Annotated in this window: 36 protein-coding genes and 4 pseudogenes (1 of these 40 running past the window's edge); 26 read left to right on the top strand and 14 right to left on the bottom strand. The window is 40.6% G+C overall.

The features are described 5' to 3' along the window. The first annotated feature begins 720 nt into the window (after positions 1-720). Positions 721-2,862: a polyphosphate kinase 1 gene (gene ppk1, locus NIES592_RS17775; protein WP_073556449.1), complete on the top strand. Its 2,142-nt coding sequence runs from the start codon at positions 721-723 to the stop codon at positions 2,860-2,862. Positions 2,863-3,040: 178 nt separating this feature from the next. Here ppk1 and NIES592_RS17780 read toward each other — a convergent pair whose 3' ends face one another. The 4 genes from NIES592_RS17780 to NIES592_RS17800 all read right to left on the bottom strand — a co-directional run bounded on the left by NIES592_RS17780 (position 3,041) and on the right by NIES592_RS17800 (position 9,397). Beyond that, positions 3,041-4,225: a M20 family metallopeptidase gene (locus NIES592_RS17780; protein WP_062250132.1), complete on the bottom strand. Its 1,185-nt coding sequence runs from the start codon at positions 4,223-4,225 to the stop codon at positions 3,041-3,043. 456 nt (positions 4,226-4,681) lie between these two features. Continuing rightward, a complete protein-coding gene (locus NIES592_RS17785) occupies positions 4,682-5,245 on the bottom strand; it encodes a pentapeptide repeat-containing protein (RefSeq protein ID WP_009459404.1) in 564 nt (187 codons plus the stop codon). 411 nt (positions 5,246-5,656) lie between these two features. Then, positions 5,657-7,420, bottom strand: coding sequence for a serine/threonine protein kinase (locus NIES592_RS17790; RefSeq protein ID WP_073556450.1), 1,764 nt, complete (start codon positions 7,418-7,420; stop codon positions 5,657-5,659). 369 nt (positions 7,421-7,789) lie between these two features. Continuing rightward, positions 7,790-9,397 carry a peptide ligase PGM1-related protein gene (locus tag NIES592_RS17800; RefSeq protein WP_073556451.1) on the bottom strand — a complete coding sequence of 536 codons (1,608 nt, stop codon included), beginning with the start codon at positions 9,395-9,397 and terminating at the stop codon, positions 7,790-7,792. 287 nt (positions 9,398-9,684) lie between these two features. On the opposite strand from NIES592_RS17800, the pseudogene NIES592_RS17805 reads away from it, so the two are divergent. Both NIES592_RS17805 and NIES592_RS17810 read left to right on the top strand, forming a co-directional pair. Beyond that, positions 9,685-9,948, top strand: a pseudogene (locus NIES592_RS17805) (SDR family NAD(P)-dependent oxidoreductase); the annotation flags it as partial. 133 nt (positions 9,949-10,081) lie between these two features. After that, complete coding sequence (locus tag NIES592_RS17810; protein ID WP_073556452.1) at positions 10,082-10,339, top strand: hypothetical protein; 258 nt, start codon at positions 10,082-10,084, stop codon at positions 10,337-10,339. Between the two features lie 86 nt (positions 10,340-10,425). On the opposite strand, the gene mgtE is transcribed toward NIES592_RS17810, so the two are convergent. Continuing rightward, positions 10,426-11,829, bottom strand: a complete 1,404-nt coding sequence (gene mgtE / locus NIES592_RS17815) for a magnesium transporter (protein ID WP_073556453.1) — start codon at positions 11,827-11,829, stop codon at positions 10,426-10,428. A 247-nt stretch (positions 11,830-12,076) separates the two neighbouring features. Here mgtE and NIES592_RS25595 point away from each other — a divergent pair, with 247 nt between their 5' ends. Then, positions 12,077-12,226: a hypothetical protein gene (locus NIES592_RS25595; protein ID WP_218600602.1), complete on the top strand. Its 150-nt coding sequence runs from the start codon at positions 12,077-12,079 to the stop codon at positions 12,224-12,226. Between the two features lie 821 nt (positions 12,227-13,047). Next, positions 13,048-14,445 (top strand): PP2C family protein-serine/threonine phosphatase, encoded by a 1,398-nt coding sequence (locus NIES592_RS17820; protein ID WP_071846787.1) that lies wholly within the window; start codon positions 13,048-13,050, stop codon positions 14,443-14,445. Positions 14,446-14,503: 58 nt separating this feature from the next. On the opposite strand, the gene NIES592_RS17825 is transcribed toward NIES592_RS17820, so the two are convergent. Then, a complete protein-coding gene (locus NIES592_RS17825; protein WP_009459395.1) occupies positions 14,504-15,538 on the bottom strand; it encodes a DUF2278 family protein in 1,035 nt (344 codons plus the stop codon). A 473-nt stretch (positions 15,539-16,011) separates the two neighbouring features. Between NIES592_RS17825 and glgP the strand changes: the two genes are divergently transcribed. After that, on the top strand, positions 16,012-18,657 hold the full coding sequence (gene glgP / locus NIES592_RS17830; protein WP_062250142.1) for an alpha-glucan family phosphorylase: 2,646 nt from the start codon (positions 16,012-16,014) through the stop codon (positions 18,655-18,657). Here glgP and NIES592_RS17835 read toward each other — a convergent pair. After that, positions 18,643-19,452, bottom strand: coding sequence for a DUF429 domain-containing protein (locus NIES592_RS17835; protein ID WP_073556454.1), 810 nt, complete (start codon positions 19,450-19,452; stop codon positions 18,643-18,645). The genes glgP and NIES592_RS17835 overlap by 15 nt on opposite strands. Positions 19,453-19,959: 507 nt before the next feature. On the opposite strand from NIES592_RS17835, the gene NIES592_RS17845 reads away from it, so the two are divergent. The 3 genes from NIES592_RS17845 to NIES592_RS17855 all read left to right on the top strand — a co-directional run bounded on the left by NIES592_RS17845 (position 19,960) and on the right by NIES592_RS17855 (position 21,473). Further along, positions 19,960-20,196: a hypothetical protein gene (locus NIES592_RS17845; RefSeq protein ID WP_009459390.1), complete on the top strand. Its 237-nt coding sequence runs from the start codon at positions 19,960-19,962 to the stop codon at positions 20,194-20,196. Between the two features lie 57 nt (positions 20,197-20,253). After that, on the top strand, positions 20,254-20,436 hold the full coding sequence (locus NIES592_RS17850; protein ID WP_009459389.1) for a high light inducible protein: 183 nt from the start codon (positions 20,254-20,256) through the stop codon (positions 20,434-20,436). Positions 20,437-20,513: 77 nt separating this feature from the next. Then, positions 20,514-21,473: an orange carotenoid-binding protein gene (locus tag NIES592_RS17855; protein ID WP_073556455.1), complete on the top strand. Its 960-nt coding sequence runs from the start codon at positions 20,514-20,516 to the stop codon at positions 21,471-21,473. A gap of 86 nt (positions 21,474-21,559) precedes the next feature. Here the strand turns inward: NIES592_RS17855 and NIES592_RS17860 are convergent, their stop codons facing one another. Then, positions 21,560-23,140, bottom strand: coding sequence for a B12-binding domain-containing radical SAM protein (locus tag NIES592_RS17860; RefSeq protein ID WP_062250149.1), 1,581 nt, complete (start codon positions 23,138-23,140; stop codon positions 21,560-21,562). An 868-nt stretch (positions 23,141-24,008) separates the two neighbouring features. On the opposite strand from NIES592_RS17860, the gene trpS reads away from it, so the two are divergent. The 5 genes and pseudogenes from trpS to NIES592_RS17880 all read left to right on the top strand — a co-directional run bounded on the left by trpS (position 24,009) and on the right by NIES592_RS17880 (position 27,130). Beyond that, positions 24,009-25,022: a tryptophan--tRNA ligase gene (trpS, locus tag NIES592_RS17865; protein WP_073556456.1), complete on the top strand. Its 1,014-nt coding sequence runs from the start codon at positions 24,009-24,011 to the stop codon at positions 25,020-25,022. A 49-nt stretch (positions 25,023-25,071) separates the two neighbouring features. Then, on the top strand, positions 25,072-26,013 hold the full coding sequence (locus tag NIES592_RS17870) for a methylenetetrahydrofolate reductase (RefSeq protein WP_039990947.1): 942 nt from the start codon (positions 25,072-25,074) through the stop codon (positions 26,011-26,013). A gap of 151 nt (positions 26,014-26,164) precedes the next feature. Then, positions 26,165-26,314: pseudogene (locus NIES592_RS24660) on the top strand (Uma2 family endonuclease); the annotation flags it as partial. Positions 26,315-26,450: 136 nt separating this feature from the next. After that, positions 26,451-26,705 (top strand): FitA-like ribbon-helix-helix domain-containing protein, encoded by a 255-nt coding sequence (locus NIES592_RS17875; RefSeq protein WP_062250878.1) that lies wholly within the window; start codon positions 26,451-26,453, stop codon positions 26,703-26,705. Then, the gene (locus NIES592_RS17880) at positions 26,702-27,130 is read left to right on the top strand and encodes a type II toxin-antitoxin system VapC family toxin (RefSeq protein WP_009459368.1); all 429 of its coding nucleotides are present in this window, start codon (positions 26,702-26,704) and stop codon (positions 27,128-27,130) included. The genes NIES592_RS17875 and NIES592_RS17880 overlap by 4 nt, the downstream gene beginning before the upstream one ends. Before the next feature lie 77 nt (positions 27,131-27,207). On the opposite strand, the gene NIES592_RS17885 is transcribed toward NIES592_RS17880, so the two are convergent. Together NIES592_RS17885 and NIES592_RS17890 are read right to left on the bottom strand one after the other, a co-directional pair. Further along, positions 27,208-28,413 (bottom strand): DUF4336 domain-containing protein, encoded by a 1,206-nt coding sequence (locus tag NIES592_RS17885; protein WP_073556457.1) that lies wholly within the window; start codon positions 28,411-28,413, stop codon positions 27,208-27,210. A gap of 285 nt (positions 28,414-28,698) precedes the next feature. After that, complete coding sequence (locus NIES592_RS17890) at positions 28,699-29,478, bottom strand: hypothetical protein (RefSeq protein ID WP_256678166.1); 780 nt, start codon at positions 29,476-29,478, stop codon at positions 28,699-28,701. A 118-nt stretch (positions 29,479-29,596) separates the two neighbouring features. Between NIES592_RS17890 and NIES592_RS17895 the strand changes: the two genes are divergently transcribed. Then, positions 29,597-30,856: a hypothetical protein gene (locus NIES592_RS17895; protein WP_073556458.1), complete on the top strand. Its 1,260-nt coding sequence runs from the start codon at positions 29,597-29,599 to the stop codon at positions 30,854-30,856. A gap of 207 nt (positions 30,857-31,063) precedes the next feature. On the opposite strand, the gene NIES592_RS17900 is transcribed toward NIES592_RS17895, so the two are convergent. The 4 genes from NIES592_RS17900 to NIES592_RS17915 all read right to left on the bottom strand — a co-directional run bounded on the left by NIES592_RS17900 (position 31,064) and on the right by NIES592_RS17915 (position 34,818). Continuing rightward, on the bottom strand, positions 31,064-31,759 hold the full coding sequence (locus NIES592_RS17900; protein ID WP_073556459.1) for a DevA family ABC transporter ATP-binding protein: 696 nt from the start codon (positions 31,757-31,759) through the stop codon (positions 31,064-31,066). A 28-nt stretch (positions 31,760-31,787) separates the two neighbouring features. After that, the gene (gene devC / locus NIES592_RS17905; RefSeq protein WP_073556460.1) at positions 31,788-32,960 is read right to left on the bottom strand and encodes an ABC transporter permease DevC; all 1,173 of its coding nucleotides are present in this window, start codon (positions 32,958-32,960) and stop codon (positions 31,788-31,790) included. A 29-nt stretch (positions 32,961-32,989) separates the two neighbouring features. Then, positions 32,990-34,198 carry an ABC exporter membrane fusion protein gene (locus NIES592_RS17910; RefSeq protein WP_073556461.1) on the bottom strand — a complete coding sequence of 403 codons (1,209 nt, stop codon included), beginning with the start codon at positions 34,196-34,198 and terminating at the stop codon, positions 32,990-32,992. 305 nt (positions 34,199-34,503) lie between these two features. After that, positions 34,504-34,818, bottom strand: coding sequence for a hypothetical protein (locus NIES592_RS17915; protein ID WP_009459346.1), 315 nt, complete (start codon positions 34,816-34,818; stop codon positions 34,504-34,506). Positions 34,819-35,652: 834 nt separating this feature from the next. On the opposite strand from NIES592_RS17915, the gene NIES592_RS17920 reads away from it, so the two are divergent. From NIES592_RS17920 to NIES592_RS17975, 11 genes and pseudogenes are all read left to right on the top strand, one after another. Then, entirely contained in the window at positions 35,653-35,901 is a 249-nt protein-coding gene (locus tag NIES592_RS17920) for a hypothetical protein (protein WP_009459345.1), read from the top strand. A 395-nt stretch (positions 35,902-36,296) separates the two neighbouring features. After that, positions 36,297-43,454, top strand: a pseudogene (locus NIES592_RS17925) (SDR family NAD(P)-dependent oxidoreductase); the annotation flags it as partial. A gap of 294 nt (positions 43,455-43,748) precedes the next feature. Continuing rightward, positions 43,749-46,969, top strand: a pseudogene (locus NIES592_RS17930) (PfaB family protein). A gap of 192 nt (positions 46,970-47,161) precedes the next feature. Next, entirely contained in the window at positions 47,162-48,814 is a 1,653-nt protein-coding gene (locus NIES592_RS17935; RefSeq protein WP_073556463.1) for a PfaD family polyunsaturated fatty acid/polyketide biosynthesis protein, read from the top strand. 173 nt (positions 48,815-48,987) lie between these two features. After that, a complete protein-coding gene (locus NIES592_RS17940; RefSeq protein WP_062250174.1) occupies positions 48,988-49,905 on the top strand; it encodes a hypothetical protein in 918 nt (305 codons plus the stop codon). 77 nt (positions 49,906-49,982) lie between these two features. Continuing rightward, positions 49,983-51,131 carry a beta-ketoacyl-ACP synthase III gene (locus tag NIES592_RS17945; protein ID WP_073556464.1) on the top strand — a complete coding sequence of 383 codons (1,149 nt, stop codon included), beginning with the start codon at positions 49,983-49,985 and terminating at the stop codon, positions 51,129-51,131. 284 nt (positions 51,132-51,415) lie between these two features. Further along, the gene (locus NIES592_RS17950) at positions 51,416-53,074 is read left to right on the top strand and encodes an SBBP repeat-containing protein (RefSeq protein ID WP_256678167.1); all 1,659 of its coding nucleotides are present in this window, start codon (positions 51,416-51,418) and stop codon (positions 53,072-53,074) included. A gap of 80 nt (positions 53,075-53,154) precedes the next feature. After that, on the top strand, positions 53,155-54,387 hold the full coding sequence (locus tag NIES592_RS17955; protein ID WP_073556466.1) for a hypothetical protein: 1,233 nt from the start codon (positions 53,155-53,157) through the stop codon (positions 54,385-54,387). 488 nt (positions 54,388-54,875) lie between these two features. Next, positions 54,876-55,181 carry a phosphopantetheine-binding protein gene (locus tag NIES592_RS17965; RefSeq protein ID WP_073556468.1) on the top strand — a complete coding sequence of 102 codons (306 nt, stop codon included), beginning with the start codon at positions 54,876-54,878 and terminating at the stop codon, positions 55,179-55,181. Positions 55,182-55,268: 87 nt separating this feature from the next. Then, positions 55,269-57,128, top strand: a complete 1,860-nt coding sequence (locus NIES592_RS17970; RefSeq protein WP_073556469.1) for a hypothetical protein — start codon at positions 55,269-55,271, stop codon at positions 57,126-57,128. Positions 57,129-57,187: 59 nt separating this feature from the next. Continuing rightward, a protein-coding gene (locus NIES592_RS17975; RefSeq protein WP_073556470.1) for a phthiocerol/phthiodiolone dimycocerosyl transferase family protein crosses the window boundary here: on the top strand, positions 57,188-57,671 show its start. It continues 926 nt past the right edge of the window; 484 of the gene's 1,410 nt are visible here — the first part of the coding sequence; its start codon is at positions 57,188-57,190; the stop codon falls past the right edge of the window.

Genomic DNA, 57,671 nt, shown 5'->3' on the forward strand with positions numbered 1-57,671 from the left:
GACTTAGCTAGTGGCGATGTTGCTCCTGTTGCATTGACTGCTCCTGCGATCAACGGCTAATTGTTAATTCATGACGCAACAACCGCGTCAAACTAAATAAACTCAGAGGCGCTCTCTAAAGGGGGCGCTTTTGAGTTTATAACCTGGTAATCGGTAATGGTAAAAACCAATGACCAACACCGAAGCATTACTTGATATTACTTATATTACTTGAGTTCAATACTCGTAAAATTGATTTCTTGGCAGACGAAAAATTAGGTGCAAGATCTCAGTTAGCAATTTTTGCTGATGTTCCCTTATGGGATCGCACTTTTTGCTCTAGTTAGTAATAAAACAAAATCAACATTATTTTTTGTGTTGAAAATGTAGTGAACTACTAAATAGGACTTACGCAGTGGTTACGGTAAAACGAACCGCAAAGGACACAAAGAACGCAAAGGAAAGAGGCTTTTAGAGGTTTTTTGCGTAAGTCCTCCTAAATTATTTATGAAAGATAAAATCTCCGACTTTGCAAGAGTTGTTGGAGATTTGAGGTTGGTAGCTGGAGAATTAATTGATACTTAATTTATATTTAAAATTTACTTAATTTTGCTTTTAAGTTTAATTAATCTAAAATTAAGAGACTGATATAGTTACACAAAAAATTAAATCAAAAATTATCTAAATTACTTAAGGATATTAGGTTAAGTCGAAAAAATATTCAGAAGTAATAAAACTAACATGACCAAATCTAAAGAGATAGCCAAAGCTATAAACTTCAACGACTCACAGTATTACTTTAATCGTGAATTAAGTTGGTTAGAGTTCAATCGTCGAGTTTTGCATGAGGCGTTAGATCACCGCACTCCTTTACTCGAAAGGCTTAAATTTACGGCTATCTTTAGTTCTAATTTAGATGAATTTTTCATGGTTCGTGTGGCAATACTTAAAGATCAAGTGCAAGCACTCCTAAGCCAACGAACTCCAGATGGACGCACGCCACAGGAACAATTAGAAGCGATCGCTCAACTTTTGCGTCCAATGGTGGTAGAACAACATCATCTGTTTGAGAAGGTGCTACGCAAAGAAATGGCATCTCACGGTATCCATCTTCTCAATTATCCGGACATCACTAGAGAACAGCGTTTTTACCTAGAAGAATTATTTAAACAACGAATTTTTCCGGTTCTTACACCTCTAGCTGTAGATCCGAGTCATCCCTTCCCTTTGATGGCAAATCTCAGTCTCAACTGGGCGGTAGTTGTCAAAGATCCAGTTACAGGAGAAGAAAAGTTTGCTAGAGTTAAAGTCCCCAATATTCTGCCTCGATTTATTGCCTTACCCAAAGAATTAGAAACACAAAACGGCAAATTAAACCATTGGACTGGTATACCAATTGAACAGGTAGTAGCTCATAATTTAGATGCCTTGTTTCCAGGCATGATCATTAAAGAATATCACCTGTTTCGATTGACTCGTAAGGCTGACATCTCAGTAGTAGAAGAAGAAGCAGATGATTTGCTACTAGCAATTCAACAAGAATTACGCGGGCGACACTTTCGTGGTTCTGTAGTGCGGTTGGAAATTCAACCATCAATGCCCAAATCTGTGCGAAAGATGCTGATGCAAGAAATGGAACTGTCTGCAAGTGATATCTATGAAATAGATGGTTTAATCAATTTAAAGGATTTAATGTCTTTCATGGCTTTGCCATTGCCTGAACTTAAAGACAAACCTTGGATACCTGTAATTCCATCTCGTCTGCGTCATTTTCATCAACCAAGTAATATTAGTCAATTAGACGAAGCAGAAAATATTTTCTCTGTTATTCAGCAAAATGATTTGCTAGTACATCATCCCTACGAATCCTTTAGTGCTTCTGTAGAACAATTTATCGCCCAAGCTGCCCGTGATCCTCAGGTACTGGCGATCAAAATGACACTTTATCGCACTTCTGGGGATTCTGAAATTGTGAGTTCGTTGATTTCTGCGGCAGAAAGTGGTAAACAAGTTGCTGCCCTTGTAGAATTAAAAGCCCGTTTTGACGAAGAAAATAATATTAATTGGGCCCAGAAACTAGAAAAATCCGGTGTACATGTCGTTTATGGATTGGTAGGATTGAAGACTCACACCAAAATAGTGCTGGTAGTACGTCAGGAAGGAGAGAGGATTTGCCGTTACGTCCACATCGGTACTGGTAACTACAATCCCAAAACAGCCAAATTATACACTGATTTAGGACTGCTGAGTTGCCGAGAAGAATTAGGCGCAGATTTAACAGATTTATTCAATTACCTAACTGGCTATTCTTGTCAGAATTATTACCGCAAGCTACTAGTGTCCCCCGTAACTATGCGCGATCGCATGATTGCCCTGATTCGCCGTGAAATCGAACATAGCCAAAACGGAAAAAAGGGTCGGATCATCGCCAAAATGAACTCCTTGGTAGACCCCCAAATCATTGCTACCTTGTACGAAGCATCACAAGCTGGTGTAGAAATTGACTTGATTATTCGGGGTATATGCTGCTTACGTCCCGGTGTTCCCGATGTCAGCGCAAATATCCGCGTCATTAGTATTATCGGTCGCTTTTTAGAACATTCGCGAATTTTTCACTTCCACAACAATGGACAGGATGAAATATATATCGGTAGTGCTGATTGGATGCCTCGCAACCTAGATCGAAGGGTGGAAGCCGTGACACCAGTGGAAGATCCAAAGATTTTACAAAACTTGCAAAACATTCTGGAAATCATGCTGGCAGACAATCGCCAAGCTTGGGAACTAAAATCAGATGGTTCTTATGTCCAGCGACATCCTGGCAAAAATGAACCAGAACGTCATACCCAAAATATACTCATGGAAATGGCATCAAAATCATGAAAAATCAGAGATGGTAAACAACAAACTCCCAATTAAATAAAATATACAAATTATCTATATTATTAGTCATCCAAAGTTGGTAGATGCCGAGTTGCCGGATTTTTGAGTACTGCAAATTTGCTACACAATTTATTTGTTGATTCTCAAGGAAAAGGCTAAATTTTCAAGGATTTAGAGGCTATGAAACCTGTTGCCAATATCGATAAGCTGTATATGCCATCGTCACAACCCCAGTGACGATCGCTGATTCATCGATTTCAAATTGGGGATGGTGTAGTGGGTAGTTAATAACCCTATCTTTAAAACCTACACCTAAACGAAACATACTACCAGGAGAGCGTTCTAAATATACAGAAAAATCTTCTGCACCCAGAGACGGTTCGGATAAAACTTGCACGCGATCGCTTCCCCAAGCTTCTTCTGCGGATGATTGCAATAACTGTGTCAGGAAGTAGTCATTTTGGACACTAGGAATACCCTGGCGATAGTTGACTTGATATTTTGCACCGTAGGAATTACAAACACTAGCAACTATTCTTTCAATCCAGTTGGGTAAGTTAGCACGGGTTTCAGGATGGAGTGATCGTACTGTTCCTAACAATTGGACTTTATCAGCTATTATATTCGGCGCTCTACCACCGTTTATTTTTCCTATGCTCAATACTACCGGACGCAAAGGATTCTGGGTGCGGCTAATTGCTTGCTGTAGTGTGGTGATAACTTGCGAAGCTATCCAAATAGCATCTATTGCTTCGTGGGGACGAGCGCCATGACCTGATTCGCCCATAATAATAATCTCTAAATCATCAGCCGCCGCCGTCAACGCACCATAACGTACACCAATTGAACCTGCGGGGATAGAAGGGAAAACATGAATACCCAATATACCACTAACTTGATCCATTGCCCCATCTGCTACCATCCAGCTTGCCCCCTGGGCAATTTCTTCGGCTGGCTGAAATAAAAATCGTACCTTCCCAGAAATCTCCTCGGCCATTTGAGCCAAGATCATGGCAGTTCCTAAACCAACTGTGGTGTGAACATCATGACCACAAGCGTGCATAATACCTTCTATACGGGAGGCGAATTCTAAACCACTACGTTCCTGTATGGGCAAAGCATCCATATCAGTACGAATTGCCAAGATCCGTTTATCCTCGCCTGTACCTTGTAATTCTCCAATTACACCTGTTTTACCTACTCCTTCTTGTACATGCAGTCCACTGGAAGATAAAACTCCAGCAACAAACGCGGCTGTTTGGTACTCTTGACCACTTAGTTCTGGATGAGAGTGGATGTGACGACGAATTTCTATTAGGCGCGGAGCTATGGTTGTTGCTAAATCTTTAATACGGCTAAGCATTTTTCAATTATTTTAGAGTCTTTAGTTTAATGATAAAGAAGTGTTAACCGACCAATAACTTTTAGCCCACACCAATAAGTGTTACTGAGCCAAGTTATTGTAAAATAATTGACAAATACTTTTACATTGAAAGTACTGCACAGTCAAGAGTAATTTAGCTCGTTCTCGGTATTTAGCTCTTGACTATGCCAATTTTAGATTTTGTGAAAAGCATTTCGGAGCTAGGCGACTAAAAGTCGCAGCTACACACACAAAACCTACCTTCGTGGGTTAAACTCCTTGATTTTGAGTTGATCCACGTAGGCGGACGCGTGTTTGTTTGTATAGCCGCAATTCCTAATTGTAGGGCTAGGTGCTTTTCAAGACAGCTATTCATAGGTGATTTGCCCACAATGAGCATATGAAAATATGATTCTTCCTACACCCCTACAACCACTTTCAAGCCAGTTATCAGTGTCACTCTGCAAAGCAGGTCGAGCCATTGATATTGTTATTGTTAAATTTATTACACTGCCCCGCTGAGAAACGCTGTAAAGACCACCAATAAGGCTTATTAGAAGTGATCACACCATTAGGTAGAGTGGTGACTCGGAAGTTTGCGCCTCGATAATTAGTCAATTGTTCTCTAGCACCTTTAAGGTTCGCACCTTCTAGATTCGCACCAATAAAACCAGTAAAACTCAGATTTGTATTGTCCAAGGATGCTGCTTTTAGGTACGCTCCTGTAAAGGAAGTCCCTGTGAGATTCGCTCCGGTTAATGTAGCACTTTCCAGATTAGCACTTGTGAGATCGGCATTTGTGAGATTAGCACCAGTTAAAATAGCTGTTTTTAAGTTAGCCCCGCGTAAATTTGCTCCAGTCAAATTCAATCTACTTAAGTCAGCACCACTTAAATCACACCGAGGACAAGAACCTGTTGCTTTTAACTGGTCTAAATCTAGTTGATTAAAAGCAAAAGCCTGGTTTGTTAATCCTATAAAAGTTAACAAAGTCGCTGTGGCAATAATCTGGCATTTCATGTTTTTTACAGTATTTATAAAGTTGAGAATTCACTTAGGTGATGTATTGTTATCATTATATGACTGATGCAAAAATTTATCGGTATAAAGCAGATATCAAGGAACTGTAAAAGTACTGTAAAATCTCACAATTTCCCTGGTCAAAACCAGACAAAGTTCATAGAATGAAAATATCAAACTTTATACTGAAACTCTATAGGCAACGAAAATATTACATTCCCCCAAGCTGAATTAAACAATAGGCAAGGGGGAATTCTTATTTTTGGTATGAAAATTTACAGGGATAGAGGACTGGGGTGATGGGGGCTAGGGATCCCCACTTTGTGGAGTTGGGGGGCAATGGGGAGAATAATATAGTAACTAATTCCCCGTTGTCCTCCTTGTCTCCCTTCTCCGATCCCTAATCGCTTGTCAATAACGCCAGCCCAACAAGCGCAATCCAGGCACAACTAGGTAATGACTCACTCCCAACCAAAAACTAACCACAACGCCTACAAAACCAAAAAAACCTATTTTCCACAATAATTCAGGCCAATGATGGGTAGCGCTAAAAAAATCGTTGAATATGGTCGGTGGTAGCCCCACATAAAGCAAAAATGCAAACGGTAGCGCTGTGCCGAAAGCAGTAACCACAGCATGAACTAGATGATGGCTACGCAGACCTAAGCCTAGAGTAAGCAATGAAACTGCGGCTAAAATCAATGCTACTAATCCTTCACCATCTTCTTTTGGTGTAATTAATTGCAGAATGAACCAGCCAAATCCATAACCAAAAATTCCCATCAGTGATGCCACTAAAAACCGTCGTCGCTGACCATAGCCTCCGGCTGTCACTATTCCCCATGCAGTACCAAACCCAGCACCAGCAAACAACAGGATCTCTGATCCCGATATAGACTGACTGTTCCCTAGCAACAGCGATAACTGACTAGACAACAATTCGCCAAATTCTTTTCCCCATTCTGTGCGATAGGCTAAAACATAACCAGAAAAAGTACCCGCAGCAGCGCCAATACTGGTGAGAATCATTGTCCAAATTGTATCCAGACAGGCTCGGAAAACTTGAGCGATCGCACCGAATACGAAAAGAATAATTTGAACAATGCTTTGAGCAAAATTAACAACAGAGTTTTGAATTTGTTTTCTAAAATCAGATAAAAATCCCAGAATCGGAGATGATTTAGTGTTGGCGATCGCTACAGTTACACTACCAGTATTTGTTCCAACACGATTTGGTAGTGCCTGAACAATCTGTGTCAAACGTCTTTGAAGAATCGCCGTATTTGCTGGACGCGATCGCGCTTCTTCCTGCATCATTTCATCTAGCAAATCTGCTAATTGCGGGTCAACATTACGTTGCGATCGCCAGTGCAACTCGCCTGTTAAGGGATCTTCTAAGTCCACCGGATGCTTACCCGTCAACAACTCAATCATTGTCCGCGCCAAAGCATAAAAATCAGCACTAGGTTCAACATGACCACCCAGCACTTGTTCCGGTGGACTGTAACCAGAAGAAAACAACTTTGTAGATCGTGGTTGAGAACCAATATTGGCTGCACCAAATTGTTTTGCTCCACCAAAATCAATCAGTACCAGCTGACTCTCCCATTCCCCCCGTTGAGAAGGGGGAGTACGCAGCATCAAATTAGAAGGCTTGATGTCACGATGAATAATATTGCGTTGATGCAAGTGGTGTAAAATTTCCACAGCTTGACTTAACCAGTTCAACACCAACTCTGGTGGACATCCTTGAGGATATTGCTTGTATAGTATTTCCTCCAAAGTCTGACCATGAATTTTTTCCATCACCAAACAAGGCAAAGTCTGTTGTCCCTTACCATGAACCCAAATGCGTTGAAAATAACCATCTGGATCAACCCTGGGAACACCTGGATGTCGCAACTTGCTTAAAACCGCTGCTTCTTGGGCAAACAATTCTCGTGCTTTCGGTGATTCTTCCACCAACACTTTCAGCACTTTTTCTGTTTGTGTCTTTTGATCCCAAACTGTGTAAATTTGGGCAAAACCTCCCGATCCCAAACGCGCTGTCGGGACATAACGGTCTATCAGCTGTAGGGGCGCACCACAGCAACTACAAAATTTGTGTCCCCAAAGCTGGGGATAGGGACGCTGACAGTCTGGATTGATGCAGTGAATTTCACTAGTGTTGAACACAACCGCTCAAAGACAATGGCTGATGTTGATTATAATCAGGAGCCGGTGTAATGGGGATAGAGGAAAAGGGATTGAATTGGGGATCGGGGATTGGGGACAAGGAGGACAAAGGGGAATTAGTGACTATATTATTCTCCCCATCTCTCCACCTCCCCACACTCCCCATCTCCCCACACTCCCCACACTCCCCACACTCCCCACACTCCTCACACTCCTCACACNTCCTCACACTCCTCACACTCCTCACACTCCCCATCTCCCCACACTCCCCACACTCCTCACACTCCTCACACTCCCCACACTCTCCACACTCCCCACACTCCCCACACTCCTCACACTCCCCACCTCCCCAGTCCCCACCTCCGGTCCCTAACAACTAAACCCATCCCAGGCTATGGGAAAAGTATGTTCTAAGACGGAACAAAAGTCTTGATTGTTGCTGTTGGTTTCCTCGTCCAAGACTTTAACGACCTTGTTATAAATTTCTTCTGCTTGTTGAGGAGAATCGCCAATGCTAGTTAAACCTAGCTTGCCAAATTGGGAAAGACAACCCATCAGATGAAAAACTGTGCCTGTTTCTGTGCCAGTGTCAAAGTGCAGCCTGTGATGGGCGATGATGTCCATTAAGTCGTTGGGTAAGAGTCCTTGATAACGGTCTTTTTGGAGGTTGTCGGTGGCGATGTAGTATTTAGGACGTCCTTGCTGGGAGTAAAACAAGCCTGTGGAAAAGTCGTAACGACCGTTAGTTAATAGTTTTAAGGTCATAAAGGGGTGGGTGGTTCCGCCTTTACGTAGGTTAATTTCTATTGCTTGCATATCCCATTGTCCATTGCCTTGGTCAACAGCGATAAAATCGACGCCAAACCGTTCGAGTGCGCCTTTTTCTGCAAGTTTCATCCCAATTTTGGTTCCTAACAGTTGTAGCTGTAGACGATAAGTTTCATCCGCAGGAAATCGACAACCAAGGTAAACTTGTCCGTCAGGACCGCCAAGAATTTGGTCATGGGTAGAAAGAATTTCTACTTCGCCAAGAGGTGTGATCCGTCCTTGGACACTGGGCGATCGCTTGACTTCACCCTCGACAAACGCTTCTACAATTGCCCCTAACTCACCAATCCGTCCCGAAAAGTTTTCCCATGTTTCTTGGCTAGCTTGAAAACGGATATGGGGTAGGCGATCGCTAATCGCTGCTAAGCGTTCGCCATGGGAACCACCAGGAGGTGCAATATGCGCAATTGGTCTTAAGTCTAATAGGGCATTTCCTTCTCCCGATATGCCTTCGTTCAGCTTGACCACCATTCTTTTTAAGTTTGGCTGGCGTTCCCACAACTGCACGGCTGCTTCTTCCAAATCGGCAACACTCTTAACTAAATCACTGCCATCTGGATGTGGCACTCCGGTTTCTGCAAATATTTGACGGCTACCACTTTTTGTTCCCCAGGCCTGTAATTGTGGTGCAGCAGCATACAGTGGTACACCCAATTTTACAGATAACTCTGCTTCTAATGGTGTGGAATTGTAGCATATCATAAATGATTTGTCTAGCCTTAAGGCTTGACGAATGCGATGGAGCAAGCGGGGACGTTCTAAAATTTTTTGACTGAGGGGTTTTAAGGAAGAATCATAGGTGGATAGTAATAGCAAGCGATTGCGGGCATGGGAAAATGGGATTCCCGGCAACAGCTGTAAATAATAGTCGATAATACTAGGGTGCAAAGGCACAGATGTCACGTAGATGAGACGATTGCGGGGATTCCACAAACGAATAAGTGAGAACAATAATCGCTCTTCGTAGTGTTCGTAACCTTCGACTTTTCTAAGTTCTCGCTGATCGATGCTAAGAGAGGGAACAACTAATATATCTACATCACTGCTTTCGGTAGGGCCTTCAATACTTTGCCAGCGATCGCGTAAAGTTAACTGAAGAAATTCAAATGAGTCAGTTTGCTCTAAATTAGTAATGTTAAATATTTGCATAATTTTACCCCTGCTTTGCTCCTTCAGAGGGATTGCTTAATTTCAGATATATCCTAAGGAATAATTGATTGCGATTGTATGCAACACTTCTTTGAAATCGTTTGGTTGATTGCTGAAATTTTACGATGTTGCACCTAAAATTTCCGTGAAAATTAGATATTGGTTATTGGGATCAATATATAGTGAATCATCCATTAATCAGACCTAAAAAACAAGAGTTAAGTTTATTGCTTAAGTTATACATATAAGAAATAATTTTGCCTGCATAAATTTACTTCTCAATATTGAAAGCAGATGATTCCCAGTATCAGGGAAGTGGCAAATTAAAAAATAAAGTGGCACTAATTACAGACGGAGACAGTGGTATTGGGCGTGCTGTAGCGATCGCTTTTGCAAAAGAAGGTGCAGATGTAGCGATCGCTTATCTAAATGAACATGATGATGCTAAAGAAACTAAACATTTGGTGGAAGCACAAGGACAAAAGGCAGTTACTATTTCTGGCGATATTGGTGATGAAACCTTTTGTCAGCAGGCTATCCAACAGACAGTTGTTTGTTGTTTGGATGAAAACAATCAACAACCAACAATCAACAAATTCATTTACCTTTCATTTGAGAGATGAGCTAGCCTTGAACAATTGATAATATAACAAAAAAGGTTGAAATCAATAAAAACTGTCTATTATGTCATCTAAAACACGTTTACATGGTACGGAATTAGTAGATTGTGCTAGAGCAAATGCCAAGCAGGGAATTGAAACTGCTGCTTATCAGTGTGGCTATGGTGATGATTTGAATACCTTTGCCCAAGAATTAAGAAAAGCTTGTGAAGAAATGAATTTGCAAGCTAAAGAACTTACTCATCTGATTATTGATCAAGACATGATGCTGAATTTGGGTGAAGGTGAAATTGTAGCGCCTGATAGCGATTCACAACTTTAACAGTTATCAGTTATCAGTTATTGATTTTATAATTTTGATAACTGTTAGCTGGCTTAACATTTGACCTAAAACATCCTGTTTGCAACTCATACATTTAAGATCACTCTTGCTAGATTGAAGTAAATTAATACACCTAAGACATCCACTGCTGTAGTTATAAATGGTGCTGACATCAACGCCGGATCTAAACGAAATAGGCGAAACAAAAACGGTAGTGCGGAACCGGAAACAGAAGCCAAAACCGAAATTGCTACAAGACTGCTACCAACTGCGATCGCTACTGGTAAATTCTTTTGCAGAAAGAAAGCCCAGATAGTGGCGATCGCACCTAGCATGATTCCCAGCAACGCACCCGCCAACCCTTCGCGGACAACCACTTGCAACGGACCTCCCAGGGCGCGAATTTCTTCGGTATGCATCCCGCGAATAACGACTGTGGAAGATTGAGCGCCGACATTACCACCTGTACCCGTCAACAGGGGAATAAACGCCGCTAACACGACCACTTTTGCCAAAATATCTTCTTGGGACTTAATAATTGTGCCGGTGATCGTGTTGGTGATCAGCAAAACAAACAACCAAAGTACCCGCTTACGAGCCACTGTCAGCAAATTAGCCTGGAAATAGCTGTCACCGTCAGATTGCACACCACCACCCACAGTATAGATATCTCTGGTGTTTTCCTCTTGTAAAATATCAATCACATCATCAACGGTAACAATACCCACAAGCCGATCTTCTCGGTCTACCACAGGTACAGCTAAAAAGTCATATCTTTGGATCAATCTGGCTACTTCTTGTTGATCCGTATCTGTATGGACAGACAGGACATCGCGAGTCATGATCTCGCCTATTATCTGCTGTGGTTGAGCTGTCACCAACTCGCGCAGCGATAAAATTCCCGTCAAGCGCCTAGCTGCATCGGTGACGTAAAGATAGTAAATCATCTCGCTAGCATTGGCTAAGCTGCGAATCCGCTCTAGAGTTTCTGCGGCGGTAAAATTTTCTTTCACAGAGATCAACTCCGGGGTCATAATTCGTCCAGCAGTACCAGCTTCGTAACCCAACAGTTGCGCTGTAGATTCCCGTTCGGCTGGACTCAGTTGTTCTAACAGACGCTTGACAATTTTTGCTGGTAACTCATCGAATAACTTGGCTCGGTCATCCGGTGACATTTGCTCGACAATCTCGCGGACTTCCTGACTTCTGAGTTCTTCTATTAATCGTTCTTGTACACTGTAGTCAAGATATTCGTAAACTTCGATCGCCTCATCTTTGGAAAGTAAGCGAAAAGCGATCGCGTGCATTGCTTCTGGTAATCCTTCTATAGCCTCAGCAATATCTACAGGCTGCACGGGGACTAAAATAGCTTTAGCTCCACGTAAGTCTCCTACTTCCAACAAACTTTGTAATTGCGCTCGCACTAGATCCCGCAATTCCCTGCGTGACACATCTTGGAGAGTAGAGGAGTTAATATTTGGAGTTTGCATAGTGACAACGAAGGTGATGCGATTGTGTATAGTTTGCCCAATTTCAACATGGGAAAATAGATTTTACATTGATCCCGGATTTTGCGATCGCAACCACTTTCACAGATCCAATTTGAATCAAACAACCCCCAGTAAAGGGGAAAGTGGGAATGGGAAAAAATAAATTTATTGAAAGCGGCGGGAAACCCTATCTCCTCGTGGGTGGGGAGGAAAGCCGCCCCGCCGCTTTGGTAATAGGTAATGGGTAATGGGTAATGGGCAGAAATATCGACATTCAACATTTCTGATGCAGACAACCTTACTATTATCTGTCTTTCAACGCAGGCAGGTGGTTAGCGATCGCCTATTTCTTTCTGATTCATTCCATGCATTTTATGCCTATTTTGTCAATGCGTAAGTCCCGAAATAACCATTACCCTTCGGGTTCGCTACTTTGCCATCTCGGCATAAGCCAAGACGGCAAGTAGTCTCACCAATTACCCATTACCCATTACCTACTGACAACTTTTTGATAACGGCTGAAAAACCTCTGCTAGAATTGCAACTTAATACTTTCTTTGAACAACTCTCAAAAGGGCTGTAAAATGTTCCTGCAAAATGGTTAATTGATCTGAGTCGATGGAAAAGGCAGTTAATTGTGCTTTCATCATCGCTTGTTGTTGGCTTGCCAAACAATATTCTCTCGAGGTAGTTTAAAGAGTGTCAATCTAATAACTGCGTAAAAACACCATTTTTAATGTAGAGGTGAAAAATCTTGAGTTATTATTTTTCCGTAAGTCTTCTTTAAAACTTAATATTTGTGTATATAAGAACTTAGAGATCATATTAAATTCATCATGTCAATATGGTTAAGACTCCCTATTTACTTCACCCCTCAGTGCTAATTGTGATATCTAAAAATTTATATCTACTTCTTAATTTGTTTTTATATCTTAGGGTATATGACTTATTCATAAAGTTATGGAAAAATTTATTACCTTCTAACACTTAGTAAAAATGGTTGCTATTGATAGATCGGTTTTAAACTAAGCAATACTCCTTAAAATACTTAGAATTGATAAAGAAATCAAATAGAAAATGAAATACTTCTAAAATTTACACTTACGTCTTTCTACTCTTGCTAAACTGACAAATCTTATCTAAATATGGTTTAGCGATCCTGAAGCTAGTTTATTTATTAGTAATCTCAAACCTGCTTACTGAAGTTAAATAATACCTGTGCCTGTGCCTAAACTGCCTTCTGAACCTACCGACAGTAATAGTAGTGCCACAACAGATGTTACTCCAGTTGTGGCGCTGAAAGAACTCGTGGCAAGGCTGCACCGGGAGCAAAACAAAATCCAAGATTTGCTAAGTTCTTTAGGATTTGCCCTGAGAAGCTTCAATAACTTAAACCAGTTTTTGGAGTTAATCCCGCTAATGGCAACAAGAGTAACAGACGCAGATGGTAGCGCCCTGTTTCTCTACAAACCAAATGGTCAAGTTAGGCTAGAACAGCTACACTGGCAGGACAGTCGCCAAAGAAAAAATATCCGTAAAGCATTAGAGACAGTAAGTAGTCAAATTACACATCAGCAAAATGTATCTGGGCTAGCAACTACCACCAGTATTTTAGACGCCCAGATGCATTACCATTTGGGACCGGATGTACAAATCTTTGGTACGGCAATTCTAGTCAAGCATTTAGAAAGGGGATGGCTTTATGTTTTAAGCCGCGATCCTGACTATGGATGGACAGAAACCAGACAAAAGTTAGTTAGATTAGTCGCAGATCAAACGGCAGTCGCAATTGAAAACGATGAATTGGCTGTAGAACTAAGGAAAAAAGAACGCTTAGACCAAGAATTAGAAATTGGTGCCGAGATTCAACGGCGATTATTACCACGTCAATGCCCCAGTATTCCGGGAGTAGTTCTGGCTGCACGCTGTAAACCAGCAAATCGTGTAGGTGGAGATTACTACGACTTTGTTCCTACCAATCACAACTTAATTTTGCCGCCCAATGCCAGAGAAACTGCGGAATCTAGTCGTTGGGCTTTGGTAATTGGTGATGTGATGGGAAAAGGAGTCCCCGCAGGTCTGATTATGACTATGATGCGGGGAATGCTACGGGGTGAGGTGCTGCATAGTAACACCCCAGCACAGATTTTGCAAAACTTAAATCGAGTCATGTATGCGGATTTAGAAAATTCTAACCGCTTCGTCACCTTGTTTTATTCAGAATATGACCCGAAAACCAAACTGTTATCCTACAGTAACGCAGCACATAACCCTCCCATGTGGTGGCACGCCAGTACGAAAACAGTGACGCGTTTGGATACTCTGGGCATGTTAATTGGTTTGGATGCTAATAGCCAATACGAAAATGGTCAAGCACGGTTAGAGCCAGGAGATACAATTATTTACTATACAGATGGCTTGACCGATGCCGCAGCTGCCAGTGGCGATCGCTTCGACGAAGAAAACCTCGTTCGTGAATTCAGCCTTGCTTGTAGATATTGTAATGGCCCAGAAGAAATACTAGATTACTTATTTGAGCGAGTGCAACAATTCATCGGTGCTGAAAAACAGAACACCGATGATATGACGTTGGTAGTATTGCAAGTTAGTAATTAGTTAGTTGTTAGTTGTTAGTTGTTGGGTGTTTGTTCCAACCAACAATCAACAATCAACATTAAAATACTGTCGTCCACCCTTCCTCTTGAGTATCTTTCTTGGTGTAGGAAACACCATCCACTTTAATACCTTCTTGATTGAGAAGAGATATGGTTCCACCTTTGTTGGAAAACTGAACATCTTTTCCACTCAAAGGCACTTTTACAACTCCACCAGGTTCAATTTTGAATCCATCTAAACTGGCTTTTTGTTTGAGTTGGTTAACGATCGCCCAACCTGTTAAATCTACTTTTTTCGGTGAAGGGTTAATTAAAGTGATTGATTCTTTGCCGAAATCTTCTCCACTAGGATTAAGTAGGGCAGCAATAATTTTTACCTGTGGCTTGACTACTGGAGTATCCGGTATTTCTGGTTCAGCTCCCACATTTTGATCGATGGGATTACCTGTTTTGTCATCCGTATGGAAAGACTGAGATTGGAATGCAAAAAAGGCAGCAACCCAATACTCTTGGGAACTAGATTTATAGTGAATTAATAACGCTCCATCTTGATAAACCCCATTATCCTTGGTAAATCTACCACTGCTGCCTTGATTCATGTGTATGTCATGAACGCCTCTACCTGGTTGGAAACCAAATATTTTATCAGGCTTATCTTCTGGTCCCCAGGGTTCACCAAAAACGTAGATATCAGCTTTCGTTTCAATTGCCCTTTGAATATATGAGTCAATAAACTCATTGAGGTCGTTATTTTCTCCAGGAACAGTATAGGGCAAAGCTTTCATCTTATTGACTTTAAACAAATTGCCCCGGATGTAATCCAGGGCAATTCCTCCAGCTTGTCTTTGAGAAACTTCAATTTTGTTGAACCCAAAGTCTAATTTTTTCAGCTTTTCAGTAATGTAGTGTTCAAAATTGCTATCGATTAAGTACAACAAATCATAGGGTTGCTGAACAGACCGAACGTTGATTGCTAAGCGATAGTTAAACTTACCGTCTTTGGCATGTACTTGATAGTGTGGAGTATCATCGTCTAGTTCCATCTTGCCAGCGATCGCATGACACTTTAATACACCGTAATCTTTCAAACCCATAAATCTTGTCCTTGTGATGAAAATGACTAAGTTTTTTGTGTTGCTTACGTTTAGTGATCAGCAATCAAGTCTTATATCTAGTTTTGGAATAGCAAAGAGCGATCACTATTCCAATAACGGTTTCAGATTTTACTCTGTTTTTTTATTAGTAACCTGAGTATTGAAATTAGTTAATCGTATTATTAATTACAATTGTTTACTTGTTTTTACATCATTATCCCAAATCATAACTTGCAATGATCAAACACAGCAGTACCCCCAACGGGTAACATTTATCGAGCAAAAAGAGTTCACCAGAGGGGCTAGGGTTTTTAAACACAACTTGGTATCAGTTATGGAAGCATCAGTTGCTTAATTTTTTTCAAAACTTAACAATATTTAGGACGATTTGCGAACACAGTATAAAAAATTGGCAACATTAGCAAAATACAGACAACAATAGCGATAGCTAGACGTGGAGTTCTGCTAAGCCTATGCAGCCAATTCGTACATTCAATGTCTCACCTTCTTTGCCTGCGCGACTCGAACCACTACGCAAGCTGGCATACAACTTACTTTGGGATTGGAACGTTGAAACTAAAGATTTATTTCGCCGTTTAGATCCTGATTTATGGGAATCTAGCCGTCATAACCCTGTCTTGATGCTAGGAACCATCAGCCAAGCACGGTTGTTAGAAGTAGTGGAAGATGAAGGCTTTTTGGCACAAATGGATCGTGCAGCTTTGCAGATAGAAGATTATCTCAAAGAACGCACTTGGTATGAGAAAACGAGGGACAAGGGATCGGGAACAAAGAACTGGGGACAAGGAAGTAATTCTTCTCCTTCGTCTTTCCCTAATTCCCAATCGCCGATCCCTAATACCCGATCCCCGGAATGCTACGCCTATTTTTCTGCTGAGTTTGGACTTGTGGACTGTTTGCCTATCTATTCAGGGGGGTTGGGTGTACTGGCTGGAGATCATTTGAAATCTGCCAGTGATTTAGGACTTCCCCTGGTTGGTGTGGGTTTGCTGTACCAGCAAGGCTATTTTGCCCAGTATTTAAATGCTGATGGCTGGCAACAAGAGCGTTACCCGATTAACGACTTTTATAATATGCCTTTGCATCTAGAACGCAACCCGGATGGTTCAGAACTGCGAATTACAGTGGATTATCCAGGGCGCACAGTCTATGCTAGGGTTTGGCGTGTGCAAGTGGGAAGAGTGCCATTGTACATGCTGGACACCAATATTGAACCCAACAATCCTTATGATCACGACATTACAGATCAACTGTATGGTGGTGATATTGATATGCGTATCCACCAGGAAATAATGTTGGGTATTGGTGGCGTTAGGATGCTGAAAGCGTTGGGGTATAACGTCACCGCTTACCACATGAATGAAGGACATGCAGCGTTTTCTGCCCTAGAACGTATCCGGATTTTAATTCAAGAACAAGGGCTGAGTTATATTGAAGCGAGGCAGGTGGTAGCTTCTACAAATATATTTACCACCCATACACCAGTACCAGCTGGAATCGACTTGTTCCCACCAGATAAAGTTTTGCACTATTTGGGACACTATGCAGAAATTTTTGGTTTAAGTAAAGACGAATTTTTAGCGTTGGGACGAGAGAGTACGGGTGATTTATCTTCGCCTTTTAGTATGGCAGTGCTAGCGCTGAAGATGGCAACATTTTCTAATGGTGTGGCGCAGCTGCACGGTACGGTGTCAAGACAGATGTTCAAGGGTTTGTGGACTGGTGTACCAATCCAAGAAGTGCCAATTACTGCTATTACTAACGGTGTTCATGCCCGTAGTTGTGTAGCTAAATCAACTCAAGAGTTATACGATCGCTATTTAGGTCCAAATTGGTCATCAGCACCAGTGGATCATCCCCTGTGGGACCGGATGAACGCTATCCCCGATGAAGAGTTGTGGCGAAACCACGAACGCTGTCGCTTGGATATGATTTTGTATGTGCGGGAGCGCTTAGTCAAACATTTACGCGATCGCGGTGCATCTCCTAGCGAAATTGCCCAAGCCCAAGAAGTCCTCGATCCTTACGTTTTAACGATTGGCTTTGCCCGTCGCTTTGCCACCTACAAACGTGCTACTTTATGGATGCGTGATATAGAACGCATCAAGCGGATTTTATTAGGTAACAAAGACCGCAAGGTACAATTTGTCATTGCTGGTAAGGCACACCCTAAAGATATTCCTGGCAAAGAACTTATCCGCGAAATTAATCATTTCATCCGCGAAAATAATTTGGAAAAACAGATTGTGTTTGTTCCAAATTATGATATATATATTGCCCGGTTGATGGTGGCAGGTTGTGATGTCTGGTTAAACACACCCCGTCGCCCCCGAGAAGCCTCTGGTACTAGTGGCATGAAAGCAGCGATGAATGGATTGCCAAATTTAAGTGTACTTGATGGTTGGTGGGATGAAGCGGATTATGTCCGCACTGGTTGGGCAATTGGCCACGGGGAAATTTACGATGATCCCAATTATCAGGATGAAGTAGAAGCAAACGCTCTGTATGACATCTTAGAAAAAGAAGTCGTAGCGTTATTTTATCATCGCGATGCGGACGGTTTGCCCAGACGCTGGGTAGCCAAAATGAAAGATGCTATCCGATTAAATTGTCCCTTATTTAACACTGCACGAATGGTGCGAGAGTATGCACAAAGAGCATATTTCCCTGCAAGCGATCGCTACCATATCCTGACTGGTGATAATTACGCTCCTGCCAAAGAACTGGCTGCTTGGAAATTAAATCTCGGTGAACATTGGTACAATATCACCATCAAAGATATTGATGTCTCTGTCGGCCCTGATATTGAGGTTAACCAAACTGTTACTGTTAAAGCCAAGGTTGATTTGGCAACTCTCACAAATAACGATGTACAGGTAGAACTGTATCAAGGTGCAGTAGATGCCAGTGGTGAGATTGTCAACGGTGTACCACTAGTAATGGAATACCAAGGAGAAGATGACCAAGGTTTAAGTATTTACAAGGCTGATGTTTTGTATACTACTTCTGGTTTGCAAGGATTATCTTTGCGTGTACTACCTAAACATAAGTACCTTTCTAGTCCTTATGAGCCAAGGTTAATTTTATGGGCACAGTAAGTAGTGACTAGGACGAGAGAAGGAGGATAAGGGAGAAAATTCCTCCCCCTCTCCCCGATCTCCTATCCTTTGGGGAACAACTATGTAACCTGTGGTGAGATCACCTAGTACTAGGTTACGTTGTTCTCCCCAATACCACCAATATGCTGCTACGTAAGCGCAGATTAAGCTATCTAGTTTGTCTTCGGCTGCTTTGAGTGCTGCGCCTTTGGTGGGGATTTGGGGGAGAAGTGAACCGCGAAGGCGCGAAGTACACGAAGAAGGTTCTAAGGTAGGTAGGGTTTGTGTAATGTGATTGTAGAGTTTGATCAGTTCTTGGCGGCGATCGCTCAGGCGTCCTTTTTTATACTTGAGGATGCGTTCTAGGTTGAAGAGATGGACTATGGCGGGGTGGGGAAAGACTTCGATTTGATATCTGCCGGGTTTTTGCGGTTCGATGGTGGGGGCGTGGGCGAAGCCACGAGATTCTAGCTCTAAGCCAAAGTTAATGGTGCGTTGGGCGAAGGGAAGATTCAAATTGGCGGGGTAGCAACCAGCGTGGTATTTACCGAAGTGTTTATGGGTGAGTTTGTCGGGGAGGCGGCTACCGGTGGCGTTGGGGATGAGAGTCGGGGCGTCGACGGCGATGACGGCACTTTCACCTGGTGGAACGCAAGTATCTACCCAGTTGAGGATGTCTGCAATTGCTTCTTTGCGATCTAAATCGAGGATTTGTAGTTGCTGATCTGCCCATTCTATGCAGCATAGTCCACTTGGTTGCGATTTCCAGCCTAAGTCAATGCCTAAAAATTTCATCGGTTTTATCACCAGGTTATTTTAACTGGATACTTTGCTATCAAAGGATCACAACTAACTAAAATTATATTTTCGATAGCGGTCAATATTCTTTTAGTAATACCCAATTGGTTAACTTTTCCAGCAAATAGACAGGGACAATAACGAGGACTCCTCATATTATTACCTATTTTATTTTGCAATAAACGTTGCAAAATTGTAATAAATTTGTTAAATTTAATTTATGTGATACCCCAAAAACAAAAAGCAGAACTTATAAAAAGCGATTTAGTGGCTGAAGAATTCGGTAGGCTGAACAACTACGCCATCGAACCTAACAATAACGTGATGGATCAGCTTCAGTTTGGCTTTAACTCAGTATGCAGAAAAATGAACGGAGACGTTAGCCATGATTGGTTTTGTTTCGTTCCTGGTTCTAGTAGTCCTGACTAAGCATACACAGGCTTCTAACAAATTGAGCTTCACTAGATATCCTCAACACTTTTGCAAAATATAAGGATGAAACTAATGAGAACTAATGTTGGCTTAACTAATCCCTCTCTGCTCAATCCCGTTGTCTTCAGATCCAGTTTCAATCACTTTGAGAAAATCAACGCAACTCAAGCTTGGTCACTGTTTTTCACTGGAGGTAAAGAAGATAAGGCACTGGGCTTAAGCTCCACAATAGGTCGTTTTTTCAACCTTAGCTTGATCGCGATCGCTATTGCAAGTATCTTCTGGACTTTCTGTCTGCGACCTTTTTAAACGAGCATGGAGACGAGAAGCAGAGTCATTACCAAAATTAACTCCCAGGAAACTGTTATGACCCAGACAAACATCACCTCGCCAATCAACGAAAACCATAAGCGCAATTCTTGGCTTTGGGGATTCACACCCCAAACTGAACTCTGGAACGGTCGTTTAGCCATGATTGGCTTTATATCTGCCGTCCTGATTGAAATGTTTTCCGGTCAAGGCTTCCTTCACTTCTGGAGTATTCTGTAAGTCAGCAGTTGCTGTAACAAGAATCAACAGGTTTATTTGAATCAATTGATGTAATTTCGTTCTGGAGATTTTGAAAAATGTCGTTTACTATCGAATCTGCACGCTCTATTTTTCCTGAAACTGAAGTTGTTAATGCAATTCCAGCTATAGTTGAATCATTCAATCAGCTCAGTGCTGAGGATCAGTTGGCTTTACTTTGGTTTGCCTATACCGAGATGGGAGTTACAATCACTCCTGCTGCTATGGGAGCAGCCAATATGGTCTTCGCAGAAAAAACCTTGACTCAAATCAAGCAGATGTCTGCTAGAGAGCAAACGCAAGTGATGTGCGATCTAATTAACCATGCTGACACTCCTATCTGCCGTACATATTCATCTTTCGGCACTAATGTCAAGTTGGGCTTCTGGTATCAGTTAGGCGAGTGGATGAAACAAGGAATCGTTGCTCCGATTCCAGAAGGTTATAAACTGTCTGCACAGGCATCAGATGTCCTCCAAACCATCCGTCAACTTGAAGGGGGTCAGCAACTCACCGTATTACAAAATATAGTCGTCAACATGGGGTATGCTCCAACAGTTAGCGCCCAAAAAGTTAAAGAACCTGTGCTTCCACCTAAAGATATCGCACCCCGAGCTAAAGTTAGCATTGAGGGCATCGACAACTTGACAGTCCTCAGCTACATGGAGAATATGAACGCCTTTGACTTCCAAGGGGCTGTGGCTTTATTTGCTGAAAATGGTGCCTTGCAACCCCCTTTCCAAGACCCAATTGTCGGTCAGGAGAACATCCTCGCCTATATGCGCGAAGAATGCTATGGACTCAAGCTCATACCAGAGCGGGGGATATCTGAGCCAGCAGAAGGAGGATTCACCCAGGTTAAAGTGACGGGTAAAGTGCAAACTCCCTGGTTTGGTGACAGTGTTGGCATAAATCTAGCATGGCGGTTCTTGCTCAATCCGCAAGGTAAGATTTTCTTTGTGGCAATTGATGTGCTGGCAACTCCCCAGGAACTACTTAACATGGGCTTTATCCAGTAGAACATGTTTAGATTGAAGAAGTCAGAGGTCAGAAGGTTAATTACAGGGGGATTCTGACCCCCTGTAATTGCATACCATTAAAGCTCTTAAACTGTGACTAAATCTTGTTCCACAGCATTAGGCATAGTCAGTGGATCAAATCCTAACTGCTGAGTAATGCGCTCTCTAGCTAAAATCCGATATTGCCAAAAATGTTCCCCAGCCGCACATAAACCCAAATACATATTCAGGAATTTAGGCTTACTACGTATAATTGCCCACAGCTGTTGCCAAAACTGAAGACGAATTTCCCGGCGTTGCCAACCTTGACGCCACAGTAACTGGATAACTAATCTAATCCCTTTTCCGGGAGGAAAATATACTGTTTGCTGGAGGTAGGGATTAGGTTTGATTTTGAGGCATTGTTCAAAACAACGTCGCAGATAGTTTTTGGGTTCGTACATTGTCCACATTGCCTCTACATATTCTCTGGCAACTTCAGCCATTGGACGAGTTGGGACAAAGTTCATTAAGGCATTTTGATCTCCCACCTCTTCACCACCGAAACCTTCTAATAATCGTTGCTCCTGTTTTAGTCTTTGCCACAGCGCTGTGTTGGGGACAGCTTGTAAAATTCCTAGCATGGGTTGAGCAATGCTAGTTTGTTCTACAAAGGCTTGAATCCGCTCACCCGCACCACTGCGTTCGCCATCGAAGCCAATGATAAATCCTGCATAAATAAGTAATCCAGCTTGATGGATTTTCTGACAGGCTTCTACTAAAGGATTGCGGGTATTCTGATACTTACGAGTTACTTGCAGACTGTCTTGATCGGGGGTTTCTATACCAAGAAAAACTGCGTAGAATCCAGCCTGAGCCATTAAATCCAATAACTCTGCATCTTCTGCGAGATTTACAGAAGCTTCAGTCCAAAAAGTAAAGGGATAATTGCGCTCCTTCATCCAAGGAATTAACTCTCGTAGCAGGCGTTTAACATTACGCTGATTGCCAATAAAGTTATCATCCACCATGAAGATTGAACCACGCCAACCTAAATCATAGAGAGTTTGCAGTTCTGCTAGAGTTTGACTTGGTTCTTTAGTACGGGGTTTGCGACCATAGAGATTGATAATGTCACAGAATTCGCAGTTAAAAGGGCAACCCCGGGAAAACTGAACTGCCATCATAAAATATTTATCCCGCTGGAGTAAATCAAAGCGAGGCATAGGACTTTGAGTCACATCTGGTTTTTCACTGGCGCGGAAAATACCTTGCTCTTGATTTTGGGCGATCGCTTCTAAAAATTGCGGAACTGTAATCTCCCCTTCGTCTAAAATTAGGTAGTTGGCTCCTGCATTGAGGGCAGCTTCTGGTATTGAAGTTGGATAAGGACCACCTACTGCTACTTTTTTCCCTAGTTGTGCCGCTTTCTGAATCTGGGCTAGAAAATCTTCTTTTTGGGCAATCATCGCAGAAAGAATTACAATATCACACCATTGCCAATCTGCATCCGTTTCTGAGCTAACATTGCGGTCATAAAACCGAATTTCCCATTCTGCTGGTAGCATAGCAGCGACAGTAATAATACCCAGTGGTGGGATAGATGCCTTTAATCCTGCGATTTTCATGAATTCATCGTAAGACCAAAAAGTTTTAGGAAAGCGGGGATAAAGTAACAATGCTTTCATAGTTGTAATTCTCTTATTCTGAAGCTTTGCTATGAATCCTGATTTCTGCATCTCCATTGCAGATATGCAGAAAAATCACATCTAGTCGTCTGTCTCCAGACAGATATTGAGAGTAAAAAGCAAATTTCCAGTCGTCAGGTTTTCAGCAATTTTACAATCTGCCAAATCAAAGTTTTTTTTGGTAAAACTACAAGGAATTAGGCAATACGAGCCACTGTAGTAAAGCTTTCATCAGCAAATACCCGATGAAAAAATAATCAATTACTTCTAAGGTTACTGCTAGTTTTTCTGAAAAGATTTTAAATTTTGTCTATTTTTATCAAGTAATTATACTAGCCCTTTGGTGGTGCGATCCTAAACAATAAGTTTTCTTTGTGCCTTGGCGTCTTTGTGGTGAAAAAATAAATTTTATTTAACCACCAAGACACTAAGACACCAAGTTGAATTAACAAAAAGCAGCAAGATGACGGTTACTGATCTCCAAATCTACGGAATTAGACCAGAAGGTATTATCGAACTTTCCACGTCAAGCAATTTTGGAATTTCGCAAAGGTAGAGGCTTGCAATATCCAAGATTGAATGAAGTATACGATAGTTTGTTTGCTATACTTCGACAGCTAGGGCAACCAACAGATGCTTAACTGGCACCAATGAGGGCTACCCTACAGGGACAAAGGAAGCATATTATCAAACTCAAATGTTTTGTCTCTGGCATATCCGCCTGTTGATTCCACAAGTGCTGACTTTGTTGCAGTAGCGATCACGCAAGAAATTGGGGTCGGGTATCGGCTTTCCTTTGATTCCCCAGTCCCCTTTTTGCCCATTTTTAAGTATCTTTGAAAAAAGTTAAAACTATTAATCCTACGTTATGTCTGTCAGGCAAAGAGTTCTTTCTGGTGTTCAACCAACTGGTAACTTACATTTAGGAAATTACTTAGGTGCGATTCGGAATTGGGTAGAAGGACAAAGCCAGTATGATAATTTCCTGTTTATAGCTGATTTACATGCTGTTACTTTACCACACAACCCGGCAGAACTAGCTAAAAATACTTATACCTTGGCTGCTTTATATCTAGCTTGTGGTCTTGATTTAACCCATTCCACGATTTTTGTACAATCTCACGTCCCTGCCCACACTGAACTTACTTGGTTACTCAACTGCATTACACCCCTCAACTGGCTGACAGATATGATCCAGTTCAAAGAAAAGGCTGTCAAGCAGGGTGAAAACGTGGGTGTTGGTTTGTTAGACTATCCTGTGCTGATGGCTTCTGATATTTTGCTCTACGAACCGGATAAGGTGCCAGTAGGGGAAGACCAAAAGCAGCATTTAGAACTAACACGGGATATTGTTAATAGGTTTAATTACTTATTCGCCAAGCCAGATCAACCAGTATTGAAGTTACCAGAACCTTTGATTCGTAAGGAAGGGGCTAGGGTCATGAGTTTGACGGATGGGACAAAGAAAATGTCCAAGTCTGATCCTTCGGAATTAAGCCGGATCAATTTGCTAGATTCAGCGGATGAAATTGCCAAAAAAATTAAGAAATGTAAAACTGATCCGACTCGCGGCTTAGAGTTTGATAATCCGGAGCGACCAGAGAGTAATAATTTGTTGACTCTGTATATGCTGCTGTCTGGCAAAACTAAGGAAGAAGTCACTACTGAGTGTCAAGATATGGGCTGGGGACAATTTAAGCCTTTGCTGACAGAAACAGTCATCAATGCCCTTAAACCTATCCAAGAGAAATATCAGGCAATAATGGACGACAGGGGCTATTTAGAGTCTGTTTTACGCCATGGAAAACATAAAGCAGAGGCTGTTGCTAACCAAACTTTAGCAAAAGTTAAAGCGGCAATGGGATACTCCACACCATTATGAGGTTTTCTGGGTAGGGTGAGTTGTGTTATAGCTGTACCCAAAGACAGAAATGCTCATTTTTATGCTGGATACTCAAAATCCAACTTCTTTAACTTCTTTTCGGACAGCAGCAAAAGCTGGTCAATTCCTGATTACCGCCGAGGTAGCACCACCAAAAGGCGGTAATCCAGAACACATGCTCAAAATGGCGGCGACCCTTAAGGGGAGGGTTCATGCTGTCAATATTACCGATGGCAGCCGGGCAGTTTTACGGATGTGTCCGGTGGTGGCATCGGCAATTTTATTACAACATGGCATTGAACCAATTTGTCAGATTGCTTGTCGCGATCGCAACCGCATTGGTTTACAAGCTGATTTAATGGGCGCTCATGCGCTCGGCATCAGAAATATCTTAGCCTTGACTGGTGATCCTGTGAAAGCAGGTGATCATGCTGACTGCAAGGGTGTTTTTGACTTAGAATCTGTGCGACTGCTGCAAGTCATACAAAAGCTGAATCATGGCGTTGATTACAACGATAAACCTTTAAATGATGGGGCACTAGATTTATTTCCTGGTGCAGCAGTTGATCCGCAATGTCCAAGTTGGTCAGGTTTGCAAAAACGATTTGAACGCAAATTAGAAGCAGGAGCCCAGTTTTTTCAAAGTCAATTAATTACCGATTTTGAAATCCTAGAAAAGTTCATGGATAAAATCGCTGCTGATTGTGGTAAGCCAATTTTAGCCGGAATTTTCTTGTTGAAATCGGCAAAAAATGCCCTATTTATTAATAGGTGTGTTCCCGGTGTAAATATTCCCCAACATATTATTGATAGATTGGCGCAAGCAAAAGATCCTTTAGAAGAAGGGATGAAAATTGCAGCGGAACAGGTACAAATTGCACAGCAATTGTGTCAAGGTGTCCATATGATGGCAGTGAAACGCGAAGATTTGATTCCGCAAATTTTAGAGATGGCTGGAGTGACACCAGTTAATCAAATGGTATCACTCTAAAATAATGGTTTCTCAGTTCAGATCCCCGACTTATTGAAAAAATCGGGTATCTATAATCCTTCACAATTAATGTGGTAAAACACTAGGTGAGCGTTCGCATTTTTTTGTTGATTGAAGAGAGTGCGATCGCTCTTTTTATTCCTCTATTGCTAAACTAGCAGAAGCACCGGATTGGTTTTATGTAGGGAATGTAACGCCCTTGCTCAATGGTCAAACACGGAGGTCTTATGTACTATGGCGAGAATATATTGCCCCCTTGATTGCTTTGGAGTTTGTCTGTGGGGATGGTAGTGAGGAACGTTTGGCTGAACAATTGCGATCGCTTGGGGTTGAACCAGAGGCTTAGTATTTTTGGACTGTGGCTTAAAGGTGCGATCGCCCCAGCAAGCTATAATCTCAAAAAGCTATTCAATATAACAAACTACAAGAAGTCAACTATGGCTCAAGTCTTGGTTGAAGACCTAGACCCCATCATCCTAGAAAAGCTAGAAATCCTTGCTCAACAGCATGGTCACTCTTTGCAAGCAGAAATCAAACACATCTTGGAGATGGCAGTACAAAGCCAGGCAACTTCAAGCAAGCCAGTCAATATGGCAAAGGCCAGAGAGGCTGCTTTCCAAATGCGGCTAAAGTTAGTTGGTAGCATCCATACCGACAGTGCAGAACTCCTTAGAAAGGAGAGAGAAAAGTGAATCGGTACGTGATTGATGCCACTGTCGCTGTCAAATGGTTCATCCCAGAGATTAACAGCGAAAAAGCAGCTCGTCTTTTGGACGGAAATTATGAGTTAATAGCCCCAGATTTACTGCTACCTGAGTTTGGTAATATATTGTGGCAAAAAGTTCAGTTAGGAGAAATTACCCCAGAAACGAGTCGCAGAATTATATATAACTTCAAAACAGTAATGTTGCAGACTTATCCTTCAACATTGTTGTTAGAAACTGCTGTGGAAATGGCTAACACTTTAGCACAAACTGTAGATGAATGTTTTTATCTAGCTCTTGCTTTTATGGAAGAATGCCAGCTTGTCACAGCTGACCGCAAATTTTATAACGCGCTCAAAATAAGCTTTTTTGCCGATAATCTTCTCTGGGTAGAAGATATTGCTAATTTGTAGTCGCACTCTTATTTTATCCACTCGTGTTGCTAATAGGTAATTGGGGTATTATCCCCACCACCCCATCACCCCACCCCTCACACCCTTTCTTTAGCTGGTGGCGTGATACCCCACTTGCTTAATCCTTGTGAAAGTTCATTTAAAAATTTCAAGTCCTCTTTAGGTAAAGAATGAAGGGAATTTTCTGTTCTTTCCAAAAATAGAAAAGCTTGTCGGAACTGAGTTGGTGTTGCTTCAATCGGTGAGTTGAGGTGACAAGGAATAATCCGTTGAAAATCCCAACTCGCTACTTGATTAGCCCATTTGATAGTTTTTTCTGGGTCTCGGTTCAGAATTAAAGTTTGCAGGATGGGTGCAACAAATAAGCGTCCGTCCCCGCTTAGGGCATCAAAAGACTGTTGCCAGTCATTCCACTTAAAGGGAAATAAACCGAAATAGGCTTTCTGAGAACGATCTGGCGCCCCCAAAGCATGACGCAAGACTTGCCTCGTACTAATTACTTCCAGCGCACTCGGTTGGAAGTAAAAAACAAATAAGACAATTCGCTGCCACCCTTTACGACGGTTAGCCTCAGTGTCAAAAACAATGTGGAAGGCGTTGTCTCTGGCATGAAACAGTAGAGGATAGGGGTCAAGTTGAACTATTGGGGGTGGATCTGCGGGGATAGACAGAACTATATCCGTGACTAGCAATGTACGCGATCGCTTATGGAAAAATGCAACTTCGGCAAATCGTCCTACCCCCAATTCAATCGGTCCAAGAATTGCGTAGTCAAACTCATCGGCAAAGGGTGTATCACTGCTATTGGGTGGAAGTACATGAGTACGTCCTCCTGGTAAACCCAGCCAACTCAGGGGCAGGTTGAGAGGAAAACTCCACTGCTTCGGGGCTACAAAGACTTCTGCTTGGGGAAAACGTCTGGCAAAAGGGCCCACAAAGACTTTATGTTCTAAGCCAGAAATGGTAGGCAGAATAATATATTTAACATCCCCGTGTTCTGTCACTAATTCTTCAACGAGGCGGATACATTCTGGGGTTGGTGCGATCGGTGCGTAAACGAGGAGTCCACCTGCTTCTAACTTCACAACAGTCATGCGAATAGGCACGACAACATAGAAAATCCCTTGTATCTGGTCAAATGTCCAGATTGTATCTTTTACTACTTCTTGCCGGAGTGTGCGTCGTCTGCCAAATGGATAGAGTGGTAAAATAGGCCAGAAAGGCCAAGACCAATCTTTTAAAGAGATGCCATCCTGTTGTGTCTGCATATTTTGCGTGTTCATCGTGGTTTTCTCCACGACTCGATCCTCCCGAATCCCCAAGGCTGAGAATATTTTATCTGAATATCTCAAACCAGTTGTCTTGAAAATAGGGTAAAGGGTAAAGGTGAAACGGGAAGGGGAAGAACATAGGAATCGGAGATTAACTTAACAGCAAACCCATAATCCATCTGTGTTCATCTGTGTTCATCTGTGTTCGTTTAATTCATCTCCTCGTTGTAAGCGATCGCCCCTGGGGTTCTAGCTTGAAAATTCTTAAACCATTATCTGTTTCCTTTTAAAAGCTGTTTAACTTCTGCTTCCTGCCTCTTGTCTCCTACCTTCTTTGATCCAAATCGCCAGCCCCCCTCCACGCCCACGTGCTACGATGAAATCTTCGGTCACAAGAAAGAAAACAAAAAAGGGTAGTTTGGCAATAGATTGATTGTAGAAATCTTCTGTTTGACTCTGACCGCCTCGAATCTGTTGTTTGTAGACAACACGACCAAACAAGCTGATTTGCATTTGGGTAAAATCAAAAGCCAACAAGTTTTTCTTTCCCAAATATCTGGCTGGCCCTGTAAATTTTAACAACAGACCGCCAAGTTTTACTTGATTACTTATTTCCCCTTTGTCAGCAGCTATATCTGTAGCAGCAAAACAAATGTGTGCCGCCCCAAACTTTGGTACATAAAAACCCCTACCTAATTCAATTCCTCCCCTATTTTTACGTTTGCGAGTTCCAGTGGTAAAACATAGTCGCCATTGACCAAGTAATGATGTCAAGGGATAAGTTAATTTTTTTTGCTTAGCAGCTTTTTCTGCTTGGAGTAAGGCATTTACCACTGTTGGGACGGCAGGGCGATCGCTTGCTTCTCCCCGATATGCAGAAACAGCCTGCTCAAGTACAGTTGTAAAATGTTGTAAAGTTGGTGATGTTAATTCAGGCGATCGCATTGATTTTTTAATGATTACTTGCCTTGCCTGATGTTTCATCAGGTTGTAAATTGGTTTGGTTTGGATAAGTAGATTCACAAATTGAGAGAGCAGTCCTTCACCAGCCCAATCTGGCTTAATTTTGTCTTTCATCTGAGATTATGTGTAATCGACGCAAGATAACTGTTTATATTTTAGGTTTTAATGTTAATTTACTGAGAAACTACAATTGAGAACACGAAAATTTATTAAAAAATAAATTCTTCTACCTATGAGTATTCTATTCAACCCAAAATTCCGCCTTTTCCTCGGTTCTGCTGCTATATTATCTGTTGGTTTCGGTAGTGCCTACTTATATACTCAGTCGAATACTCAACAGCAAATTTCTCTTGCATCTGTTCCAACGAGTTCCATAATTACCAAAAATTTACAAGCTGAGAATACAGTTAAACAAAGTAATTTTACATCAAGTTCAGGATTGATATCAGCATCTACCCCCTATCAAGTAATTGATGAATTTAAAAAATATAAATATAGCGTTAATGGTAATCAAATTCTCTCTTCTGCCAAACTTCCAACTAATAAGGTGAGTTTCAACCAAAAAGATTTATTATTTGTTCTTACTAATACTAGAAAATATTACCAAGACTACGCTAATCAAGACCCAGATATTCTCCGAACGGGATTACTAGGGACTATGGGAGTTAGTGTCCAAGATACACTGAAAACTCTAGATTTTATGATTGCTGTTTTAAAAGAGGATATTGCAAATCATCGCACAACTCGTTTACAAGATCACAATTTTATCAATACTAATTTTCGAGTCATTAAATGGTCTGCTTATAAACCACAAAATCCTAAGCAGAAACGGTTGAGAATTACTAAGTATGCCGTTTTTACTCATACAGGCTCTAGGAAAAAAACTGCGAATTACAATATACCAATTTACAGTTTAAAAGATAACTTAAGTGGTGACAAGTTTTATACTAGATATACCAAACAGGATGTTTTATCAGGTATTTATGAACCTGGGGGAAGAGAATACGGTAAAGTTGAACCTCTTGCTTATTTGACTCGTCAAGGCTTGGAAGAAGCTTTGATGCAAGGAACAATCTTGATTAACTTTACTGATGGTTCTCGAGAATTTTTTAATGTAGATAGAAATAATGGAATGTCTTATGTTCGAGGAGTAAAACCAACAGCACAAAAGCGCTATTGGTATTTTAGAAAAGTAAATGCCATTAAAGGCTATGGATATAAGATTGATGCAAAAATTTCCATTAAGCCAGGAGTAACTTTTGCTGGGGATGTATTAAATATTGGTTTAGGTCGGGTAATTGTAATTGAGTATGGTCAAGGTAAAAATAAACGCCTCAAAATGGGAGTAATTGCCGATACAGGTGGAGCATTTCTACCAAATCTTTATCAGCTTGATTTTTTAGCAGGGATTTTTAAGACAAATAAAGATTTTAGCAGGTATATCAGTCAGTTACCCGAATATGCTACAGCCTATATTTTAGTGAAAAAGTGAATATTTGATATTTCTGAATCAGCCCTTTCAAAGTAACTCGTAAATCTCTTTTTTCCTCTCTGCGTTCTCTGGGTCTCTGCTGTTGATAAATTATTTATTTAACAGCAGAGGTGCTGAGGACACAGAGATTAAGAGGAGTTAACTGTCGATAATTTTATCCACTTTTAAAAAGCTACACTTATAAATTTAGGTATGGGATTTATCACCTTAAAACAATTCTTCTTTGATTAACCGACCATCTTCTATGTGAATTATTTTATCTGCTATATCTAAAACTCTGTTGTCATGAGTTACCATCAAAATAGCACATTGTTGTTCCTTAGCCAGTTGGTGCATTATTTCTACAACCTCTCTACCAGACTTACTATCTAAGGCAGCAGTAGGTTCATCAGCTAAGACTAATTTGGGCTGACTCACCAAAGCACGAGCAATAGCTACCCGTTGCTTTTGTCCTCCCGAAAGTTCGGTAGGATAGTAATTAATTCGATGTCCTAATTTAACAGCATGTAGCATTGCTTCTGATTTTAGGCGAGACTTTCGGTAAGAAATATTTCTGTGTAGTTCAAGTGACATTTGTACATTCTGTCGGGCTGTTAAGAAATCCAGTAAGTTGTGAGCTTGGAAAATATAGCCAATGTTCCGGCGTACTTGCACTAATGTTTCATTACTTGCCCCATGTAACTCCCAATCCAAAAATTTGAGGCTTCCTTCTTGGACAGAGCGCAATCCACCAATCAAAGTTAGTAAAGTTGTTTTTCCAGAACCCGATGGGCCAGATAAAATCAAAATTTCTCCAGATTTTATCACCAAATTAATGTCAAATAAAATCTGGCTTCGTAATGATTTTTGACCAAAATAGTGATTGAGATTTTTAACGGAAACAACAACTTCTTGTTGAAACATGGATTTTGTAGTTCATTTGATGATAAAATTAAAAAATTTCGGCTGGATCTACTACTCGCAATTTATTTGTTGATAAAAATGCAGAAGTTAAGCACATTAATAATGTCGCAAACAATATTATTAATGCCTTGTCATAGCTCATAATAACTGGTAATTTAGTAGCATTTTTTGCTAAATCATATAGAAATATAGATATAAATATGCCCGGGATATAACCTAGTATTGCCAAAATGAAAGCTTGTTTAAAAACTACACCTAGCAAGTATTTATTTTTAAATCCCATTGCTTTTAAGGTTGCATATTCAGCTAAGTGGCTAGATATATTACTATAAAGTATTTGATAAACAACAACTACACCAACAATAAAGCCCATAATTACCATCAGATTAAAGATAAATCCAATTGGTGTTCTGACACTCCAATAATTTTTTTCAAAATCAATAAAACCTTCACGTGTCAAAACTTTCACATCTTCGGGTAAGTGATCTGACAGCATTGCTAAAACTTTTTGGGGATCAGTACCAGGTTTGAGAGCAAGTAAGCCTATATCTATATATTCGGGAGAACGATCTTGGAATACTTTGATGAAAGTTGAGTAACTAATCATTAAATTGCCATCAACTCCAAAGGAAGGCCCTAGCTTGAATAAGCCAGCAACTTTTACTCTATAACCAACTAATGAATTATATCCAAATATTTCAATACTGACGGGTTCGTTTTGGGAAAATTTTTCTGCAATTGGACCAAATTCTGGACGTGAACCACGATCAAATAAAACTACGTTAGGACGTTTGAGCAGATTTAGATTTTCATTAACTTCGGGCAATTTAAAAACCGATTTTGCGGGATCAAAACCAAGTACATAAATCGGAAATTTCCGACCATTTATTGGATTTTTGAGTTTAGCAAATTGAACGTATAATGAGTTGACTGATTCTATATCATCAAAGCCTAATGCTTGATATAAGCGGATGCGTGGAAAACTTTGATTTGAAGTCAAGGATTTATATTGGGAACTGATTAAAAATAAATCTCCTTCTAAGTTTTTTTGTACTTGCGTAGCACTGGCATAAAGAGCATCTTGGAAGCCAATTTGCATAAACATCAAAACAGCTACAAATGCAATACCAGCCAAAGCTACTAGAAAGCGAAGTTTTTGTCGAGCTAGTTGTAGCCAGGCTACAGGTATTTTATTTCTCATCTTTTAAACCTCAAAACTGAGATTAGAATTTATTCGTGAGATTGCTCAGTGTTTATGAGTACTTCTACTTGTAAGTTAGTAAGGGCTGCTACTCGTTGATTATCTGCTGGATTATTGATACGGATCTTGACCTCAACTACTTTATTATCTGTATCTGCTGCTGGATTGTTAGTAAAGATATTTTGTTGAGTAACTTGTAAACCTATATCTGTTACTGTTCCTTGTATTTCTCCCACAAAAGCATTGCTAGTAATAGTTGCAGGCTGACCTAAACGTACTTTTTGAATATCAGTTTCATAGACTTCGGCTACCACATACATCTGATCTGTGCGACCTATCTGAGCAATTCCTTGATTGCCAATGATTTCTCCAGGCCAGGTATAAATTTTTATGATTTGGCCATCTATAGGCGATCGCACTATGCTTAAATTCAGATCCGCTTGAGCCTGTGCTACTGCTGTTTTTGCCTTCTCAACCTCAGCTTGCGCTGCTTGTATATCGGTAGGACGGACTTCAGCGATACTTGCTAGCCTGGCTCTAGCTTCTGTTAACTGTTTTTGCAGAGTGTCGACTGTACGGTTTTGCGTAGCTTTTGCCTCATTCAGTTGTTGTTGAACAGTATCCACTCTCAAGCGTTTAGCATCTGCATCGGATGCTGAAATGGCTCCCTCTTGGTATAACATCTGATATCGGCGATTTTCGCTTTCAGCATTACGCAATTCTGCCTCTAGGCGAGCTATGGTTGCTTGTTGTGCAGATACTTCTCCACGTAACTCAGCTTCTATACGAGCAATAGTCGCTTTTTGGGCAGCTAAATCTCCTGCTTTTGCTCCTACTTTGACTTGATTGAGACTAGCTTGAGCAACTAGAACTTGTTTTTTAGTGTTTTCTAAGGCTGCAAGACGAACATAGAAACTATCAAGAAGTGCAATTGTTTGTCCTTTCCGCACCTTCTCTCCTTGCTGCACCAACAGTTGTGCAACTTGAACACCACCTTGGGAATTAGGAGCAGACAAATTAATCACTTCTCCTTGAGGCTCTAAACGTCCAAGAGCAGCAACAGCACTAATGGTAGGAGAATTAACTGGGTTAGCTGAAGTATTGTCTACGGATTTAGATCGAAATCTAGAAAAGCTGTAGAGAGAAATTGCACCAATACCTAAAGTCATAGCAATTGCCAGAATTATAGGCAAACGATTTATAGGTATCGTAATTGGCTGCCTTTGTTTTTGCACCATAATCTATGCCTTCCTAGTATGAAATTTGTAGACAGACAAATGGCAATAGCTCTGCTCTACAGTCATGGGCTTTTCGATTGCTCAGGTACGGGTGGTGTCAATAGCGTCGCTACATCAATTGCCGTTCCAGTTCAAGAATTATCGATTATATAGATAGTGGAAAATAAACCGGATAAGTTTGGCTTTTGAATTTTGGATGTGATTGTTGCTATCAGAGGATGGATTATAGAAAAAGTATCCATCACTCTGTAGTAGTGGGAGCCAATCAGGAATGTGTGTCTGCAATATTGTATTGCTTTACGGGTTTAGCATACCTCTTTTTTCCTTTTCATAATGTCTAAGTATTCGCTACGAGTTCCATCGATGCGGTAGTGGTCACAAATTTGACAGAGTTTTAAAAGATCCAATCGACTAAATACTTTTTGATGCTCAATTCCATTGTCGTTTCTCCACCGCCAAAAAGTTGTTCGATCAATACGGCGATTGTTTTCAGGCCATCGTCGCCGTGATAAAAACTCTATAAGTTCTTGTTCATAAAAACAGTAGCCTTTTGGCAATCTGAGGAGTTCTTCTCTTAAATCAGATATTGGTATGAGTGGATCTAGCTCAGATAGTCTCATGCCAGCAACTCCATTTAGTTTCGTGAAATTCTAAGCAAGTAAAAACTGAATGTGACAAGACGTAATCATATCTAATGGCAGATGATGTAATACAGTTATTAAGGTAATTGATGTTTGCAATGTTATTGCCTCCTACTTTATCAAAGAATTGAACTTTGTCTTGACTCAATTTAATCACCAACCATAGTCTTTAAGATACTCAAATGCAACTCATATGCAACGTCTTTAAAGAGAAAAAATAATTGAGACTAAAATATTAGCATTAATGTTCACAAGCACTTCATGAAAGGCAATATGATTAGTAAAATTGAATTAATAATATATTCCAAACATCTATCATGAAGTAGAAGAGCTTGTATCATTTATATGTGATATTAATAACAGTAGATAAATGTTAGAAACTATAGATTAGTTAGTACAATAAATTCTTTTAAATCTCTACTTTTTGGTAGATGCTCATGCTAACACACTTTCTACATTAGCTTGTATACAATTATCCTCCCTTGTTCTTCTCATGAAAGAGAGTTAGAGGCATAGATTGCAATCTCAGAAATAGTATTACTAGCTTGCATAAAACTCAGAGATTTATCTTGTCATCAGAGACAACATAAGGTAAGTTCATAATCAACAATAAAATTCTCTTCTTTCTTCTGTTTTTCACCTAATTTTCAGACTAACATTCCATCAACACGATTTCTCTCGTAGAAGACATACAATTTATATGCAATTTTAGAAAATAAACTCTTGGTAGATGAGATAGTGTTAGAAAAAGTTTGAAATGGTGATGTGGCTAAAGTTGTTCGCATCCTAAAGAGAATGAAACTACAGCGATTCATGCTCTCATTGACAAGGTTTGATCACCAGCGGCTAATTTTTCATGCAGCCCGCCAGACAGCTCGTAAAGCTGAAATGGCACGTATCGCGGTGCATGAATGGCTTAATCAACACGATGCTGAACTGGAAGAATGGAAAACCAAAACAGCTTCTGAGCTGGGAATTAGTATTAGTGAACTTGAAAGGCGGCTATTATCTGCTGCTGAACAACAGACAGAATCTAGAAAGAAAAGTAATGATGCTAATTAACAATACTATTTTGTAGGCAATTGTCAAATTAACGCAGCTAATATAGTTACGTTAATTTACAACTGCCTACAAAAAAGACTCGCTAATAATTTCAAATCATAGAAATAAGTTTGTTGCATTTAAGTTGCTACAAAAAAGCAACTAGTCTACAATGAGCAGCACGAGTAATAGATGTTATTACTTAGATGCACAGAGTTGGATTAATTTCTTTAGATGAGGTAATCCAAGCTCAAGCTGCTTAACTACTTATGTAGCAAGCTTGAAGATAGAATTCTCAACTGCTCTGTCAAACAATCAATGATTTTTTTCTAACAATTAATTCCAAACTTGTTTTTTGTAGAGTACATAAATCTTGGTTATTTCCCTACATTTCCCAAGTAAATAATGAAGATTAAGTCATGGCTCCTTCTAGAATTGAAGTTGACTTTGCAAAGTTACAAAAAGAAGTTAGCAATTGTGAACAGACTTTGGACAAACTTATAAAGGTTAAAAAGATGATGTCTGCAAATGCAACTGAAATCAATAAAATTAACAAAAAACTGCACCAGAATCCTGTTGCTATTATTGGGATGGCTTCTATCTTCCCAGAATCTAAAAATTTACAGGAATACTGGGAAAAAATTATTCGCAAAGTTGATTGTATTACCGATGTTCCTCCATCACGCTGGAACATTAATGAATACTACGATCCTCACCCCAAAACCCCTGACAAAACTTACTGCAAACGTGGTGGATTTATCCCAGATATCGAATTTAACCCTATGGAATTTGGACTTCCTCCCAATGTCTTGGAAGTCACAGATGTTTCACAGTTGCTAGGTTTGGTTGTTGCTAAAGCAGCAATGAAAGATGCTGGTTATGGTGAAAAAAGCCAATTTAACCGAGAACGCACAGGGGTAGTTTTAGGTGTAGCACTGGCAAGGCAGATGTCAATGCCATTGGCTACTAGATTGGAGTATCCTGTTTGGGAAAAAGTCTTAAAAAGTAGTGGCTTATCTGATGAAGATACGCAAAAAATTATCGAGAAAATCAAAAGTGCATATGTGCAATGGGAAGAGAATGCCTTTCCCGGTATGCTAGCGAACATAGTGGCTGGACGAATTGCCAACCGCCTGGATTTGGGAGGAATGAACTGTGTGGTGGATGCTGCCTGTGCCAGTTCCTTAGGCGCACTTGCGATGTCAATTAGTGAACTAATTGAGCATCGAGCCGACATGATGCTCACTGGTGGAGTTGACACTGACAACTCAATTGTTGCCTATATGTGTTTCAGCAAAACACCAGCTGTTTCCCCAAGCCAAAATCCCAAACCTTTTGATGCCCAATCAGATGGGATGATGCTGGCTGAAGGAATAGGGATGTTGGTGTTGAAGCGCCTTGAAGATGCGATTCGGGATAATGACCGAATCTATGCAGTTATTAAAGGTATTGGAACCTCCAGTGATGGTCGTTACAAAAGCATCTATGCACCTCGCCCAGAAGGTCAAGTCAAAGCTTTGCATCGTGCTTATGAAGATGCAGGTTTTTCACCTACTAGCGTAGGTTTGATTGAAGCACACGGTACAGGCACCATGGTTGGAGATCCAGCCGAAGTCACAGCTCTCAAAGAAGTTTTCGGGGAAAAAAATTGTAAAAAACAACATATTGCACTTGGAAGTGTCAAATCACAGATTGGACATGCCAAAGCTGCTGCGGGTGCAGCAAGTTTGATCAAAACAGCATTAGCTTTACACCACAAAGTCTTACCAGCAACCATTAACGTTACTAAGCCGCACCCAAAACTAGGTCTGGAAAACTCACCGTTGTACTTGAATACAGAAACAAGACCTTGGATTCGTTCTCAAGCAGAAGTACCAAGACGTGCAGGAGTAAGTTCTTTTGGTTTTGGTGGTACGAATTATCACGTTGTGTTAGAAGAATATTCGAGTGAACACGATCGCCCTTATCGTTTACATCATACTCCCCAGTCGGTACTGTTATTTGCATCCACACCTGAGCAGTTACTAACACGCTGTCAAGAAATTCTACATCAGTTGCAATCCCCAGAAAGAGAACAGCACTATGCACAACTGATTGCGGCTTGTGCATCATTAGAAATTCCTGCCACAAATGCCAGAGTTGGATTTGTAGCCGAGTCTTTGACTGAAGCTTATAAAGCATTGCAAATATGTATTGACCTACTCACCAAGAAGCCACAAGCAGAATCGTGGGATCATCCCCAAGGAATTTACTACCGCAAAGCTGGTATGGCAACAGCAGGCAAGGTAGTTGCCCTGTTTTCTGGACAAGGTTCTCAATACCTGGAAATGGGTCGAGAACTAGTGATCAACTTTCCTTGCTTGCGACAGACCTATGGCGACATAGATCAGCTTTTCTACAAAGATGACTTACAGCCTGTTTCAGAAATAGTTTTCCCTCCCCCAGTTTTTGATACAGCCCAAAAACAGGCACAGGTTACAGCATTGCAACGTACAGAGTACGCACAGCCAGCAATTGGGGCATTCAGCGTTGGTCTTTACAAGATATTACAACAGGGAGGATTCAAGCCAGATTTTGTCTTGGGACACAGTTTTGGAGAATTAACGGCTCTGTGGGCTGCGGGTGTTCTGAGTGAGGAAGATTACTTTTTCCTAGTAAAAGCTAGGGGTCAGGCTATGGCTGCACCAAATGATCCTGAGTTTGATGCTGGAGCTATGCTGGCAGTCAAAGGCGATATCTCTCGAGTGGAAGAAGTGATCAAGAATTTCCCCCTAGTGACTATCGCTAACTTGAATTCCCCTCGTCAAGTTGTGTTGGCAGGAGCGAAAGCTGAAATCGCCCAAGTGCAGGAACAACTAAAAGCGAAAGCTTATTCTACTGTCTTACTACCTGTTTCCGCAGCTTTTCATACACCCCTGGTAGCTCATGCTCAAAAACCTTTTGCTCAAGCAATTGAGAAAGTGAGTTTACAGGAGCCAACAATCCCTGTTTACACTAATGTCACAGGAGAGCGTTACCCCAATGAACCACAAGCCATTCAAAAAATCCTCAAACAACACCTGATTAATCAGGTACTTTTTAAGCAAGAGATTGAAAACATTTACGCTCAAGGTGGCTATTGTTTCATAGAGTTTGGCCCTAAAGGCATTCTCACCAGCTTAGTCAAAGATATCCTTGGTGATCAACCTCATTTAGCTGTGGCTTTAAATGGCAGCTATCAAAAAGATAGCGATCGCTGTCTGCGAGAAGCTGTTACGCTGTTACGTGTCGCTGGTTTACTTTTACAAAACCCTGACCCTTACCAAATTGAGCAGAAAGTACCAGAAGTTCCCAAAAACAAGCTGTTGACTGTCCAACTAAATGGTAGTAATTACGTGTCAGAAAAAACTAAACAGGCTTTTGTAAAAGCTTTGCAAGATGGTCATCAAGTTAGTCTGCCACAAACAAAAGATAATTCCTCAGAGGTAAATACTCCCCTTACTCTTCCTGTCCAACAGACAGACTCTTTACCTGTAAATCCAGAGCATACAAACGGTAATCATGCGGGTGTTGCCCAATCTGGGGATGAAGTAATGAACCGCAAAGACGCGAAGTACGCGAAGAAAGGATTTTTTGATAGACAGATCAAAGAAAATCATCCTGCAAATATGCACAGCCAGGCAGAACAGTCAACAAGTCTAGAGGCTCCCCAAAATTATCAACTAGTTTTAGATAGTTTAGAGTTCACCCTCATAGAATTCAATCGTCATCAACGTGATATTTTGCGTGTTCATGAAAAATCTTTGTTGCATCAGATGGAATATACTAAAATCTTTTTCCAGCTGATGCAGCAACAGAATTTATTACTGGGAAATAGTAAATTCCCTCATCAACATGCAGACACGAAACAAATTATCATCTCCTACTCTGAGCGCAGCATCATGCGCTTTCACCAGCATCATGGTGAAACATTGCGTGTTCATGAGCAATATCTCAACCATCAAACAGAACAAACCAAAAACTTTTTCCAATTACTCCAGCAACATTATGACCAGCTACTTGCTAGCATAAGTACTGAAGAGCTTACAGAATCGCTGCCACAGACAACATCCATTGTCAGCTATCAGGATAGTTCTGCTGTTTCATTTCGAGCTAATGGTGGAACTACCGCAGCAGTTGGTACACCCGCTAACGATTTTGTAACTAGCTTTGAGCCTGTTTTAATCAATGGCGCTAGTCATAGTGTCCACCATAGTAAGAGTAATGGCAATGGTACTTATAAAAATGGCAATCATGACACAAAGTCAGTTACTGTAACTATCTCTGATACTCCCGCCGTTCCATCGCCAGATGTACCATCAGTACCATTAACCATTGATGAAGCCACCCTCAGCCAAACTCTACTCAACGTTGTCAGCGATAAGACAGGCTACCCAGTGGAGATGTTGGAAGTTTCGATGGATATTGAGGCAGATTTAGGGATTGATTCCATCAAACGAGTTGAAATTCTAGGAGGGCTGCTGGAGTTATACCCGAATTTGCCCAAGCCGAATCCAGAGGAACTGGGACAATTACGCACTCTTGGTCAAATTGTGGAATACATGCGGACGCTTGTACCAGGAATTTCTCCGGTTGAGTCTGCACCCATACAAACAGCACAAGAAGTTGCTTTGGACGAAGCCAAGACAAGTGAAGAGAGTGATGTGGTGACGCAGCAAGTAGAAGATGCAGAGAGTAAAGATATACACATAGCTTCTTCTCCAGTTCCAGTTGCTCTCCCTACTCTAGAAGAACCAACTTCCTCACTTCCGTCCCTTGATTTCACTGACCTGAGCCAAATTCTGCTCAACGTTGTCAGTGAGAAGACAGGCTATCCAGTGGAGATGCTGGAACTGTCAATGGATGTGGAGGCAGATTTAGGGATTGATTCCATCAAACGAGTTGAAATTCTGGGGGCGCTGTTAGAGTTATACCCGAATTTGCCCAAGCCGAATCCGGAGGAACTAGGAGAATTGCGTACTCTTGGTCAAATAGTTGACTATATGAAGCAACAGGCTGAGACCCTGGAAAAAAAAACATTTCCAGTTGAGTCCAACAGCCAGCCTCCTAAGCTAGATCACAATATTCGCCGCAGTCCAGTTAAACTCAAAGTTCTTCCTGAACCAGATGTTTTAGATTTTACCTTACCTGAGCAGCATATCGCCTTGATTACTGATGATGGGACTACTACAACTTCAGAACTTGCTCTTGCTCTTGGCAAGCGCAACTGGAAAGTAGTTGTTTTGAGTTTTCCCCAAACCTTAATTGCTAAACAATTACCTTTACTAGAAGGAATTAATCGAGTTGTGCTGGCAAATTTGAGCGAAGAGCATTTACAAAATCAACTCGAAGCGATCGCTTCTGAGTATGGTCAAATCGCCGCCTTCATCCACCTTAATCCTGCTAACTATGATGCAAGTAATTGTGTCCGTTATCTGGAAACAGAGAAAGCACTCCTGCGTCACGTCTTTCTGATCGCCAAACATCTCAAAGCACCACTGAATCAAGCAGCAAATCAAGGGCGCAGTTGCTTCCTCACTGTTGCTCATCTGGATGGCGAGTTTGGATTAGGGTATAAAACCAACTTTGGTGCTATCAGTAGTGGACTGTTCGGACTAACCAAAACCCTGAATCAGGAATGGGAAGCTGTATTTTGTCGCGCCATTGACCTGAGTCCCGATTTAGATATTCACACATCAGTAAAATATATCCTCGCCGAACTCCACGACCCCAATCAGTTAATTGTTGAAGTTGGATACAGTTCACATGGGCGAACAACGCTGGTGTGTGAAGAGGGAAGAGGAGGACAAGGAGGAGAAATTGCTCCCTTGTTTCCCCTGTCTCCCCCCTCTCCCAATCCCCAATCCCAAGTCTTTCTCGTCAGTGGTGGTGCAAAAGGAATAACCGCTCAATGCGTAATTAAGCTAGCACAGCATTATCATTGCAAGTTTATTCTCCTGGGGCGTTCGTCTGTAGATCCTGAGCCAGTGTGGGCTGAAGGCTGCTCCAATGAAGGAGAATTGAAAAAACGGATTATGGATGATTTTATCGCCAAAGGAGAAAAGCCCACACCTGCAATGGTGCAGAAAAAGTATAAGGCGATCGCATCTAGGCGCGAAATTGATACTACTCTGCGAGCGATTGAGCAGGCGGGTGGACAAGCGGAATATCTGAGTGTGGATGTCACTGATGCAACGCAACTCCAAGAACAACTTAATGCCGCAGTTGAACGTTTGGGTGCAGTAACGGGAATTATTCACGGGGCTGGTAATTTGGCAGATAAACGCATTGAAAATAAAACAGAACGGGATTTTGAAACTGTTTTTGCTGCCAAAGTCACAGGTTTGGAAAACTTACTACGCTGTGTTTCACCTAGTCAACTTAATTATTTAGTCCTGTTTTCCTCTGTAGTGGGCTTTTACGGGAACATTGGTCAGTCCGATTATGCGATCGCTAATGAAATTCTCAACAAGTCAGCTCATCTGGTGAAACGCAACTATCCCAATTGTCATGCAGTTGCAATTAATTGGGGACCTTGGGATAGTGGTATGGTGACACCGGAATTGAAGAAAGCTTTTGCACAACGGGGTATAGAGACTATTCCTATAGAAGTTGGAACTCAAATGCTGGTTGATGAATTGGCACAAGTCAATCAACAAACAACACAAGTAGTCATAGGTAGCCCTCTATTGTATATACCTCAATCTTGCAATTCTGATTTGCAAAAATATCGTATCCAGCGCCGATTAACTTTAGCAGAAAACCCATTTTTACAAGACCATGTGATTGCTGGTCGTCCAGTTCTACCAGCCACTTGTGCCTTAGCATGGATTGCTAATACCTGTGAACAACTCTATCCTGGTTACAAATCTTTTAATTGCCCAAACTTCAAAATTTTCAAAGGAATTATTTTTGATGAAACTTTGGCAAAAGAATACACTTTAGATTTGCAAGAGATTTCTAAAAATGATATTGCAGAAATAGAGTTTGATGCTAAGATATCTAGTAAGAATCAAGAAGGAAAAATTCGTTATCATTTCAGCGGACAGATCAAACTAAAACGTCAAATTCCAACTGCTCCGGTTTATAATTCGCTTAACTTAAAACAGGAAGAAATAATTGTCGGTTCTACTACATCACTTTATCAAGACGGGGCAGCAAGCTTATTTCATGGACCTTCTTTTCAGGGTGTAAAAACTATCTTAAACATCAGTCCGGAAAAGAGCACAATAGAATGCAATTTGCCAAAAATCAGGACAAGACAACAAGGACAATTTCCTGTACAAATATTTAACCCCTATATCGCAGATGTTCAGATTCATGCATTATGGATTTGGACGCAGTATTTCTATCAAGAAGGTTGTTTGCCCTCAGAAATAAAACTCTTTGAACAGTTCGCAGCTATCCCATTTGATCAAACCTTTTACGTTTCTTGTGAAATCAAATCAAAGACAGATTCATCTGTAACTGTTGATGTCATTGCACATGATCATCAAGGAAAGATATATAATCGTATGATTGGAGCCAAGGGAACAATTTTGCCTAAAAAAAGGTGATAGTGACAGCCCTTTCAAGGTCACTAAAAATCTTCAAAAAATTTCCCGAATTTTGGTCTTTTCACCTTTGTGCCTTAGAGCCTTGGTGGTTTAAAAGTTAATTTTTTCACCACAAAGACACTAAGACACCAAGAAAATATATGATACCATTTCACGAAAAATATGATACAGATGTAAACCCTGAAAGTTTTGCTTTATCCAAGTTTTATAATTGCGAATTGCGAATTGCAAATTGTGAATTGGTATGACACCTTGAAAGATCTGGATATGCGTTGTTACGAGGATATTGTAGTAATGGGCATAAATGAACAAATGAAAAATCCCAAAATTGCGATTGTTGGTATGGATTGCTTTTTGGGTGGCTGTCAAGGATTAGATGCTTTTGAACGTAGTATTTATGATGGAACTCAACACTTTATTACCTTTCCTTCCCAGGGATCGCAAGAATTAAACAAGCAAAAGCAGTACCTCGCAAACTATGGCTTTGAAAGTAATTTTACGCCTTTAGGAGCGTACATCGAAGATTTTGAAATAGATTTTTCAGATTTCCAATTAGCATCTGAGGAAGCAGAAAAACTAAAACCTCAAGAACTTTTGATGCTCAAGGTTGCTGATAACGCCCTCAAAGATGCAAAATTAGATCAAAGAAGTAGGGTAGCAGTTGTGATTGTTGCCGCAACGGAACTGTCTCTACGTCTAATTAATCAAGAAGCAAAAGACGCCATTTCCAATCAGTGGAGTATTTCCAGTCTGTGGAATTTTCCTGGTCCTTTATTCACACTCATAGCCGAACAACATTCTGTGTGCAAGGCTTTTGAGGTTGCAAAAAAGCTACTTACAATCAGAGAAGTAGATGCTGTTGTTGTTGGTGCTGTGGAACTGGCTGAGAATAGCGCTAGTCTTTTAACGAGAAATCAAACGGCAACAGTCAACACAGGCGTTCATACTTTGAGTTATGACCAGAACGTTAATGGTTGGATGCTAGGCGAAGGTGCAGCCGCCGTAGTCTTGAAACTCTACGAAACAGCACAACAAGATGGCGATCGCATTTATGCAGTGATTGATACCCTCAATATTTTAAAAGATAATTCTTCTTCTCAAACTATCCCTGACTCGAAAGCGGTAACGCAAGTATGTCAACTCGCTTTTGATATGGCAAGTGTCAAACCCGCAGATATCGGCTATTTAGAAGTTTTTGCCAGTGGAGTTCCCCAGCAAGATGAGTCAGAAATTTTAGGTTTGCTCCAGGCTTATCGGACTTCTGACCCTGGTCTCAATTGTGCGATCGGTAGTGTCAAAGCCAATATCGGGCATACCTATGCTGTCTCAGGAATAGTCAGTTTAATTAAAACAGCACTCTGTTTATATCACCGTTACATTCCTGGTGTTCCGCATTGGTCTACTCCCAAAATGCCCCAAGCCTGGGAAGGTAGCCCCTTTTATGTTGCTCCTGAATCAAGGCCTTGGTTTTTAGCCACAGGAGCTACTAAAAGAATTGCTGCCATTAACAGTATGGAGATAGATGGCAGTTACGCACATTTAATTTTGTCGGAGGAAGCAACTCAGATACAGCGTAGCAGCAGATATTTAGAGCAAATGCCTTTTTATCTGTTTGCGATCGCTGCTAATGATTGCCCTACTTTATTAGAACAGCTGCGTGCCTTAGAACAAACAATTGCCAATTCTTCTTCTCTATCTGCTGCTGCAAGCCTTACCTTTACAGCTTATCAACAGCGTCAACATGCCACCTACGCGCTGTCCATTCTCGGACGTAATCAAGAGGAATTGACGCGGGAAATTCAGCGCGCTCTTCAGGGTGTTGCTGATGCTTTTAATACAGACAAAGAATGGCAAACCCCCGTAGGTAGCTATTTTACGCCCAAACCACTAAGTAAAAAAGGCAATGTTGCTTTCGTTTACCCTGGTGCTTACAGTTCTTATGTTGGCATTGCCCGGAATCTCTTCCGCTTGTTTCCCAAAATTTACGAAGATCCTGTCATTCAAAGCGTTTACAGTCGTGTCCTCAACATAGAGAAACTTCTCTATCCTAGAAGCCTGAGTAAATTATCCACAAAGCAATTAGAAGCCCTGGAACAGCAATTGATCGATGATCCAGTCGCAATGCTTGAATCAGAAGTTGGCGTTGCTGGACTCTTGAGTGCAATTCTCAAGAATTATTTCCAACTACAACCCCATTCTGTCTTTGGCTATAGCCTCGGCGAAACTAGTATGATGCTTTCTCAGGGAATCTGGGCTCACTTTCACGAAGGTAGTGAGGATTTGAACTCATCTGCTCTATTTAAAACACAATTATCTGGCCCTAAAAACGCAGTTCGTAAATACTGGGGATTGACTCAAGAGCAGAATAGTGAAGGCAAAGAATTTTGGAGTACATATATACTCATGTGTCCAGTTTCCCGTGTCAAGGAGGCTCTCAAAAATGAAGAGCGCGTCTACTTAACTTTAATTAATACTCCAGAAGAAGTAGCGATCGCTGGTGATACACAAGCCTGTCAAAGGATAATTCAAACCCTAAATTGCGATGCTTTTCGCGCCCCTTTCAATCATGTAATTCATTGCGAGGCTATACGTTCTGAATACGACGCACTTGTTAAACTAAATACCTTACCTATCCAAAACATACCAAACACCGTTTTTTATTCGGCAGCAGAATATAAACCTATTACCCTCGATAGTCATTCTGTTGGTAACAACATTGCCAAAGTACTTATTCAACAGCTTGATTTTCCTCGGCTAGTTGAGCGCGTCTGGGAAGACGGTAGCAGAATATTTATCGAAGTAGGCGCTGGAAGTAATTGTTCCAGATGGATTAGTCGAATCCTCAAACAAAAAGAACACATCACAGTTTCTCTCAACAAGAGAGGAATAGACGAGCATACTTGTATTGTGAAAGCATTAGCCAAGCTCCTCAGTCACAGAGTCAAAATGGACTTATCATCACTGTATTCTCCAGTCCAAGAAAATACCAGGCAAATTCAGCCCAAGCTTAGAACCATAACATTGAACAGTAGCGAGTTTAACTTCACAGCATTAACCAAGAAAGACCAGAAAAATTTCCAAAATCCAACTTCAGACACTCTGATTCAGAATAATAAAAAACAAAAATATAAACCACTTGATCTAAGGGAGTTTGAACGCTTAAATCCTTACTTTCAGCAAGGTCATATCAAAAGCTTAGAATTTGTAGAAGAATCACCAAAACCCGACTTTACCACAACAAGTGAACAAAAAAAAAATACCAGTATTCTCCTACCTCTTCTTTAAAAAAACATAGTTATGTTTCTAAATTACATGTGCTAAACTTACGCAATGATTTATATCAAAAGCTGAGTGAAAACACATCCCAGTTCACCAAATCTCATGCTAATTTTTTACAATTTCGACAAGAATCACTACTGCAAATTAGTCTAATAATTCAGCATCAATTAGATTGTTTGCAGCATATTCTTGATAAAGATGACATAGATAACGAGCATTCATTGAGAGAGCAATAATCTAGTGATCTGTCTCATTAATTGTGATGGGTAAACTGATTTTACAATTAACTTTCTTTTCCTTTTCTTCGCGCTCTTTGCGTCTTCGTGGTTTTTTATTTAACTCTCATAATTAATACGATAAACCACTAGTAATCAACAACTAACTGATAGCTTTCGTCCAAATTCATGAAATATTAAAAGGCTAAAAACGTGACTAGTGTAGACACTTTACCGTATAAAACTTCTCAAAACCTCAAATTTTCCACATTCTTGCCCAATCATAATCAAATTTGGCAAGGTTCTTTAGACTCTGTATCTTTTGATGAAGAGGGTATAAAAGCTAAAGTGCTGAATTTAGATAAACCTTGTTACATTGTCAGGATTGAAAGTCAAATCGGCGTCACCAACGAAGGTTATTTGTACAATTCCAATCATGGACAAGCAGGAAAAGTGGAAATGCTCATAGCTGTTCCACCCCTCAGTATTCAACAATTAGGCGATCCAACTTTCTTGGAATTTCATGGCGTGAAATACGCCTACGCCACTGGGGCGATGGCTCATGGTATTGCTTCTGAAGAATTAGTAATTGCTCTTGGTAGAGAGAGAATATTAAGTTCATTTGGTGCTGGAGGTTTAGCTCCTTCCCGTGTTGAAGCAGTCATTAACCGCATTCAACAAGCCTTGCCAAAAGGGCCTTACGCTTTTAACTTGCTCCACAGTCCTAGCGAACCTGCTATTGAACGCAGTGTCGTTGACTTGTATCTCAAATATCAGGTGAGAACAATAGAAGCCTCTGCCTTTCTGGATTTGACTGACAACATCGTTTACTATCGAGCTGCTGGGCTGGGTTTAAGTGCAGCTAATGAAATCGAAATCAAAAATAAAGTCATTGCTAAAATCTCTCGCAGAGAAGTTGCAACTAAATTTATTCAACCTGCCCCTAAAAACATTCTCAAGCGATTAGTTGAACAAGGCCTCATCGGTGAATTACAGGCAAAACTAGCCGAACAAGTCCCAATGGCAGATGACATCACTGTAGAAGCAGATTCTGGTGGTCATACAGATAATCGTCCTCTAGTTTGCCTTTTACCTTCAATTTTGGAATTGAGAGATGAAATTCAAAAAAAATACTGTTACAAACAAGCTGTCAGAGTCGGAGTAGCAGGAGGAATAGCAACTCCCCAATCAGCATTAGCCGCTTTTATGATGGGTGCTGCTTATATTGTCACTGGCTCTATCAACCAGTCTTGCGTTGAAGCTGGAACTTCTCAATATACAAAACAATTACTAGCTCAAGCCGAGATGACTGACGTGATGATGGCCCCAGCAGCTGATATGTTTGAAATGGGAGTAAAACTTCAAGTTCTTAAAAGAGGAACTTTCTTTCCCCTCCGGGCACAAAAACTGTTTGATTTATACAAAAACTATAACTCAATTGAAGACATTCCACCTTTAGAAAGAGAGAAACTAGAAAAACAAGTTTTTAAAAAGAATCTGGAAGTAATTTGGAAAGAAACCACTACTTATTTATCTCAAAGAAATCCCGATAAATTAATTAAAGCTGCCAACAATCCCAAAATGAAGATGGCTCTAATTTTTCGCTGGTATCTTGGATTATCGTCTCGCTGGTCTAACTCTGGGGAAAAAGGTCGAGAAACTGATTATCAAATCTGGTGTGGCCCAGCAATGGGTAGTTTTAATGATTGGGTCAGAGGTTCTTATCTTGCTGAACCAAATAATCGCAAAGTGGTTGATGTTGCTAACCATATTATGAGAGGTGCTGCATATTTATTCCGCATCCAAAGTTTGAAAATGCAAGGATTGCAAATGCCAGCTACCTACATGCAGTATCGACCACAATAAGACTTATACTGTCGCGTGGGTTGATAATAGGTAATTGGTAATGGGTAATTGGTAATTAAGATACTGATAATTTTCCAATGCCCGATGCCCAATGCCCAACAACGAAGCATAATATCAGTATTTTCCTGTTATCTAATTCACAACTTTCCTAACTACTTTTCCTACCTACAGTCATGAAACGTGTATTGGTAGTTTACTATTCACAATCGGGAGATGTGACTCGTGCAGTCGAATCTTTTACTAAATTTCTCCAAACAGCAGAAATTGAGCTTACCTGGGAGTGTATAAAACCAAAAGATAATTATCCTTTTCCTTGGAGCTTATATAAATTTTTTGATGTTTTTCCAGAATGTGTGAACGGGGAACCGTCGAAAATTTATCCGCCGAAATTTGGTAATGATGAAAAATTTGATCTAATTATTCTTGCTTATCAGGTTTGGTTTTTGGCTCCATCTTTACCAATTCAAGGTTTTTTAAAATCCAAGTATGCCAAAGTTTTAGAGAATACGAAAGTTATCACTTTAGTAGTCTGTAGAAATATGTGGCACTCTGCCTCAGAAACGATGAAGAAAATGATTGCTGAAGTCGGAGGAATTCATATTGACAATGTGGTTTTGACTCACCAAGGGCCACCTTTGGCTACTTTTATCACCACTCCCCGGTTACTGTTGACTGGAAAAAAAAACAGATTTTTGGGAGTATTACCTGCTGCTGGTGTTAGAGATGAGGATATTTATGCACTATCAAGATTTGGGAAGCGGATAGCTAATAATCTCGCAGCCTTAAGTGATTCTTCGCGTCAACCAATGCTTCAAGGACTTGGAGCGGTTGAAGTGAATCAACGCTATGTCATTCCAGAATTTATTGGGCGCTTGGTATATCGTCCCTGGGCTAAGATAGCTCGTTTTTTTGGTAAACAGGGGAGCTGGAGCAGAATACCAATAGTCTGTATCTTTGCAGTTCAGCTCATATTTGCTATTCCAATTGTCCTTATAGTTTCCACTGTCGTTCAATTTCTTTTTGCTCCACTGATTCATAAAAAAATAGCGTCTTATATTGAGCTTCTCAAATCCCCATCTGGTGTGGATTAGCAGTGAACAATAACTAATTGCTTTCAGGGAAACACGTTTTAAAATTTAAAGTTTTGCTCAGTTCTTTGGAGAAGATTATGACTTCAGCATATATTACAGGTTTAGGAGTTTTTCTACCTAATGAACCGGTAAATAATGAGGAAATTGAAAATGTTCTTGGGTTAGTCAACGGAAAGCCTTCTCGTTCTAAAAATCGCATCCTCAAAAACAACGGTATCAAATCTAGATATTATGCAATAGATCCAAAAACTGGCAAGCAAACCCATACTAATGCACAATTAACAGCCGAAGCAGTACGTATTCTTGTAAAAAACACTAATATTTCGTTAGAAGAAATAGAGTGTTTGGTCTGTGGCACATCTTCTCCAGATCAGATTATTCCTAACCATGCTCTTATGGTGCATGGAGAACTTGGATGTCCTCCCTGTGAGGTTGTAGCTACAAGTGGTGTTTGCTGCTCAGGGATGACTGCATTCAAGTATGGATATATGAACGTATCTTCTGGTTGGAGTAAAAATGCTGTAACAACAGGATCAGAACTTGCATCAACTGCATTTAAGGGAGTGTACTTTCAACCAGAAATAGAAGCAAAAATTCAAGATTTGGAAGCAAAACCAATCATAGCTTTTGAGAAGGATTTTTTGAGGTGGATGCTTTCTGATGCCGCAGCAGCAGTGCTGATAACGGATACTCCTCGTCAAAATGGTATTTCACTTAGAATAGATTGGGTTGAAATCATCTCTTTTGCCAATGAACTAGAGACTTGTATGTATGCAGGGGGTGTCAAGAGAGTTGATGGTTCTTTACAAGGGTGGCGGGAAGTCGAAAATCCAGAAGAACTATGGAAGGAGAGTTATTTTGCCTTAAAGCAGGATGTAAAATTGCTAGGAGAAAATGTAGTGTCCTATGGAAAAAAAGGCTTGCTACAAGTTCGAGACAAATATAACCTCAAAGCAAATGAGATCACTTGGTGTTTGCCTCACTACTCATCAGAACATTTTAGACAACCGCTTTACGATGAGTTGATGGAAATTGGATTTGAGATTCCGTTGGATAAATGGTTTACTAACCTAACCTACAAAGGTAATACAGGTTCTGCCTCTATCTTTGTTATGTTAGAAGAATTAATGTCATCTGGAAAACTGGAACAAGGTGATAAAATCTTTTGCCTAGTTCCCGAAAGTGCTAGATTTTTATACGCTTATATGCTTTTGACAGTGGTTTAATGTGTGCTGCGTGGCCACTATTCAACAAACTCAACATCGACGGGTGAAGACAGATGCGGTGAATGTTTGCACTACCCGTTATGAAGGAAAAAACAAGTCAAACCCTCTTCCCTTATGCTCTCTGCCTTATTGCTTAAAAGATTTAAATAATTGCTCCAGGTTTAATTCAGATGGAAAATCTATTGAGCAAATTGGAAAGTGATATCAATGCCTACTTTTTAAGGGTGTTTAATGTAAGCACACCTGGCACCGACTTGCTTTTCAGGAGCGAAGGCAGTGAAATCATGTGGGGTCGCTCCGGAAATGATACTTTTGTGGGTTTGAAACCTGGTGATGACCATTTCGCTCAACCGCAAATGGATATTATCCTGGGTGATGCAGACTTCATGGCAGCGCTAGAGGGTAGTCAACTTCACTGGGGCGACAGATTTGTTCTCGGTGATTGGAAACAGCCATATTACACCAGTAGTAAAGGACTTGATTTTGGTTTAAAACAATTTGCTACAATTTTAGACTTCAATCCTTGGCAAGATGTCATTCAGCTACATGGCGCTCCAGAGGATTACCACTTGGTCAAATCTCCCGCAGGAGCAGCAATATTTTGGAAGCAGGGAACTGTACCTGACCTTGTAGCTGTTTTACCTGGCACTCACCATTTGAATCTTGAGGGAAACTACTTCCAGTATGAGGGTTACACCCCACCACCTGAACCAGTACAAGGGAGGATCCAGCAATTGGGAACTGCTGATTTTGATATACTTACAAGTTCAACCACAGATCCCTTTGGCAATTTATATGTAGCAGGAGTAATCAGTAGCTCATTCGGAAAAGATAATGCGGGATCTAATGATGTCTTGGTGAGTAAGTATGATAGCGATGGCAATCAGCAGTGGGTTCAACAGTTTGGCACTCCTTATTCTGACTTAGCTACTAGCATCGTTGCTGACAACAAAGGTAACTTCTATGTAGCGGGAATATCGAAAGGCGATTTTGGAGGAGCCAATCAAGGAGAAGGAAATTATGATGTCTGGGTGGGCAAGTATGATAGCGATGGTAATCAGCAGTGGGTTCAACAGTTTGGAACTGAACTGATTGATGCTTCCTTTAGTATGAAAGTTGATGACGATGGTAGTGTTTACCTCACAGGATTCACTATTGAGCAACAACAGCAAGGACTATTTTTTCAGCCTAATGTCTTTGCGGATGATGCCTGGGTAACTAAGTATGATAGCAATGGCAACCAGCTGTGGTTTCAACAGTTTGGCAGTTCCGCTTTTGATGAAGCTTATGCTGTAACTGTCAGTAATGATGGCAGTGTTTATTCTACAGGCTGGACTCTGGGGGATTTGGGAGGAAAGAATGCTGGGCAATATGATGTCTGGATTGCCAAGAATGACAACAATAGTGGTCAGTTGGAGTGGACGAAACAGTTTGGTACTAAGAATTTTGAATTCCCTAAGGGGATTGACACAGACAGCCAAGGCAATGTCTACATGACAGGATGGACTTTGGGTAACTTGGGAGGAAAAAATGTTGGATCTAATGATGCTTGGATTGCCAAATATGACACCGATGGTAATCGACTGTGGATAAAACAGTTTGGCACTTGTGGTGATGATGCATCCTCGAGCATGAAGGTCGATTCCAATGGCAATATTTTTCTAGTGGGATATACTGATAAAAACTTGGAAGGAAGCAATGCTGGCTCTAATGATGCCTGGATTGCTAAGTACGACAGTGACGGCAAGCGGTTGTGGATTCAACAGTTTGGTACATCCAAGTCTGATGCTGCCACCAGTATTACATTAGACAATTTTGGTAATGTCTATGTAACAGGAATTACTAAGGGTTCCTTGGGAGCGATTAATGCTGGGTCTGTGGATAGCTGGATAGCTAAACTCGATTCTGAGTCAGGTACTTTACAAGATTTTAGTGGCGCTTAAAAACAGGTATTTAGATGTTGTTTGAAAAACTTCATAACACATCAAATCTTTGATGTTACAGAATCCATGAAGAGGGACATATGATAGATGACACCGAAGAGTCAAAGATAAAAAAACAACTACAGAACAAATCTGATACACCGATCAAGAAGCATTTAAAAGCGACGGAAATCAACTATCGACGTAACAAGGAGTCCAACTATACCGAGAAAATAACTGATTTGGATAAAAATTTTGATTACAGCAACCACAAAAATCATTATTGGAGTGACCCTGAGTTTTCAATCCTCTATGGCACTCCACTCTATGATGCAGCTTCCCCCTCACAAAAGATTGCTCTTAATCATCTATTTTGGGTTGGAGGTTACAATCTTACTGCTGCTAGCGAAGTTAATACAGCTCTTTACAATCAAGTAACAGGTAGTGTTTTTTACAACATAGGCGGTTACGAAACCCTCTGTCATGAACTGGATGTAGAAACTTCACAGGAACGCCACCATATTCATGCTTTTCGCACGATTGGTAACATGACGGAGATGGCCATACTAGGTAAGGTAATAGTTGGTGATCCTCTCACAGGGAATGAGTCCAAGGTGATTCAAAAGGGTCTGGTTGGGCGTTTGTCGCCTGGACCAATACGTCAGTTATTCGGCTTTAACTGGGGAAGTACACCTTTCTTAGCCTCACAATACTATGCCTTGCGCTTCATCGCCAATATGCTTCTCAAGCTAACAGAATACAGCCGTTCTCAGTATTTCAGGAAGTTAGAAAAGAAACGTGAGTTTATCCCATCTCCCACGGCTGTCTCTCATTACCATTTCTTGGACGAATCTTTTCACACTACAACTTCGCTGCTGATCGCTCAAGAATTGTACAAGGACTTCCCAAAGCCAACAGCCTACGAGAAATTCATGGCTAATTTTTCCATCTACATGATGCAGCTTACCATTTTGAATGGGCTTTCTGCTGGGGCAGTTGCGAGCTTTTCTCCAGACCAACTCTTTGTCATACCCTTAGTCTACAAGATACTACGGTCTCCTCTGTTTGATATGTCTACCCAAGAAGCACTCTCTTGGATAGAGAGATGTTTCTGTCATGAGCATGAAGGTTTACATTTGAATTTGAAGTACCATCAACGTCTTATTTCAGAACTGTGCAGGTTTTTTGACAAACTAGACTACACATGGCCTATCAATCGTGAAATGCGTGTTATGGCTACAGGAGGCTCGATTAGCAAGGCTATCCAAAATAACACTAAATTCTTTCATAAGTTCTCTAAGTCTGTCGCCTGTAAGAATGGTAATCCGATTTGATTGATGAATTTATAAGGTTGACGTAAGCAATAGGAAAGAAGGCAGTGGTTTGGCAACCTAACTTTGAGGGGTAAAGGAACGAACCGCAAAGACGCAAAGTACCCGAAGAAACAGGGAAAGAAGAGAAATTGAAGAATTGATTTACCCAGCAAAGTTGATGTGACAGAGTACTAGTGGTCTGTCCCATTAATTTTGAGGGTTATTGTTCTTGGCTATTCTGCTTTCTTTTGATTGGGATTGGTAAGGTATGCGAAAAATTCTTGGGTATATCGGGTTGGAGTACCCAGCCAGAGTTCTGCTCAAAGTCACTGCTAACATTCCCGAAATCAGTGGAATCCTTGAAGAATAAACATCCAGAGATTTAACTAAATTTTTATCAAAGTAGTTTGATCTGGATTTGTGCGATCGCTAGCTAGTTGAACAACCCCACCTATGAATTAACGTAATTTTCAGTATTGTCCCAATTCCTTTACTTTACAGGTGTGAATATGAGTCAGTCTGTCATTAATTCAGGTGTAAAGCGGTCATATACGGCAGAAGAAATCCAAGCCTGGCTAGTATCTAACATTTCTGAGATGCTGGCAGTTGAACCCAATGAGATAGATATCCAAGAACCTTTGGATAGTTATGGCTTGGATTCAGCACAAGGGATGGTTCTGGCTAGTAGAGCAGAGAAATTGCTTGGATTTAAACTATCTGTAATTGTATTGTGGCATTACCCCACAATTGAAATGCTCAGCAAACGTTTAGCAGAAGAATTGGCAGATTCGGATTCAGAGATTTTTGAGATTTGAACATAATCCGCTACAAAGAATTTTAGATTTTAAATTGAATGAATCTAAAATTCAAAATCCACAGTCCTATTGAGGGATTCTACAACTATGAATGCATACGATCTTTTGGAAAATCTGATTCAAAAAGGTGTTCACTTGTGGGTCGATAACGAAAAACTAAATCTTCGTTCTCCCAAGGGAATAATGACACCAGAAATGCAAGCAGAACTAACTGCTCATAAATCAGAAATACTAACGTTGCTACGTGATAGAGATGTCGCTACTAAAGCTGCTTCTGTTCCACTAAGTATGGGACTAAGCCTGCAAACTATTGGTCGTTTAATCGGTGGATTTGTTAAAAAATCAGCTGTGGAATATAAGCCACCAGTTATTGATCCCAGAGTGATGGCTCAAAAATTAACGGTGGCATTTAGACCATTACCAAAGGGTTATAAACACCTAGAAATTATTAAATTTCGAGAAGAATTAGCAGAGAAGCTCAGCAATTATGGAGTAAAAGTTTTATCTTGGGAAGAAGCAACAACTGAATTTTACTATGATGTTAATTTGCCATTAATCAACTTCAATAAGAGCCTAAAAATTAGGGGTGTAAAAGCAGAGATAAATGCAGTAATTGATGTAGAAAAAAATCCTAAATTGATAAGAAAATTAGGTGTGCATGTAGCAGAAATGCTTTATCAAGTGTATTCTCAATTCATTTTGAATAATCAACAAATTTCTGTTTCTAGAATAGCTAAATTGAGTAGTTGGGCAGAAGATCATGTAGCTAAATATATTGAAGATCCGACTAATACTCAAGTAATTATCTTGACTGAAATCGATAAGGATTTTGTCAATCCTCTCATCAATTATCAAGAAAAAATAAATATTGGAATAAACACTCTGGTTAGAACATTTTCAGAAATGGTAATTGGTGTTTCCAAGGACAAAATTTCTATCTTAAATATGAATCTTTCAGATTCTATTTTTCATAAAAAGGAGATGGAATATTTTGTTTTAAATTCCCTGGTTCCTAAAGTTTTTGTACCAATATATCCACTTTTACTGAATAGATTTACTTTAGAGCATTATAAGCCTCATGAATCTAGATATGCTGAAAAATTGGTGAAATTAGGCAACGAACTAGCATCTACAGGTCTATTTCCGCCAGGTTTTAAGCTTTGTGAAGTTATCAAAAGGAAATCCCATAGAGATATTGTCAATGTCATAGTGAATGGGAGAACAGGTGTTTCTTATGGCTTCGTTGCTTATGTTGAACCTCCACAATATGTTGGTGAACCAGAAATAACTGAAGATGAGTGGCAAAATCTATTATCTGTTGCAGGATTTAGTAGTGATGAATTTCGTCAGAATGAAAAAGGTAGGTATTACATAAAAACCAAGGTAAAAGGAGAATATAGATATAAGCAAATCCCAGATATTTGGCTTGTTAGTTCTCGTTCCGGTGCAAACAAAACAGATTTAAACTTGGAAAGCGATATCATTCGGATTGGTTTGAAAGAAAAGTTATTTCTGCAATTACCAAATGATATTAATCCAGAGCTAGTAGATATCAAACCTTCTTATGATATCTATGTCATGCTTGCTATTAGTTTGTCTGCTGCCTTATATACACCAGATCTGATTAAAAATGGTGCGCCAATTGTTCACTTCCACGGCTACCCAGCAGCTGAATGGTTTAAACAGAATGAATACTGCGTTGGAATCAACAACCCTTCAGTTCCTTGTGGTACTTATGAATCCGGAGTATTGAATTTTTTGGGTATTTCTAGCTTGGCAAATCAACAGGTAGACAATCCAGCGTTGGTAAGTTTGATAGAACCAGATCATGGCACAAATTTTATAGCTCATGATTTGGAGTATCTAGTACAAAGATTGCAGGCTGGATGTACACAAGGACAAATTGAACTTGGTGGCAAACATTTTGCTTCTTTGAAGGCAAAATAAAGCGATCGCTGAATTTAATTCGATTGAGTACAAATCATGAAATACAATATACAATACTTATGCTCTACGACAGAAAACTTTCTCCTTTGGAGCAAGTTATAGAAATCGTAAATCGTCGTGCTGGTGCATACAACATAGTTACAATTTGTCGAATTAACGGATTACTCAGCGAAGAAGTTATTAGACAAGCTATGGAGCTGCTCCAAGCGCGTCATCCTCGTCTGAACTGCCGCATTGTCAATAAGTTGGATGGTTTGCGCTTTGAGAGTGGAGACATTGAGATCCCTTTACGTGTGGTGACAAAGCAGCATTCACAGCAATGGCAAGAAGTTGTTTGGGAAGAACTCAACCACAAAATTGAGAGTCACAAAAGTTTAATGCGAGTTGTGCTCGTTCATCTCAAAAATGAAAACAATGTCAATTATCTGATCACAACAATACATCATGCGATCGCAGACGGTTTATCATGCATCCAACTACATTCAGAACTTTTAAGATATTGCCAAAAAATCATTTCTCTTGAACCAATAGAAATTGTCAGCT

Source organism: Fischerella major NIES-592 (assembly GCF_001904645.1).
Taxonomy (GTDB): Bacteria; Cyanobacteriota; Cyanobacteriia; order Cyanobacteriales; family Nostocaceae; genus Fischerella; species Fischerella thermalis.

Bases quoted from the DNA above. Each gene is read 5' to 3' on its own strand.
- mgtE (WP_073556453.1), bottom strand. From the start codon at position 11,829: ATGCAAACTCCAAATATTAACTCCTCTACTCTCCAAGATGTGTCACGC.
- NIES592_RS17950 (WP_256678167.1), top strand. From the start codon at position 51,416: ATGTGGGGTCGCTCCGGAAATGATACTTTTGTGGGTTTGAAACCTGGT.
- NIES592_RS17875 (WP_062250878.1), top strand. From the start codon at position 26,451: ATGGCTCAAGTCTTGGTTGAAGACCTAGACCCCATCATCCTAGAAAAG.
- NIES592_RS17835 (WP_073556454.1), bottom strand. From the start codon at position 19,452: ATGAAATTTTTAGGCATTGACTTAGGCTGGAAATCGCAACCAAGTGGA.
- NIES592_RS17825 (WP_009459395.1), bottom strand. From the start codon at position 15,538: ATGGGTTTGAAAGATTACGGTGTATTAAAGTGTCATGCGATCGCTGGC.
- NIES592_RS25595 (WP_218600602.1), top strand. From the start codon at position 12,077: ATGGGTAATGGGCAGAAATATCGACATTCAACATTTCTGATGCAGACA.
- NIES592_RS17780 (WP_062250132.1), bottom strand. From the start codon at position 4,225: ATGCTTAGCCGTATTAAAGATTTAGCAACAACCATAGCTCCGCGCCTA.
- NIES592_RS17870 (WP_039990947.1), top strand. From the start codon at position 25,072: ATGCTCATTTTTATGCTGGATACTCAAAATCCAACTTCTTTAACTTCT.
- ppk1 (WP_073556449.1), top strand. From the start codon at position 721: ATGACCAAATCTAAAGAGATAGCCAAAGCTATAAACTTCAACGACTCA.
- glgP (WP_062250142.1), top strand. From the start codon at position 16,012: ATGCAGCCAATTCGTACATTCAATGTCTCACCTTCTTTGCCTGCGCGA.
- NIES592_RS17945 (WP_073556464.1), top strand. From the start codon at position 49,983: ATGACTTCAGCATATATTACAGGTTTAGGAGTTTTTCTACCTAATGAA.
- NIES592_RS17800 (WP_073556451.1), bottom strand. From the start codon at position 9,397: ATGCAAATATTTAACATTACTAATTTAGAGCAAACTGACTCATTTGAA.
- NIES592_RS17845 (WP_009459390.1), top strand. From the start codon at position 19,960: ATGAGAACTAATGTTGGCTTAACTAATCCCTCTCTGCTCAATCCCGTT.
- NIES592_RS17900 (WP_073556459.1), bottom strand. From the start codon at position 31,759: ATGTTTCAACAAGAAGTTGTTGTTTCCGTTAAAAATCTCAATCACTAT.
- NIES592_RS17965 (WP_073556468.1), top strand. From the start codon at position 54,876: ATGAGTCAGTCTGTCATTAATTCAGGTGTAAAGCGGTCATATACGGCA.
- NIES592_RS17855 (WP_073556455.1), top strand. From the start codon at position 20,514: ATGTCGTTTACTATCGAATCTGCACGCTCTATTTTTCCTGAAACTGAA.
- NIES592_RS17860 (WP_062250149.1), bottom strand. From the start codon at position 23,140: ATGAAAGCATTGTTACTTTATCCCCGCTTTCCTAAAACTTTTTGGTCT.
- NIES592_RS17915 (WP_009459346.1), bottom strand. From the start codon at position 34,818: ATGAGACTATCTGAGCTAGATCCACTCATACCAATATCTGATTTAAGA.
- NIES592_RS17910 (WP_073556461.1), bottom strand. From the start codon at position 34,198: ATGGTGCAAAAACAAAGGCAGCCAATTACGATACCTATAAATCGTTTG.
- devC (WP_073556460.1), bottom strand. From the start codon at position 32,960: ATGAGAAATAAAATACCTGTAGCCTGGCTACAACTAGCTCGACAAAAA.
- NIES592_RS17890 (WP_256678166.1), bottom strand. From the start codon at position 29,478: ATGAAAGACAAAATTAAGCCAGATTGGGCTGGTGAAGGACTGCTCTCT.
- NIES592_RS17810 (WP_073556452.1), top strand. From the start codon at position 10,082: ATGTCATCTAAAACACGTTTACATGGTACGGAATTAGTAGATTGTGCT.
- trpS (WP_073556456.1), top strand. From the start codon at position 24,009: ATGTCTGTCAGGCAAAGAGTTCTTTCTGGTGTTCAACCAACTGGTAAC.
- NIES592_RS17785 (WP_009459404.1), bottom strand. From the start codon at position 5,245: ATGAAATGCCAGATTATTGCCACAGCGACTTTGTTAACTTTTATAGGA.
- NIES592_RS17895 (WP_073556458.1), top strand. From the start codon at position 29,597: ATGAGTATTCTATTCAACCCAAAATTCCGCCTTTTCCTCGGTTCTGCT.
- NIES592_RS17920 (WP_009459345.1), top strand. From the start codon at position 35,653: ATGCTCTCATTGACAAGGTTTGATCACCAGCGGCTAATTTTTCATGCA.
- NIES592_RS17850 (WP_009459389.1), top strand. From the start codon at position 20,254: ATGACCCAGACAAACATCACCTCGCCAATCAACGAAAACCATAAGCGC.
- NIES592_RS17970 (WP_073556469.1), top strand. From the start codon at position 55,269: ATGAATGCATACGATCTTTTGGAAAATCTGATTCAAAAAGGTGTTCAC.
- NIES592_RS17955 (WP_073556466.1), top strand. From the start codon at position 53,155: ATGATAGATGACACCGAAGAGTCAAAGATAAAAAAACAACTACAGAAC.
- NIES592_RS17940 (WP_062250174.1), top strand. From the start codon at position 48,988: ATGAAACGTGTATTGGTAGTTTACTATTCACAATCGGGAGATGTGACT.
- NIES592_RS17885 (WP_073556457.1), bottom strand. From the start codon at position 28,413: ATGAACACGCAAAATATGCAGACACAACAGGATGGCATCTCTTTAAAA.